General features: G+C 72.4%; 47 protein-coding genes and 3 tRNA genes (1 of these 50 cut by a window edge). 26 read left to right on the top strand and 24 right to left on the bottom strand.

The annotated features are described in order from the left end of the window. Window positions 1–1037 carry the end of a Tex family protein gene (locus ACFWPS_RS08310; protein ID WP_383702373.1) on the top strand. It extends 1351 nt beyond the left edge of the window, so the window shows 1037 of its 2388 coding nt (coding positions 1352–2388); its start codon lies off the left edge, out of view; the stop codon is at window positions 1035–1037. 119 nt (window positions 1038–1156) lie between these two features. Here ACFWPS_RS08310 and ACFWPS_RS08305 read toward each other — a convergent pair whose 3' ends face one another. From ACFWPS_RS08305 to ACFWPS_RS08290, 4 genes are all read right to left on the bottom strand, one after another. Continuing rightward, the gene (locus ACFWPS_RS08305) at window positions 1157–3757 is read right to left on the bottom strand and encodes a flippase-like domain-containing protein (protein WP_383702371.1); all 2601 of its coding nucleotides are present in this window, start codon (window positions 3755–3757) and stop codon (window positions 1157–1159) included. 67 nt (window positions 3758–3824) lie between these two features. Beyond that, window positions 3825–4304 carry a DUF1003 domain-containing protein gene (locus ACFWPS_RS08300; protein ID WP_383702369.1) on the bottom strand — a complete coding sequence of 160 codons (480 nt, stop codon included), beginning with the start codon at window positions 4302–4304 and terminating at the stop codon, window positions 3825–3827. Window positions 4305–4491: 187 nt separating this feature from the next. Beyond that, entirely contained in the window at window positions 4492–6132 is a 1641-nt protein-coding gene (locus ACFWPS_RS08295; protein WP_383702367.1) for an ABC-F family ATP-binding cassette domain-containing protein, read from the bottom strand. A 36-nt stretch (window positions 6133–6168) separates the two neighbouring features. After that, window positions 6169–7191 (bottom strand): oxidoreductase, encoded by a 1023-nt coding sequence (locus tag ACFWPS_RS08290; RefSeq protein WP_383702365.1) that lies wholly within the window; start codon window positions 7189–7191, stop codon window positions 6169–6171. Window positions 7192–7280: 89 nt separating this feature from the next. Here ACFWPS_RS08290 and ACFWPS_RS08285 point away from each other — a divergent pair, with 89 nt between their 5' ends. After that, window positions 7281–8201: an FAD-dependent oxidoreductase gene (locus ACFWPS_RS08285; protein ID WP_383702624.1), complete on the top strand. Its 921-nt coding sequence runs from the start codon at window positions 7281–7283 to the stop codon at window positions 8199–8201. Window positions 8202–8205: 4 nt separating this feature from the next. Here ACFWPS_RS08285 and ACFWPS_RS08280 read toward each other — a convergent pair whose 3' ends face one another. Next, complete coding sequence (locus tag ACFWPS_RS08280; protein ID WP_383702363.1) at window positions 8206–10158, bottom strand: Xaa-Pro dipeptidyl-peptidase; 1953 nt, start codon at window positions 10156–10158, stop codon at window positions 8206–8208. A gap of 223 nt (window positions 10159–10381) precedes the next feature. Between ACFWPS_RS08280 and ACFWPS_RS08275 the strand changes: the two genes are divergently transcribed. Then, window positions 10382–11851 (top strand): M1 family metallopeptidase, encoded by a 1470-nt coding sequence (locus tag ACFWPS_RS08275; protein WP_383702360.1) that lies wholly within the window; start codon window positions 10382–10384, stop codon window positions 11849–11851. Window positions 11852–11946: 95 nt separating this feature from the next. Here ACFWPS_RS08275 and ACFWPS_RS08270 read toward each other — a convergent pair whose 3' ends face one another. Continuing rightward, window positions 11947–12438, bottom strand: a complete 492-nt coding sequence (locus tag ACFWPS_RS08270) for a macro domain-containing protein (RefSeq protein ID WP_383702358.1) — start codon at window positions 12436–12438, stop codon at window positions 11947–11949. Window positions 12439–13527: 1089 nt separating this feature from the next. Here ACFWPS_RS08270 and ACFWPS_RS08265 point away from each other — a divergent pair. Beyond that, window positions 13528–14235, top strand: a complete 708-nt coding sequence (locus ACFWPS_RS08265) for a MerR family transcriptional regulator (RefSeq protein ID WP_383702622.1) — start codon at window positions 13528–13530, stop codon at window positions 14233–14235. 36 nt (window positions 14236–14271) lie between these two features. Here ACFWPS_RS08265 and ACFWPS_RS08260 read toward each other — a convergent pair whose 3' ends face one another. The 4 genes from ACFWPS_RS08260 to ACFWPS_RS08245 are packed head-to-tail and all read right to left on the bottom strand — an operon-like array spanning window position 14272 to window position 19955. Next, on the bottom strand, window positions 14272–16467 hold the full coding sequence (locus tag ACFWPS_RS08260) for a 3-hydroxyacyl-CoA dehydrogenase NAD-binding domain-containing protein (protein WP_383702356.1): 2196 nt from the start codon (window positions 16465–16467) through the stop codon (window positions 14272–14274). Between the two features lie 39 nt (window positions 16468–16506). Then, window positions 16507–17721 (bottom strand): acetyl-CoA C-acetyltransferase, encoded by a 1215-nt coding sequence (locus ACFWPS_RS08255; RefSeq protein ID WP_383702354.1) that lies wholly within the window; start codon window positions 17719–17721, stop codon window positions 16507–16509. A 57-nt stretch (window positions 17722–17778) separates the two neighbouring features. Beyond that, window positions 17779–18792 carry an LLM class F420-dependent oxidoreductase gene (locus tag ACFWPS_RS08250; protein ID WP_383702352.1) on the bottom strand — a complete coding sequence of 338 codons (1014 nt, stop codon included), beginning with the start codon at window positions 18790–18792 and terminating at the stop codon, window positions 17779–17781. Next, on the bottom strand, window positions 18792–19955 hold the full coding sequence (locus tag ACFWPS_RS08245) for a CaiB/BaiF CoA transferase family protein (RefSeq protein WP_383702350.1): 1164 nt from the start codon (window positions 19953–19955) through the stop codon (window positions 18792–18794). Before ACFWPS_RS08245 ends, ACFWPS_RS08250 begins: the two co-directional genes overlap by 1 nt. Window positions 19956–20134: 179 nt before the next feature. On the opposite strand from ACFWPS_RS08245, the gene ACFWPS_RS08240 reads away from it, so the two are divergent. After that, window positions 20135–21313 carry a saccharopine dehydrogenase family protein gene (locus ACFWPS_RS08240; protein ID WP_383702348.1) on the top strand — a complete coding sequence of 393 codons (1179 nt, stop codon included), beginning with the start codon at window positions 20135–20137 and terminating at the stop codon, window positions 21311–21313. A 15-nt stretch (window positions 21314–21328) separates the two neighbouring features. On the opposite strand, the gene mmpA is transcribed toward ACFWPS_RS08240, so the two are convergent. From mmpA to ACFWPS_RS08225, 3 genes are all read right to left on the bottom strand, one after another. After that, window positions 21329–21475: a morphogenic membrane protein MmpA gene (gene mmpA / locus ACFWPS_RS08235; protein ID WP_383702346.1), complete on the bottom strand. Its 147-nt coding sequence runs from the start codon at window positions 21473–21475 to the stop codon at window positions 21329–21331. Window positions 21476–21536: 61 nt separating this feature from the next. Continuing rightward, the gene (locus ACFWPS_RS08230; RefSeq protein ID WP_383702344.1) at window positions 21537–22229 is read right to left on the bottom strand and encodes an endonuclease V; all 693 of its coding nucleotides are present in this window, start codon (window positions 22227–22229) and stop codon (window positions 21537–21539) included. Window positions 22230–22403: 174 nt separating this feature from the next. Further along, complete coding sequence (locus ACFWPS_RS08225) at window positions 22404–23507, bottom strand: WD40/YVTN/BNR-like repeat-containing protein (RefSeq protein ID WP_383702342.1); 1104 nt, start codon at window positions 23505–23507, stop codon at window positions 22404–22406. A 203-nt stretch (window positions 23508–23710) separates the two neighbouring features. Here ACFWPS_RS08225 and ACFWPS_RS08220 point away from each other — a divergent pair, with 203 nt between their 5' ends. After that, window positions 23711–24127: an SsgA family sporulation/cell division regulator gene (locus tag ACFWPS_RS08220; RefSeq protein WP_383702340.1), complete on the top strand. Its 417-nt coding sequence runs from the start codon at window positions 23711–23713 to the stop codon at window positions 24125–24127. Window position 24128: 1 nt separating this feature from the next. On the opposite strand, the gene ACFWPS_RS08215 is transcribed toward ACFWPS_RS08220, so the two are convergent. Continuing rightward, window positions 24129–24971: an isocitrate lyase/phosphoenolpyruvate mutase family protein gene (locus ACFWPS_RS08215; protein WP_383702338.1), complete on the bottom strand. Its 843-nt coding sequence runs from the start codon at window positions 24969–24971 to the stop codon at window positions 24129–24131. Window positions 24972–25323: 352 nt separating this feature from the next. Here ACFWPS_RS08215 and ACFWPS_RS08210 point away from each other — a divergent pair, with 352 nt between their 5' ends. The 4 genes from ACFWPS_RS08210 to ACFWPS_RS08195 all read left to right on the top strand — a co-directional run bounded on the left by ACFWPS_RS08210 (window position 25324) and on the right by ACFWPS_RS08195 (window position 29949). Beyond that, the gene (locus ACFWPS_RS08210) at window positions 25324–26961 is read left to right on the top strand and encodes an ABC-F family ATP-binding cassette domain-containing protein (protein ID WP_383702336.1); all 1638 of its coding nucleotides are present in this window, start codon (window positions 25324–25326) and stop codon (window positions 26959–26961) included. A gap of 97 nt (window positions 26962–27058) precedes the next feature. Further along, complete coding sequence (gene ddaH / locus ACFWPS_RS08205; RefSeq protein ID WP_383702334.1) at window positions 27059–27835, top strand: dimethylargininase; 777 nt, start codon at window positions 27059–27061, stop codon at window positions 27833–27835. 226 nt (window positions 27836–28061) lie between these two features. Next, window positions 28062–29036 (top strand): acyl-ACP desaturase, encoded by a 975-nt coding sequence (locus ACFWPS_RS08200; RefSeq protein ID WP_383702332.1) that lies wholly within the window; start codon window positions 28062–28064, stop codon window positions 29034–29036. 67 nt (window positions 29037–29103) lie between these two features. Next, complete coding sequence (locus ACFWPS_RS08195) at window positions 29104–29949, top strand: hypothetical protein (RefSeq protein ID WP_383702330.1); 846 nt, start codon at window positions 29104–29106, stop codon at window positions 29947–29949. Here the strand turns inward: ACFWPS_RS08195 and ACFWPS_RS08190 are convergent, their stop codons facing one another. Both ACFWPS_RS08190 and ACFWPS_RS08185 read right to left on the bottom strand, forming a co-directional pair. Continuing rightward, window positions 29950–30561 carry a hypothetical protein gene (locus ACFWPS_RS08190; protein ID WP_383702329.1) on the bottom strand — a complete coding sequence of 204 codons (612 nt, stop codon included), beginning with the start codon at window positions 30559–30561 and terminating at the stop codon, window positions 29950–29952. Between the two features lie 362 nt (window positions 30562–30923). Beyond that, window positions 30924–30999: transfer RNA gene (locus tag ACFWPS_RS08185), tRNA-Trp, on the bottom strand. Between the two features lie 90 nt (window positions 31000–31089). On the opposite strand from ACFWPS_RS08185, the gene ACFWPS_RS08180 reads away from it, so the two are divergent. Both ACFWPS_RS08180 and ACFWPS_RS08175 read left to right on the top strand, forming a co-directional pair. Beyond that, window positions 31090–32493, top strand: a complete 1404-nt coding sequence (locus ACFWPS_RS08180; protein ID WP_383702327.1) for a hypothetical protein — start codon at window positions 31090–31092, stop codon at window positions 32491–32493. Continuing rightward, entirely contained in the window at window positions 32494–34308 is a 1815-nt protein-coding gene (locus tag ACFWPS_RS08175; protein WP_383702325.1) for an AAA family ATPase, read from the top strand. It abuts the gene before it with no gap. 129 nt (window positions 34309–34437) lie between these two features. On the opposite strand, the gene ACFWPS_RS08170 is transcribed toward ACFWPS_RS08175, so the two are convergent. The 4 genes from ACFWPS_RS08170 to ACFWPS_RS08155 form a co-directional block, all read right to left on the bottom strand. After that, window positions 34438–35766 (bottom strand): SDR family NAD(P)-dependent oxidoreductase, encoded by a 1329-nt coding sequence (locus ACFWPS_RS08170; RefSeq protein WP_383702323.1) that lies wholly within the window; start codon window positions 35764–35766, stop codon window positions 34438–34440. Window positions 35767–35793: 27 nt separating this feature from the next. After that, window positions 35794–35865, bottom strand: a tRNA-Asp gene (locus ACFWPS_RS08165). Window positions 35866–35876: 11 nt separating this feature from the next. Further along, a tRNA-Ala gene (locus tag ACFWPS_RS08160) sits at window positions 35877–35947 on the bottom strand. Window positions 35948–36014: 67 nt separating this feature from the next. Continuing rightward, complete coding sequence (locus tag ACFWPS_RS08155; protein WP_383702321.1) at window positions 36015–36269, bottom strand: WhiB family transcriptional regulator; 255 nt, start codon at window positions 36267–36269, stop codon at window positions 36015–36017. Between the two features lie 259 nt (window positions 36270–36528). Between ACFWPS_RS08155 and ACFWPS_RS08150 the strand changes: the two genes are divergently transcribed. Next, the gene (locus ACFWPS_RS08150; RefSeq protein WP_383702319.1) at window positions 36529–37320 is read left to right on the top strand and encodes a VOC family protein; all 792 of its coding nucleotides are present in this window, start codon (window positions 36529–36531) and stop codon (window positions 37318–37320) included. A 36-nt stretch (window positions 37321–37356) separates the two neighbouring features. On the opposite strand, the gene ACFWPS_RS08145 is transcribed toward ACFWPS_RS08150, so the two are convergent. After that, on the bottom strand, window positions 37357–38385 hold the full coding sequence (locus ACFWPS_RS08145; protein ID WP_383702317.1) for a LacI family DNA-binding transcriptional regulator: 1029 nt from the start codon (window positions 38383–38385) through the stop codon (window positions 37357–37359). A gap of 113 nt (window positions 38386–38498) precedes the next feature. After that, the gene (gene ligD / locus ACFWPS_RS08140; protein WP_383702315.1) at window positions 38499–39518 is read right to left on the bottom strand and encodes a non-homologous end-joining DNA ligase; all 1020 of its coding nucleotides are present in this window, start codon (window positions 39516–39518) and stop codon (window positions 38499–38501) included. Window positions 39519–39658: 140 nt separating this feature from the next. Between ligD and ACFWPS_RS08135 the strand changes: the two genes are divergently transcribed. Both ACFWPS_RS08135 and ACFWPS_RS08130 read left to right on the top strand, forming a co-directional pair. Beyond that, window positions 39659–40723 (top strand): ATP-dependent DNA ligase, encoded by a 1065-nt coding sequence (locus tag ACFWPS_RS08135; RefSeq protein WP_383702313.1) that lies wholly within the window; start codon window positions 39659–39661, stop codon window positions 40721–40723. 178 nt (window positions 40724–40901) lie between these two features. Next, window positions 40902–41843: a DUF3048 domain-containing protein gene (locus tag ACFWPS_RS08130; protein WP_383702311.1), complete on the top strand. Its 942-nt coding sequence runs from the start codon at window positions 40902–40904 to the stop codon at window positions 41841–41843. Here the strand turns inward: ACFWPS_RS08130 and ACFWPS_RS08125 are convergent. Next, window positions 41813–42304 (bottom strand): MarR family winged helix-turn-helix transcriptional regulator, encoded by a 492-nt coding sequence (locus ACFWPS_RS08125; protein ID WP_383702309.1) that lies wholly within the window; start codon window positions 42302–42304, stop codon window positions 41813–41815. The genes ACFWPS_RS08130 and ACFWPS_RS08125 overlap by 31 nt on opposite strands. 184 nt (window positions 42305–42488) lie before the next feature. Here ACFWPS_RS08125 and ACFWPS_RS08120 point away from each other — a divergent pair, with 184 nt between their 5' ends. The 8 genes from ACFWPS_RS08120 (at window position 42489) to ACFWPS_RS08085 (ending at window position 49890) form a co-directional block, all read left to right on the top strand. After that, window positions 42489–43244: a CoA transferase subunit A gene (locus tag ACFWPS_RS08120; RefSeq protein ID WP_383702307.1), complete on the top strand. Its 756-nt coding sequence runs from the start codon at window positions 42489–42491 to the stop codon at window positions 43242–43244. Further along, window positions 43244–43888 (top strand): CoA transferase subunit B, encoded by a 645-nt coding sequence (locus ACFWPS_RS08115; RefSeq protein WP_383702305.1) that lies wholly within the window; start codon window positions 43244–43246, stop codon window positions 43886–43888. Before ACFWPS_RS08120 ends, ACFWPS_RS08115 begins: the two co-directional genes overlap by 1 nt. Further along, complete coding sequence (locus ACFWPS_RS08110) at window positions 43885–45087, top strand: thiolase family protein (RefSeq protein WP_383702303.1); 1203 nt, start codon at window positions 43885–43887, stop codon at window positions 45085–45087. The genes ACFWPS_RS08115 and ACFWPS_RS08110 overlap by 4 nt, the downstream gene beginning before the upstream one ends. A gap of 112 nt (window positions 45088–45199) precedes the next feature. Continuing rightward, the gene (gene pcaH / locus ACFWPS_RS08105) at window positions 45200–45973 is read left to right on the top strand and encodes a protocatechuate 3,4-dioxygenase subunit beta (RefSeq protein ID WP_383702301.1); all 774 of its coding nucleotides are present in this window, start codon (window positions 45200–45202) and stop codon (window positions 45971–45973) included. A 6-nt stretch (window positions 45974–45979) separates the two neighbouring features. Further along, on the top strand, window positions 45980–46582 hold the full coding sequence (gene pcaG, locus ACFWPS_RS08100; RefSeq protein ID WP_383702298.1) for a protocatechuate 3,4-dioxygenase subunit alpha: 603 nt from the start codon (window positions 45980–45982) through the stop codon (window positions 46580–46582). Between the two features lie 5 nt (window positions 46583–46587). Beyond that, window positions 46588–47919, top strand: coding sequence for a 3-carboxy-cis,cis-muconate cycloisomerase (gene pcaB / locus ACFWPS_RS08095; RefSeq protein WP_383702620.1), 1332 nt, complete (start codon window positions 46588–46590; stop codon window positions 47917–47919). Beyond that, window positions 47916–49034, top strand: coding sequence for a 3-oxoadipate enol-lactonase (pcaD, locus tag ACFWPS_RS08090; RefSeq protein ID WP_383702295.1), 1119 nt, complete (start codon window positions 47916–47918; stop codon window positions 49032–49034). Before pcaB ends, pcaD begins: the two co-directional genes overlap by 4 nt. Window positions 49035–49098: 64 nt before the next feature. Next, entirely contained in the window at window positions 49099–49890 is a 792-nt protein-coding gene (locus ACFWPS_RS08085) for an SDR family NAD(P)-dependent oxidoreductase (RefSeq protein WP_383702293.1), read from the top strand. A gap of 94 nt (window positions 49891–49984) precedes the next feature. Here the strand turns inward: ACFWPS_RS08085 and ACFWPS_RS08080 are convergent, their stop codons facing one another. Then, window positions 49985–52666 carry an ATP-binding protein gene (locus tag ACFWPS_RS08080; RefSeq protein WP_383702291.1) on the bottom strand — a complete coding sequence of 894 codons (2682 nt, stop codon included), beginning with the start codon at window positions 52664–52666 and terminating at the stop codon, window positions 49985–49987. Window positions 52667–52847: 181 nt separating this feature from the next. Between ACFWPS_RS08080 and ACFWPS_RS08075 the strand changes: the two genes are divergently transcribed. The 3 genes from ACFWPS_RS08075 (at window position 52848) to ACFWPS_RS08065 (ending at window position 56465) form a co-directional block, all read left to right on the top strand. After that, a complete protein-coding gene (locus tag ACFWPS_RS08075) occupies window positions 52848–54128 on the top strand; it encodes an MFS transporter (protein WP_383702289.1) in 1281 nt (426 codons plus the stop codon). Window positions 54129–54132: 4 nt separating this feature from the next. Beyond that, the gene (locus ACFWPS_RS08070; RefSeq protein WP_383702287.1) at window positions 54133–55275 is read left to right on the top strand and encodes an anhydro-N-acetylmuramic acid kinase; all 1143 of its coding nucleotides are present in this window, start codon (window positions 54133–54135) and stop codon (window positions 55273–55275) included. Window positions 55276–55352: 77 nt separating this feature from the next. Further along, a complete protein-coding gene (locus ACFWPS_RS08065; protein WP_383702285.1) occupies window positions 55353–56465 on the top strand; it encodes a DUF2510 domain-containing protein in 1113 nt (370 codons plus the stop codon). The last annotated feature ends 145 nt before the right edge of the window (window positions 56466–56610 follow it).

The following is a 56610-nucleotide window of genomic DNA, read 5'->3' as shown; positions in this document are numbered from 1 at the left end:
TCGCCCGCCGGCTCCAGGACCCCCTGGCCGAGCTGGTGAAGATCGACCCCAAGTCGATCGGCGTCGGTCAGTACCAGCACGACCTGTCCGAGGTGAAGCTGTCCCGCTCGCTGGACGCGGTGGTCGAGGACTGCGTGAACGGCGTCGGTGTCGACGTCAACACCGCCTCCGCGCCGCTGCTCGCCCGGGTCTCCGGCATCACCTCAGGGCTCGCCGAGAACATCGTCGCCCACCGTGACAGCAACGGCCCGTTCACCTCCCGCGGCCAGCTGAAGAACGTGGCCCGGCTCGGCCCGAAGGCGTACGAGCAGTGCGCGGGCTTCCTGCGCATCCGCGGCGGCGACGACCCGCTGGACGCGTCGAGCGTCCACCCGGAGGCGTATCCCGTCGTCCGGCGCATGGTGAAGACGTCGGGGCAGGAGGTGGCCGCGCTCATCGGCAACACGGGTGCGCTGCGCTCGCTGCGGCCGACGGACTTCGTGGACGAGACGTTCGGTCTGCCGACCGTCACCGACATCCTCAAGGAGCTGGAGAAGCCGGGACGCGACCCGCGTCCGGCCTTCAAGACGGCCACCTTCAAGGAGGGCGTCGAGAAGATCTCCGACCTGTCCTCCGGGATGGTCCTGGAGGGAGTCGTCACGAACGTGGCGGCGTTCGGCGCGTTCGTCGACGTCGGTGTGCACCAGGACGGACTGGTCCATGTCTCCGCGATGTCCAAGACGTTCGTCAAGGACCCGCGCGACGTGGTGAAGCCGGGCGACATCGTCAAGGTGAAGGTCCTCGACGTGGACATCCCGCGCAAGCGGATCTCGCTGACGCTGCGGCTGGACGACGAGGCGGCGGCCTCCGGCGGTGAGCGCCGACCGCAACAGCAGCGGGGTGGCGGCGGGCGTCCGCCGCAGCAGCGGCAACAGCAGCAGCGGCAGGGGGGCGGCGCTCGCCAGGGCGCTGCGTCGGCGCCGGCGCCGACGAACAGCGCGATGGCCGATGCTCTGCGCCGGGCCGGGTTGCTGGACGGGAAGAAGGGGAAGCGCTGACCGTACCCGCCTGGGGGCGTGGGTCGCTGCCGGTCCGTTGTGGCTGGTCGCGCCCACGCGGCGGGGCCGCATATCGATACAGCCCCGCGCCCCTGGCGGGGCGCGTTTGCCGGGCCCCGTCACACGTACCCGCGCCGCTGCACGAAGCCCAGCGCGGTCGCGCCCAGTGGGACGTTGAGCCAGAACGTGAGCAGCCGGTAGACCAGGACCGCCGAGGTGGCGGGTCCGGCCGGCACGCCGAGGGCGGTCAGGCCCGCGATGAGGCCCGCTTCGAGCGCGCCGAGACCGCCGGGGACCGGGGCCGCGTTGGCGAGCAGGCGGGCCGCCATGTAGGCGGCGCCGAGTTGCACGAACGGGAGGTCGCCGCCGAGCGCGTGCAGGCTGAGGGCGAGCCCGATGATCTGGATGACGGGCAGGCCGAGCATGCCGACGACCCCGAGGGCCAGTTTGGCGGGGTCGGCGGCGATCCCGGTCAGCGTCGTCCCCGCCGCGCGCAGGAACGGCCACACCTTCTCGCGCAGGAAGCGCCGGCCGGGCGGGGTCAGGCCGAGCAGTCCGCCGGCGGCCAGCACGAGGACGATCGCGGGCAGGGTGTACTTGCCGACGGGCAGGTCCAGGTGCACCCCGCCGTGACGCTGTCCGGCCGCGGCGAAGAACACGGTGGCGACCACCACGTTGGAGACCGCGCCGGCCAGGCTCTGGAGCCCGACGGAGGCCGTCGCCGCGCCGGTCTCGATTCCCGTCTTCTGGAGATAGCGCAGGTTGAGCGCCATGCCGCCGACGTTGCCCGGGGTGATCCGGTTCAGGAAGGAGCTGGCGAACTGCACCTGGTATGTGGCCCGGAACGGCAGCCGTCCGGGGATGGTGCCGAGTTGCAGACAGGTCGAGAACCCCTGGGAGAGAAAGGTGACCGGGACGACCGCGAGCAGCCACCACCAGTTGGCGTCGCGCAGCGCACGGAGTGCGGCCGGGGCGTTGGCGAGCTGCGGCAGCACGAGGTGGAGCACCAGGAACGCGCCGGCCAGGCCCAGGACGCTCTTCCAGGTGAACCGGGCGAGAGGGGCGGGTTTGGCGGCCGGGGCGTCGCATGCGCCGCGTACTTCCTCGGCGAGGTCGTGCATCAGGTTCGGCCGGCCGCCGGGGCGCAGCGTGCGGCGCCGGGTGCCGGTCGTGGCCTCCCGGGCGCGGGCCTGGTCGTAGCGGGCCACCTCGCGGCGGGCGGGGCCGAGCAGGGCGAGCGGTTGCAGATACGGCAGAGCGGTCGCGAGCCGTTCGGGGCCGAGGCCGGCCAGGGCGCAGGCGGTGGCGCGGGCCGGTCCGACGCGTACGGCGGTGGTGGCGAGCAGTTCGGCGAGGTCACTGCCGAGCGTCTCGGGCGGCGCGTTCAGCTGGGCGCGCGCGAACGCGGTGAGCCGGGGTCCGCCGTCCGCGGAGACGAGGATGTGCTCGGGGCGCAACGCCCGGTGCGCGAGGCGGTGTTCCTGGATGCGGGCCACGGCCGCCCAGGCCTCGCCGAGCAGGGTGTCGGTCAGCTCCTCGTCGGGGAGCGCGGACAGCGGGCGGGCATCCGACCCGACCGTCACCACCACCGCGCCGCCCCCGGCCACGGGGTAGGCGATGACGGGGTCGGCGACCCGGGCGCCGGTGCGGGCGGCGAAGACCAGCATGAGCAGTTCGTGCTCGGCGGCCCCGAGCGGCGTCTGCTCGCCGGGGTCGGCCGGGTGGCGCAGCAGGACGCGCCGGGCGAGCCGGTGGAACAGGTCGCGCCCCCGGTCCTCGGCAGCGAGGGCGCGTACGGTCAGCTGCGCGCCCTCGGCGGTCTCGGCGCCGTAGAGGACTCCCTCGCCGGGGAGTTGGCGGTCCACCGGCAGTTCGCGGAGGGTGGCCAGCGGGATCCCGCAGGCGACGAGGGCGTCGGCGACGGCCTGGGCCGGCGGGCGGTCGGGCGGGCCGCCGGCCATGAGCAGGACGGCAGATCCGGCGGTGCCGCCGACGACGAGGGCCCCGAACGCGTCCAGCGGGACGAGCGAGGCGGCCAGCGCGCCGAACGCGGCGCACCCGACGGTCAGGGCCCACAGCGCCCGGCGCCACGGCCGTGCCAGCCAGGGGCCCGCGGCGACGACCGCGGACGCGCAGGCCGCCAGGTACACCGCCGACGGCCAGCCGGCGTGCACCAGTCCGCCACGGCCGACGAGCACCTCCGGCCACAGCTCGGGTCTGCTCTCGGCCAGCGCAAGCCGGGTGAGCGTCCAGCCGACGGCCGCGCCCAGGGCCGCGGCGGGCAGCACCCTCGACACCGCGTCGAACCGGCGCCGTACGACGAGCACGGCCAGGGCCGCCAGCGGTGCGAGCATGGCGACCGCCTGCACCGTGCCGAGCAGTGCGTCGCGCAGGTCCGGCGGCAGCGCGGTGGCCGCGGTGAGCAGGCCCTGCTGCGCCCTGCGGGCGAAGTCCCGGGTGGCGACCGCCACCAGTACCGTCAGGGCGAGGGCGGCCAGGGAGACCAGCAGTCGCAGCAGGTCGGCCGCGCGGCGCACGTCCCGGGGCGGCGGGGCATGGACGGTGGGCGCCGCCCCGCCCGTCCCTGTCGCGCCCACGATGTCGGAGGACAGCAGCATGCCGTGCCGGTCGGTCATGTCCCGCCCCCGGCGGGGCTGCGAGGACGGCCCATGCGCGCGCTCCTTCGGGCACAGGTCCGGCTCGCCCGGACGTCGGCCCATGGTTCCACGCGGCCGGAGTTCCGCGCCTCCGTCGAATGACTGTACGCAGACGCGGTCGGCCGACGGATCATGTCACCTTGGGAGGCTGCTGGGGGGCGGTGCCGTTCATCCGGGCGCGGTTCTCCGCGAGCAGTTCCTGGACGCGCTTCTCGACCTCCACGGGGTCGATGCCGAGGGCACGGCCCATGTGGATGGACCACACCTCCGAGCGCACGTTGGTCTCGAAGTCCAGGTCGGCGCGGACGTTCTCCCGGGCGGCCTGGCGGTTCTGGCTCACCATCACGAACGTGGACAGGAAGATCGCCTCCAGGCTGACGATCATGGTGAGCAGTCCGAAGGGGAACGGGTCCCAGATCGCGCCCTGTCCGAAGACGCCCTCGTTGCAGACGATCCAGATCGCGAACCACAGGGCGTGCAGATACACGAACGTCATGGTTCCGGCGAAGGCGGTGATCGCGTCCGCGATGCGGTCCTGGGTGCCGCGCAGCTGTGCGAGGACGTCCTGTTCGTTCACGATCCGTAGGGCCGGTCGCTTCGGTGTGCCCATGGTCCCTCCCTGCCCTGTGTCCGATGATGATCACAGCGTACGGTTCGGGGCCGACAGCGCTGTAGAGGGTGCCGGGGCGGGTTGTTCGGCGGCTGCGGGTGCTTCGTGGTTGCTCGCGCCCACGCGGCGGAGCCGCATATCGACACAGCCCCGCGCCCCTTCGGGGGCGCGGGCAGCTGGGGCGTTGCTAACGTTCCGTCACCTTGCCCGACGCCACCTCAAGGCGGCGGGTCACGTGGACCGCGTCCAGCATGCGGCGGTCGTGGGTGACCAGGAGGAGGGTGCCCTCGTAGGAGTCGAGCGCCGATTCCAGTTGCTCGATCGCCGGCAGGTCCAGGTGGTTCGTCGGTTCGTCCAGGACGAGGAGGTTGACGCCGCGGCCCTGGAGCAGGGCCAGGGCGGCGCGGGTGCGCTCGCCCGGTGACAACGTGGCCGCGGAGCGCAGCACATGGTCCTGTTTGAGGCCGAACTTGGCCATCAGGGTGCGGACTTCGACCGGTTCGGTGTCCGGTACGGCCGCGCAGAAGGCGTCCAGCAGGGACTCGGTGCCGTGGAAGAGCTTGCGGGCCTGGTCGACCTCGCCGACCAGTACGCCCGAGCCGAGGGCCGCGTGCCCGGCGTCCAGCTCCACCCGGCCCAGCAGCGCGGCGAGCAGCGTCGACTTGCCCGCGCCGTTCGCACCGGTCACCGCGACCCGGTCCGCCCAGTCGATCTGGAGGGACACCGGGCCGAAGGTGAAGTCCCCGCGGCGTACCTCCGCGTCCCGCAGAGTGGCGACGACGGCGCCGGAGCGCGGGGCGGCCGCGATCTCCATGCGCAGGTCCCACTCCTTGCGGGGCTCCTCCACGACATCCAGGCGCTCGATCATGCGCTGGGTCTGGCGGGCCTTGGCGGCCTGCTTCTCGCTGGCCTCGCTGCGGAACTTGCGGCCGATCTTGTCGTTGTCGTTGCCCGCCTTGCGCCGGGCGTTCTTGACGCCCTTGTCCATCCAGCCGCGCTGCATCTGCGCGCGGTCCTGGAGGGCGGACTTCTTGTCGGCGTACTCGTCGTAGTCCTCGCGGGCGTGCCGGCGGGACGTCTCGCGCTCCTCCAGGTAGGCGTCGTAGCCGCCGCCGTAGAGGTTGATCTGGTTCTGGGCCAGGTCGAGTTCGAGGACCTTGGTGACCGTGCGGGTGAGGAACTCGCGGTCGTGGCTGACGACGACCGTGCCGGCGCGCAGGCCGGTCACGAAGCGTTCGAGGCGCTCCAGGCCGTCCAGGTCGAGGTCGTTGGTGGGCTCGTCGAGGAGGAAGACGTCGTAGCGGGAGAGGAGGAGGGAGGCGAGGCCGGCGCGGGCGGCCTGGCCGCCGGAGAGCGAGGTCATCGGCTGGTCGAGGTCGACGGCCAGGCCGAGGGTGTCGGCGACCTCCTCGGCCCGCTCCTCCAGGTCGGCGCCGCCGAGGTCGAGCCAGCGTTCCAGAGCCGTGGCATACGCGTCGTCTGCGCCCGGTGCCCCGTCGACCAGGGCCTGGGTCGCCTCGTCCATCACGCGCTGGGCCTCGGCGACCCCGGTGCGCCGAGCGAGGAAGGCGCGGACGGTCTCGCCCGGCCGCCGCTCCGGCTCCTGGGGCAGGTGGCCGACGGTCGCGGTCGGCGGGGAGAGCCGCAGTTCGCCCTGTTCGGGAGCGGTGAGTCCGGCGAGCAGCCGGAGCAGCGTGGACTTGCCCGCACCGTTGGCACCGACCAGCCCGATCACGTCACCGGGTGCGACGACGAGGTCGAGCCCGGAGAAGAGCGAGCGGTCGCCGTGCCCGGCGGCGAGGTTCTTGGCGACGAGGGTGGCAGTCATCAGAACGCCGATCCTAATGTCCGCGGGGCAGGGCGGTCAGCGCGCCGTCGCCTGCACCAGGACGCTCCCGGCGGTGCGGGCCACGACGAAGGATCCGCCCTTGGCCGTCCTGCCGTCCAGGGGGATGCGGTGCCGGCCGGGTTCCAGGACGCCGTCGAAGAGCTCGTGGGTGCGGGGGCGGGAGAGCCGGTCGAGGCGGTACGCCGTGAGCCGCACCCGGCAGGGCGAGGTGACCTCGATGCCGGCGGTGCCGTCGGAGGCGACCAGCCGGGCCAGTCGGCGCTGCGCGAGCGGGCTACGGTCGAGGGCGTGTTCGATCTGGGCGACGAGGAGCGGGACGATCGGGGCGAGTCCGTCCACGTAGGCCACCTCCACGCCCGCCCGCTCGAACGCCTGGCGTACGGCGGTCCGCTCTGCCTCGGCGACCGTGGGGCCGAAGGCGACGGCTCCGTAGCCGCGGAGTTCCTCGGCCGGGACGCCGTCGGCGTCGCGGGTGATGTCGGCGCCGATGCCGATGACGCGCAGGGCGGCGGCCAGCTTGGCGAGGAGGGCGACACGGGCGCCGATCAGCAGCACCCGGCGGCCGGGCGGCGGGCCGGAGTCCGCCAGGAGTGCGCCGAGGGCCTCACGGTACTCGGGGCCGTGGAAGCGGAACGGGCCGAAGCCGTGGTAGCCGTTGAGCTCCAGGTCGGCGTGTTCGGCGGTCTGCCAGGCGAAGTCCCGCCAGATGTAGTCGTCGCCGTCCTGCTCGATGACCGCGGTGACCGCACCGCAGGCCAGGTCCTCGCACTCGGGGCAGCCGTAGACGACGTACCGGCCGTCGGGCAGCGGGGCCTCGGACTCCAGTAAGAGGCTGCGGACCTGGGCGGTGAAGATCGCGGGCGGCACGTCGGAGGCGAGCGGGGAGACGGCGTCCAGGTCGGAGAGCTGGAACAGCAGCGGGTGACCGTCGACGACGAAGTCCACGAAGTCCCGGTGGAGCTGGTACCCGCCGTCGGCGAGGACAGCACCGGCGCGCATCGCCGGGGCCAGGCCGAAGGTCGCGTATGCGGCAGACATGCTGTGAGTATCCCCAGATCGGGACGATCTGAGCGCGGCATGACATATTCCGCTAACGTCACGGTGTGCAGCCTGAGCTGAGTGACGAAGTGATCGTGGTCGGTGGCGGGGTCGTCGGACTGACCACGGCGGTGGTCCTGGCCGAGGGCGGGAGCCGGGTGCGGGTGTGGGCCCGGGAGACCGGCAGTCGTACGACCTCGGCGGTCGCCGGCGCGCTGTGGTGGCCGTACCGCATCGAGCCGGAGGCGCTGGTCGGGGAATGGGCGCTCGCCTCCCTTGTCGTGTACGAGGCGTTGGCGGCGCGGCCGGAGGAGACGGGCGTACGCCTGGTCGAGGGCGTACACGACGGCCTGCGGCTGGACGGGCTGGGTGCGTGGGCGGCGGAGGTGCCGGGACTGGCCGAGACCGCCGAAGGTCTGGCGGCCCGGCTGCCGTTGATCGACATGCCGGTCCATCTGGAGTGGCTGCGGGGGCGGTTGGAGCGGGCCGGCGGGACGGTCGAGGAGCGGGTGGTGGACGCACTGGACCAGGTGCCCGCGCCGGTCGTGGTCAACTGCACCGGACTCGGGGCCCGTTCGCTCGTCCCGGATCCGGCCGTGCGTCCGGTGCGCGGGCAGCTGGTCGTGGTGGAGAACCCCGGGATCACCACCTGGTACACGTCCGACGAGGTGGCGGGGGGCGCGTCCGCCTACTTCTTCCCGCAGCCCGGCGGGCTGCTGCTCGGGGGTACGGCGGAGGAGGACGCCTGGTCGCTGGAGCCGGATCCGGAGGTCGCGGCCGGGATCGTGGCGCGCTGTGCGGCGGTCCGGCCGGAGATCGCCGGGGCGCGGGTGCTGACGCACCGGGTGGGGCTGCGGCCGTACCGGGCGGCGGTCCGGCTGGAGCACGAACTCCGGCCGGACGGCCGGGTGCTGGTCCACAACTACGGGCACGGCGGGGCCGGGGTCACGGTCGCCTGGGGATGTGCGCGGGAGGCGGCCGGGCTGGTGGATACCGGCCCGGCCGCCTGAGCGGTCAGCTCGCGGGTACGCGCTGGGCGGTGTGCGGGGCGCGGACGCCGTGCAGGGCGGTCTTCTCGGGCGCGGTCCACCGGACGGAGGTCGCGCGGGTGAACGCGGCCGAGCCGCCGACCAGCGGGACCCTGGCCGTCGTACGGGACAGGTCCACAGTCAGCGTCGGGGTGCTGGACGGCGGATCGATGAGGTCCTTGTCCGTGCCCGCGACGATCAGCGCCAGGCGGTGGCCCTTGGGTACGACATGGTCGGTGGCCGCCAGGTCGAGCGTGATCGTGTAGGCCTTGCCCGGGGTGAGCGGGACGCCCTTGCCGGGGTCGGCGTAGGTGCCCAGGTCGGCCCAGCCGCGGCTGAAGACGGTGTAGTCGACGGCCTTGGTCCTGGCCGCGGTCTTCAGGAAGCAGGCGCTGTCGCCGGCCGTGCTCTCGCCCCAGCAGGTGCGGTCGGTGAGGGTGGTGATGCCCTCGGCGCCGTCGGCGTAGTCCCGGATGGTGTCGGGGCCGAGGTCGACCAGGACGGCGGTCAGGTGAGCCGTCGAGGTGGTCGGGGTGGCGGTGACGGTCACCTTCGACGAGCCGGACAGGCGCAGGTCCTGGGTGAGCGGCGCGGTGAGGAAGCCGGCCTTGTCCGAGGTGGGGGTGGCGAGCTGGGCGGCCCAGTCGGTCTCGCTCTGCTGCGGGTCGTCCGTGAACGTCTCGGTGCCGGATCCCTTGTGCAGGCCGAGGGTGCCGACGCCCGGCCGGGTGCCGGTGGCGGGGCGCAGGGTGGTGGTCTGCGTGCCGCGCGGCGGCCAGACGGACGAGGTCACCCACTGGTCGGGGTGGCGCTCGATGTCGGCCGTCGGCTCGTGGTCGATGCCGTTGTCGTAGCCGAGGAGTTCGTGGTCGAACCAGCGGTGCAGGGTGTCGACCCAGGCGTCGCGCCGGTAGTCGAAGGGGTCGACATGCCCGGTCTGGGAGAGCCAGATCTTGCGCTCGACGCCGTTCTTGGCGAGGGCGTCCCACCACTGGCCGAAGTGCTTGGTGCGGACGTTGAGGTCCTGCATGCCGTGCACGAGGAAGACGCTCGCCTTCACCTTGGAGGCGTCCTTGACGTAGTCGCGCTCGGTCCACAGGTCGGTCCAGTCGCCGCTGCGCGGGGCGCCGTCGATCAGCTTCTGCTGGACGGCGCCGCACTTGGCGTAGGCGTCGTCGCTCTCGACAGCGCCGGCCAGCCAGTCGGGGCCGGAGTCGTAGAGGGGGGCGCCCTGGGCGAAGTAGTAGTCGTACCAGGAGGAGATGGCGCTGATCGGGACGATCGTTTTGAGTCCCTTGACGCCGGTGGCGGCCACGCCGTTGGCGATGGTCCCGTCCCAGCTCTTGCCGATCATGCCGGTCTTCCCGTTGGTCCAGCTCGCCTTCACCGTAGTGGTGCCGGTACGGCTGCTGTACGCCTTGGCGCGGCCGTTCAGCCAGTCGATGACGGCCTTCGCGGACTGGATGTCGGAGCGGCCGCCGACGTCGACGCAGCCGTCGGAACGGTTGGTGCCGGCCAGGTCGACGCCGACGAAGGCGTAGCCGCGGGGCACGAAGTAGTTGTCGTAGAAGAGCGGCATCTGGACGACGTTCCCGTTGGCGTCGTACGTCTTCAGCTGGCTCTCGTTGCCGCGTCCGCAGCAGGAGTAGTAGGGGCTGGCGTCCATGATGACCGGCACCTTGCGGCCCTGCGCGGCGAGTTCGGCGGGCCGGACGATGTCGGCGGCGACCCGGTCGGTCTTCCCGTCGCCGTCGGAGTCGAGACCGGTGTCCACCCAGACGGCCTCGCGGATGGCGTCGGCGTACGAGTAGACGGGTTGGCTCTCGCGAGGGGCACCGGAAGCCTGGGCCGCGGCCGGGGTGAGGAAGGCGGCGATCAGGGCTGCGACGGCCGCGACGGCGAGCGGTCTCCAGATCGTGAAGCGCGTGCGTTTCGGCATGGGGCGGACGCTACCCGGGTCAACTCCCGTGCAGAAGGGGGCATCTGGGGGACCGTCAGGGCGGATTGCGGCCGAATGGCGATCGTGTGACAGCAGGGGCCATGGACAGGCCAGGGGGCACAGGGACTGAATAGGCTCCGAACAGTTTCATGCTCCATCGACTTGGCGCTGCCCGCCGTGGTGTGGCGGGTGCGCCTCGGCCCCCTACCGACCTGGAGTTCTCGTGCACCGCAGAATCCTCGCGCCGGCCGCCCTCGCGGCGGCCTCACTGCTGCTGGCGATCCCGGCATCGGCCGCGAGCTACAGCCCCGGCGCACCGGGCATCGGCGACCCCTACTACCCGTACTACGGCAACGGCGGTTACGACGTCTCCCACTACGACCTGCGGCTGCAGTACCAGCCGGCCACCGACGAACTGGCCGGTACGGCGACGATCCTGGCGCGCACCACACAGGACCTGTCCAGCTTCGACCTGGACTTCCTGCTGGACGTCAGCGAGGTACGGGTCAACGGGGTGAAGGCGGACTTCGCCACGTCCGGTCAGCACGAACTGGTCGTCACCCCCAAGTCGCCGCTGGCGAAGGGCACGCAGGTCACCGTCGTCGTCCGCTACAGCGGGGTGCCGTCGACGAAGAGCGCGTACGGCTTCAACACGTGGCACCGCACCCCGGACGGGGCGGTTGCGGCGGACGAGCCCGAGTCCGCCTGGTGGTGGTTCCCGAGCAACGACCACCCGCTGGACAAGGCGACCTACGACGTGTCGGTCGCCGTCCCCGACGGCACCCAGGTCATCTCCAACGGCCTGCTCCAGTCGACGAGTTCGAAGCTCGGCTGGACCCGGTACAACTGGCGGCAGAACAAGCCGCAGGCGACCTATCTGGCCACTCTGGCCGTGGGGAAGTTCGACATCACGACGAGTACCTCCGAGGGCGGGGTGCCGGTCGTCAACGCCTACAGCAAGGACCTGGGCGACAACGACGGGGCGGCCCGGGCGAGCGTGGAGCGCACCGGGGAACTCGTCGACTGGCTCTCCGGCTATTTCGGGCCGTATCCCTTCAGCTCGGCCGGCGGGTACGTGCCGAACACCACCACCGGGTACGCGCTGGAGACGCAGACCCGGGTCTACTACAGCCCGAAGCAGTTCGCGAACGGCGCCAACACCTCGGTGGTCGTGCACGAGCTGGCGCACCAGTGGTACGGCGACGACGTCTCCCTCAAGGGCTGGAAGGACATCTGGATCAACGAGGGGTTCGCCCGTTACGCCCAGTGGCTGTGGTCCGAACACGAGGGCGAGGGCACGACGCAGGAGCTCGCCGACTACGTGTACGCGTCGCATCCGGCCGACGACGCGTTCTGGACGGTGAAGCCGGGGGATCCCGGCCCCGACGACCAGTTCGACATCGCTGTCTACGACCGGGGGGCGCTGGCCGTGCAGGCGCTGCGGAACGAGGTCGGTGACGACGCGTTCTTCGCGATTCTGAAGGGGTGGCCGAAGGAGCACGCGTACGGGAACGCTTCGGTGGCCGACTTCGAGGAGTACGCGGAGAAGGTGTCGGGGAAGTCGCTGTCCGGGTTGTTCGATGCGTGGCTCTTCGAGCCGACCAAGCCGACGGTGCCTGCTTTCAGGGCCGCGGTGGCTCCGGTCCAGCCGAAGTCGTGGAAGCAGATCGAGGCTACGAACGACGTGCACTGAGGGGGTGCCGGGTTCGGTGGGTGGGGGGCTGCGGGTCCGTTGTGTCTGGTCGCGCCCGCGCGGCGGAGCCGCAAATCAAACGCAGCCCCGCGCCCCTAAAGGGGCGCTGTCTCGCCGTGGTCATAGACGGTGACCGCTACTCCCCGCCCCACCAGCCGCTCCTTTATCAGCGGCTCGATCCGGGACCACTTGCCGCCCGCCAGTCCGCAGCCTATGCGGGGCATGTGTACGGACGCGCCGCGTTCGAGCGCCTCGTCGGCCAGCTTGCCCAGTGCCGTGTCGATCGCCTCGTAACGGACCGGTACGCCCTTGCTGCCGGTTCTGGTCCCCCGCTGGCCGATCATGTTAGCCACCCAGATGTACCGGTCGACGCGGACCAGCTGGATCGCGCCCAGGCCGAAGTCGTTGTTCGCGCGGTCGCGGTGCCAGGCACGGTATGCCTTCTCCGGCTCCGGCCAGCGGCGTGAGAGGGCCAGCACGAAGCCCTTTCCCCAACCCCCCAGGTCGTTGCAGACGTGGGCGATCACCTTGACGCCCTTGCCCGACGGCGTGGTGGCGTCCCCCCGGATGTATGTGATCTCCGACATGACGCCACCGTAGGCGATGCCACTGACAACGGCGCTGACCTGCTACTTCGTGAGCTGGGACAGCTCCTTGTCGGCCGTCCGGGAGACCCGTCGGCGAACGCCGAACCAGCCCTACCACCAGCACGACGCTCACTGGGATGATCAGGAGAGACTTGTGGCCGACCTCCAGGTCGTTCCACCTTGTTTGCGGGCAGGGTGCCCCGTCATTCGTGACCGGGGGGACGCGATCGGGTGGAGGGTGGTCGGCCGAGGCGGAAGCAGTCACTCACTCGGGTGATGTTGGCCGACGGTATGCGCAAGGGACGCAAGCCCGCGCCTGGTTTTGCGGAGCAGTGCCGCCAGCTCACTGAAGCCCGGCGCGACAACGAGTGGCTGGCCGCGGGGAACGCGGACGTACAACAGCAGGCCCTGAGGACTTCGCCCAGGCCAGGAACGCCCGTTTCACCTCCGGCTTCGGCGAGCCGACCTGGCGTAAGAAGTACCAGCACGAGGGCTTCCGGGTCATCGGCACCGACCGTGTACCCGAGTACGAACCGGACGGCAGTCCGAAACTGAACCAGAAGAACGGCAAGCAGGTCATGGGCCGCTCGGTGGTCGTGCGGAAGCTGAACCGGCGCTGGGCGCAGGTCAAGGTTCCCGGCTGCGGCTGGGTCCGTTTCCGTCTCGGCGCCGTGGGCGGGGGCGCGCGGCATCCCGCTGCCAAGACGTTCAGGGTCACCTACCGCAACGGTCGGTGGCACGCGGCCTTCGCGGTCGTCCCCGAGCCAACTCCCGCGCCCGGGACGGGTGAGGTCGTCGGTGTCGACCGGGGTGTGACCATCACGGCGGCCCTGTCGGACGGGCGCAAGCTGAACTGTCCGCAACTCACGGTCAAGGAGCGGGCGCAGATCCGCAAGCACGAGCGTCGCACAGCTCGGGCCCCGAAAGGCAGCGCGCTCAAGGCCGCCGCGTACGCGAAAGTCGCCGGGCTCAAGGTCCGTGAGACGAACCGGCGCAAGGACTGGTGCGAGAAGACCAGCACCATGCCGCGCAAGATTGCGAAGCGGATCCCGGTGTCACAGTGCCGGTGTGACAGCGATACTGCTGCACATGACGACCGACGCCGACGGCGACTCCAGGGAGCCGGCGCTCACGATCGACGAACTCGCCGCGCGGGCCGGCACCACGGTCCGCACGGTCCGCTTCTACGGCACCAGGGGGCTGCTTCCGCCACCGGTGATCGGTCCGCGCCGGGTGGGCCACTACGGGCGCGAGCACCTGGCCCGGCTGGCCCTGATCGAGGAGTTGCAGCACCAGGGCATGACGCTGGCGGCGATCGAGCGCTATCTGGCGCAGCTGCCGCCCGGGCTGAGCCACCACGACCTGGCCATCCACCGGGCCGTGGTCGCCTCCTGGGCCCCGGACACCGAGGAGACCGTGACGGCCGGGGAGCTACGGCGGCGGGCCGGACGGCCGCTGGACGAGGAGGACGTCGAACGGCTCGTCGCCATGGATGTCGTCCGGCCCGACGGGGACGCCTACCGCATCGACCCCGGCCTGCTCAGGCTCGCCGTGCAGCTCCTCGACGTGCCGCTGTCCGAGAAGGCGATCCTGGCCGCGCGCACGGTCCTGACCGAACACGCGCGGGCGGCCGCGCACGAGCTGTCCCAGCTGTTCCGGGCCGAGGTGGCGGAGCGGACCGAGGCGGACGTGAAGTCCCTGTCCGCGCACATGCAGCCGCTGGTGGTCCAGGCACTGCTGACCGCCTTCCAGCGGTCGCTCAGTGCGGAGGTGCACCAGTGGCCGGCGGACTCCTGAGGAGGGTCCGCTCCGCGCACTCGGCTCGGCGTCGGCTCAGCGCCCGTCCGTGAAGGTCTCCCCCTTCTCCGCCTTCGCCACCAGCAGCGCGGGCGGGGTGAACCGCTCGCCGTAGGTCTCGGCGAGTTCACGCGCGCGTGCCACGAAGCCGGGCAGGCCTGCATCCGCCCCGCCGTAGGCGTCGTAGCCGTTGATGTACTGGAGGACGCCGCCGGTCCAGCCCGGGAAGCCGATGCCGAAGAGTGAGCCGATGTTGGCGTCGGCGATCGAGGTGAGGACGCCCTCCTCCACGAGACGGACGGTGTCGAGGGCCTCGGAGAAAAGCATGCGTTCCTGCATGTCCCGGAACGGGATCTCGTGGCCGGGCTTGGCGAAGTGCTCGCGCAGGCCGGGCCACAGGGCGGCTCGGCTGCCGTCCTCGGCATAGTCGTAGAAGCCGGCGCCGCCGCTGCGGCCGGGGCGGCCGAACTCGTCGACCATGCGGTCGATGACCGCCTCGGCGGGGTGCGCGGTCCAGGTGCCGCCGGCCTCCTCGACGGCCAGCCGGGACTCGCGGCGGATCTTCTGCGGCAGGGTGAGGGTCAGCTCGTCCATCAGGGAGAGCACCTTGGCCGGATAGCCGGCCTGGGCCGCCGCCTGCTCGACCGAGGCGGGCTCGATGCCCTCGCCGACCATGGCGACACCCTCGTTGATGAAGTGGCCGATCACCCGGGAGGTGAAGAAGCCGCGCGAGTCGTTGACGACGATCGGCGTCTTGTTGATCTGCCGGACCAGGTCGAAGGCGCGGGCGAGGGCCTCGTCGCCGGTGCGCTCGCCCTTGATGATCTCGACGAGCGGCATCTTGTCGACGGGCGAGAAGAAGTGCAGGCCGATGAAGTCGGTCTGGCGCTCGACGCCTTCGGCGAGGGCGGTGATGGGGAGCGTGGAGGTGTTGGAGCAGAGCAGGGCGTCGGAGGCGACGACGGACTCGATCTCCTGGAAGACCTTGTGCTTGAGGGAGGTGTCCTCGAAGACGGCCTCGATGACGGCGTCGCAGCCGGCCAGGTCCTGCGGGTCCGCGGTGGGCGTGATCCGCGCGAGCAGCGCGTCCGCCTTCTCCTGGCTGGTGCGGCCCTTGGCTACGGCCTTGGCGCAGAGCTTCTCGGAGTAGCCCTTGCCCTTCTGGGCTGCCTCGGCCGAGACGTCCTTGAGGACGACGTCGATGCCCGCGCGGGCGCAGGAGTAGGCGATGCCGGCGCCCATCATGCCCGCGCCGAGGACGGCGACCTTGGTGACCTTGCGGGGCTCGATGCCCTTGGGGCGGTTGGCACCGGAGTTGACGGCCTGCAGGTCGAAGAAGAACGCCTGGATCATGTTCTTCGAGGTCTGCCCGGCGGCCAGCTCCACGAAGTAGCGGGCCTCGATGACCTGGGCGGTCTCGAAATCGACCTGGCTGCCCTCGACGGCGGCGGCGAGGATGCGGCGCGGCGCCGGGTAGGGGGCGTTGTTGGTCTGCTTGCGCAGGGTCGCCGGGAAGGCGGGCAGGTTGGCGGCGAACTTGGGGTTGGCGGGCGTGCCGCCGGGGATCCGGTAGCCCGGGGTGTCCCAGGGCTGGCGGGACTCGGGGTTGGCGTCGATGAAGGCGCGGGCCTTGGCCAGCAGGTCCTCCGGCGACTGGGCCACCTCGTGGATGAGCCCGTTCTGCAACGCGCGCGTGGCGTTGTACTGGGTGCCCTGGAGGAGGACCTTCAGCAGGGCGTCGGCGATGCCGAGGAGGCGGACCGTGCGGACGACTCCGCCGCCGCCCGGGAGGAGGCCCAGGGTGACCTCGGGGCAGCCGATCTTGGTGCCGGGGGTGTCGAGGGCGACGCGGTGGTGACAGGCGAGGGTGAGTTCGAAACCGCCGCCCAGGGCCGCGCCGTTGATCGCGGCGACGACCGGCTTGCCGAGGGTCTCGATGCGGCGCAGGTTGCGCTTGACCGCCAGGCCGCCGTCGAAGAGGTCCTGGGCGGTCTCGGGGGTGACCCGGATGAGGTCGCGCAGGTCGCCACCGGCGAAGAAGGTCTTCTTGGCGGAGGTGAAGATGATGCCCCGGATCGAGTCCTGCTCTGCCTCCAGTCGGTCGGTGACCGCGGCGAGGGACGCGGCGAAGGCCGCGTTCATGGTGTTGGCGGACTGGTTGGGGTCGTCCAGGACGAGGGTGACGACGCCGGTGTCGTCCTGTTCCCAGCGGATGGTGGTGCTCTCGGTCATGTGAGGGTCTCCGTGAAGTCTCTTGGTTCCGCCGGGGTTTCAGACACGCTCGACGATGGTGGCGATGCCCATGCCGCCGCCCACGCACAGGGTGGCGAGGCCGTAGCGCTTGTCCTGGCGCTCCAGTTCGTCGACGAGCGAGCCGAGGATCATCGCGCCGGTGGCGCCGAGGGGGTGGCCGAGCGCGATGGCGCCGCCGTTGACGTTGACCTTGTCCAGGGACAGGCCCATGTCCTTCACGAAGCGCAGCACGACCGCCGCGAACGCCTCGTTGATCTCGACCAGGTCGATGTCGTCGATGGTGAGGCCGGCCTTGGCGAGCGCCTTGCGGGTGGCGGGGGCGGGGCCGGTGAGCATGATGGTCGGCTCGGAGCCGGAGACGGCGGCCGAGATGATCCGCGCGCGCGGGGTGAGGCCGTAGCGCTCGCCGATCTCCTGGGAGCCGATGGCGACCAGGGAGGCGCCGTCGACGATGCCGGAGGAGTTGCCCGCGTGGTGGACGTGGTCGATCTTCTCGACCCAGTGGTACTTCTGCAGGGCGACGGCGTCGAAGCCGCCCAGTTCGCCGATGTCGGCGAAGGAGGGCTTGAGCTTGGCGAGGGAGTCGGCGGTGGTGCCGGGGCGCAGGTGCTCGTCGTGGTCGAGGACGACGAGGCCCGCGCGGTCCTTCACGGGGACCACGGAACGCTCGAAGCGGCCCTCCTTCACGGCCGTCGCCGCGCGCTCCTGGGAGAGCGCCGCGTACTCGTCGACGTCCCGGCGGGAGAAGCCCTCGATGGTGGCGATCAGGTCGGCGCCGATGCCCTGCGGCACGAAGTTGACGGCCAGGTTGGTCATCGGGTCGTTGAACCAGGCGCCGCCGTCGGAGGCCATCGGCACCCGGGACATCGACTCGACGCCGCCGGCGAGGACGAGGTCCTCGAAGCCCGAACGGACCTTGGCGGCGGCCATGTTGACGGCCTCAAGACCGGACGCGCAGAAGCGGTTCTCCTGCACGCCGGCGACCGTGTCCGGCAGTCCGGCGGCGATCGCGGCGATCCGCGCGATGTCGGAGCCCTGGTCGCCGACCGGGCCGACGACACCGAGCACAACGTCGTCGATGGCGGCCGGATCGAGATCCGGGAAGCGGTCGCGGATCTCGTGGATGAGCCCGACGACCAGGTCGATGGGCTTCGTGCCGTGCAGGGCGCCGTTCGCCTTGCCGCGGCCGCGCGGGGTGCGGATCGCGTCGTACACGTACGCTTCGGTGCTCACTGACAAGCCTTTCAACGAGGGTTTTTCAAGAGACGAGGGCTTTCAAGAGAGGGCGGGTCAGAGCCAGTTCTTGACGGTCTCGACCAGGCGGGCCGGGTCCGGGCCGACGGGGGCGATCTCCAGCATGGTCACGCCCGCCGCACGGAAGGCGGCGATGCGGTCCCGGACGTAGCCCTCCGGGCCGCAGAGGGTTATGAGCTCGCAGAACTCGTCCGGCACGGCCGCCTCGGCCTCCTTCTTGCGGCCGGAGAGGTACAGCTCCTGGATGAGCCGGGCCTCCTTCTCGTAGCCGTAGGCGACGGCGAGGTCGTTGTAGAAGTTCTTCCCCGGCGCGCCCATGCCGCCGACGTACAGGGCGATCCTGGGGCGGACCAGGTCGCGGGCGGCGGCCGCGTCCTCGCCGATGGCGAGCAGGCCTCCGGCGACGATCTTCAGCTCGCCGAGGGCCGGGTCCCGGCGGGCGGCGCCCTCCGCCAGGGGCGTGCCCCAGACGTCCTGTGCCTTCTCGGGGATGAACAGGGTGGGCAGCCAGCCGTCGGCGATCTCGGCGGTCATCCGGACATTGGCGGGGCCGAGGGACGCCACGTAGAGCGGGACCGCGGGGCGGACCGGCTTGGTGAGGATCTTCAGGGGCTTGCCGAGGCCGCCGGGGCGGGGCATGTCGGTGATGCCGTGGTGGTCGATGACCTCGCGGCGCAGGATCCGCCGGGTCAGCTCGATCGTCTCGCGGGTACGGCCGAGAGGCTTGTCGTACGCCTTCCCGTGCCAGCCCTCGATCACCTGCGGGCCGGACGCGCCGAGTCCGATGATCGCGCGGCCCCCGGAGACCGCGTCGAGGCCGGCGGCCGTCTGGGCGATGAGGGCGGGGGTGCGGGAGTAGACGTTGAGGATCGCGGAGCCGATCTTCATCCGTTCGGTGCGGGCGGCCAGGTAGCCCATGATGGTGGGCGCGTCGAAGCCGTAGGCCTCCGCGACCCAGACCGCGTCGAGGCCCGCCGACTCCAGCGCGGCAGCCTGGTCCGCGGCGGTACGCGGGTCGCCCGCGTAGTCGAGGAAGGTCGAGAGCTCCATCAGGTGGCGTCCTTGTCGTGGTCGTCGTCATGGTCGTCGAGAAGTGCCGGTATGCCCCAGTCCTGGGCCACCGCGCCGGTGTCGGCGCCGGGCCGGGCGGGAGGCGTGCGCACGGTCGTGGGGGTCGCGGAGAAGCGCGGGGCGGGGGCGGGCTGGGTGATGCCGCCGTGGTCGGTGAAGGTGCCCCGGGCCGCGAGGTGGGGGTGGTGCGGGGCCTCGCGGAGGGAGAGGACGGGGGCCACGCAGGCGTCGGAGTCCTCGAAGACGACCGTCCACTCGTCCCGCGTTCGGGCCTTGAAGCGGGCGGCGACGCGCTCGCGCAGCTCGCCCCAGCGGGTCCAGTCCTTGCGGGCGTCGGCCAGGTCGTCGAGGCCGCCGAGCAGCCGGAGGAACTCGGCGTAGAACTGGGGTTCCAGGGCGCCGACGGCCATGTGGCCGCCGTCGGCGGTCTCGTAGGTGCCGTAGTACGGGCAGCCGCCGTCCAGCAGGTTGGCGGCGCGCCGGTCCTGCCAGCCGCCCGCGGCCACCATGCCGTGGATCATCGCGGCGAGGTGCGCGGTGCCGTCCACGATGGCGGCGTCCACGACCTGGCCGGTGCCGGTCGCGCGCGCGTGGTGCAGGGCGGCCAGGACGCCGACGACGAGGTAGAGGGAGCCGCCCGCGTAGTCGCCGAGCAGGTTGGCGGGGACGGCCGGGGGCTCGTCGGGGCGGCCGATCATGCCGAGGGTGCCGGTGAGGGCGATGTAGGCGATGTCGTGGCCCGCGCGGTGCGCAAGTGGCCCCTGCTGGCCCCAGCCGGTCATTCGGCCGTAGACGAGGCGGGGGTTGCGGGCGTGGCAGTCCTCGGGGCCGACGCCGAGCCGCTCGGCGACGCCGGGGCGGTAGCCCTCGATCAGGATGTCGGCGCGGGCGGCCAGGTCGAGGACGCGGGCGGGGCCGTCGGGGGACTTCAGGTCGACGAGCACCGAGCGCTTGTTGCGGTTGGTGACGTCGTACGCCGGGTCGATGGCGAGCCCCGGGCCGCCGGGCCGGTCGACGCGGACCACGTCGGCGCCCAGGTCGGCGAGGAGCATGGCGGCGAACGGGCCGGGACCGATACCGGCCAGCTCGACCACGCGCACGCCGGAGAGCGGGCCGTGTCCTGGCGTCCCTGCCGTGGCCATGCCGCCCCCAGTCATGTGACACAACTGATGTAACACCGACAATGCTAAGAACACGTTCCACTGGGCACAAGGGTAGACGAGCAAGCGCTTAGTCAAGATACCCGGTGGGGGTGCCTCCGCACCCCTCACGCTAGCCTCAGCCACCGACAACGGCGCGGGTTGCAGGACCGAGAGGTGTCATGAGCAGGCTGAAGACGACGGACCGTCCCTACGACCTCGTGCTCTTCGGAGCCACCGGCTTCGTCGGCGAGCTCACCGCCGAGTACCTCGCCGCCCACGCGCCCCAGGGCCTGCGCTGGGCCGTCGCGGCCCGGGACGAGCGCAGGCTGCAGGCGCTGCGCGAGCGGCTGCCGGGCGGCGCGGGGGTCGGGGTGCTGCGCGCCGACGCGGCGGAGCCCGCCACGGTCCGCGCCCTCGCCGAGCACGCGCGCGTGGTGGCCACGACGGTCGGCCCCTACGGCCGGTACGGCGAGGACCTGGTCGCGGCCTGCGCGGACACCGGCGCCGACTATCTGGACCTGTGCGGCGAGCCGGAGTTCGTGGACCTGATGTACGTCCGGCACGACGCACGCGCGCGTGAGACGGGCGCGCGCCTGGTGCACGCGTGCGGTTTCGACTCGGTCCCGCACGACCTGGGTGCGTACTTCACGGTCCGGCAGCTGCCGGAGGGCGCGCCGCTGACCGTGGACGGGTTCGTGACCGCCGACGCGACCTTCTCCGGCGGCACCTTCGCCTCCGCACTGGACCAGTTCGCGCGCCCCCGGCAGATGATCGCCGCCGCGCGGGACCGTGCCCGGCACGAGCCCCGGCTGCTGAGCCGCCGGGCGAGCGCGCCGACGGGTGTCCCGCGCTTCGCAGCCGAGGTCGGCTCCTGGGCGCTGCCGCTGCCCACCATCGACGCCCAGATCGTGCGCCGTTCGGCGAAGGCCCTGGACCGCTACGGCCCCGACTTCCGCTACCGGCACTACGCGGCCGTCAAGCACCTGCCGATGGCGCTCGGCGGGGTCGCGGCCGTGGGTGCGGTCGTCGCGGCGGCCCAGCTGCCGTCGGCCCGGCGCTGGCTGTCGGACCGGCTCAGGCCCGGGGACGGGCCGGACGCGGAGAAGCGTGCCCGTAGCTGGTTCTCGGTCCGGTTCGTCGGCGAGGGCGGCGGACGGCGGGTGTTCACGGAGGTCTCGGGCGGGGATCCCGGCTATGGCGAGACGGCGAAGATGTTCGCCGAGGCCGCCCTGTCGCTGGCCTTCGACGACCTGCCGCCGACGGCCGGCCAGGTCACCACCGCGCAGGCGATGGGCGACGCGCTGACCGAGCGGCTGCGCGCGGCCGGGATCGGGTTCCGGGTGGCTGCAACGTTCTAGGGGACTCGGGTGCCGTCAGGACTGCCACTCCAGCACGGTGTAGAGCATGCCGACGATCCAGGCGAACCCCGCCACCACGGCGAGGACCAGTGCCGCGTTCACGGCGCGCTCGACGGACGGGGCGGGGTCGGCCGCGGGCTTGGGTGCACGGTGTGTCGTCATGCGGGCCAGCCTGCCGTCGGACGGTAACAGCGGCATCCGTACTAGTACTCAGAATCGCTACTCAGCCCTGAGCTTCGCGCAGCGCCCTGCGGCACAGCGCGTCCGCGCGGCGGGTGGTCTCCGGCAGGCGGTACTTCGGGGTGAGCGCGAGCGTGTGGGCGCACGCGTTGTCGAGGCTCACCCGGTGGCCGACGGAGACGAACACCGGTTTCACGTCGTCCCGGGTGCGCAGGGCACGGCCGACCTCCTCGGCGCCGGCGAGGAGCGGTGCGTGGCTGCCGCGCGGGGCGTCCGGGTCGTCGTACGCGAAGGTGAAGGGGTTCTTGGCGACGCCGACGGTGGGCAGGCCGGTGAGGACGCCCAGGTGGCTGGCGAGGCCGAAGCGGCGCGGGTGGGCGAGACCATAGCCGTCGCAGACGACCAGGCCCGGCGGGCAGGGCAGGGCGCCGAGGGCGGCCCGTACGGTCGGGATCTCACGGAAGGCGAGCAGTCCCGGCACGTACGGGAAGGACACCCGGCCGACGGCGGTCGCCTCGGCGACGACCTCCAGGGTCGCCGCGTCCAGGACGACGGCCGCCGCGGCCACCAGGTCGCGCTCGTCGTCGTAGGCCACGTCGACGCCGGTGACATGCCCGGTGCCGGGGGCCGGGCCCGGCTCGTCGAGGACCACCCGCCCCCGCAGCTCGTCCTGCACGGCCAGGGCCGCTTCCTCGGTCACGGGCCAGCCCGCGGGTACGCCTACGGTCGTCGTCATGGTGGGCACGAGCGTACGACGTCCCACGCGCGCGTACGGCGACCGGGGGCAGCCCCCTGGTGCCCGGGCGCTGCGGTCGGGCCGCCCGCATTCATCGTGATCACCGACCACGGCGGGCTCTCCTGGCGGCCGCCGCCTGTTCGGCGACCACGCCGCCGACTCCGTCGGAGGGAGTCAGCTCTCCAGGCGTGCCGCCCGCCCCTGTTCGCCGGCCGCCCAGCAGCTCAGGTCCGGTGTGCAGGTCACCGTGTCGTACGAGCCGGTGTCGACGGTCCGCCAGGTGCGGCCGCCGTCGGTGGTCAGGTCGGTGCCGGTGGGGCCGACGGCGAGGGCCGTGGTGCGGCTGTGCGGGAGCCAGGCGGCACCGGAGCGGTAGGCGGCCGGCGGGGTGGCGGCGGGCCGCCAGCTGCGGCCGCTGTCCGGGGTGACCGCCGCCGCCTGCGGTGAGGCCTGGTCGGCGCGGTAGTCGCCGCCGACCGCGAGGCCGTGGGTACGGTCGCGGAAGGCGAGGGCGAAGACACCCTTGGCCGGATCGCCCGCCGGGACGGTTGTGTCGGCGGCGGTCCAGGTGAGGCCGCGGTCGGTGGAGTGCAGCACGCGCGCGTGCGCGCCGCCGCCGGTGGCCAGCCAGGCGTCCTTGGGCCCTGAGGTGACCAGGCACTGGCCGCTCGCCGCGAAGCCCGCCTCGCCGTCCAGGGCGGCCGGCATGCCGCCGCCCGGCAGCACGCGCCACGAACGGCCGCCGTCGCTCGTCGACAGGATGCGGAACTTCCCGTCGACCGGGTCGCTCATGGCGAGGCCGTGGCGGCGGTCGAAGAAGGCCATGCAGTCGTAGAAGGCGGCGGGGTCGGTGTTGCGGAAGGACTCCGTCCAGGTCCGGCCGCCGTCGTCGGTGCGGTAGACCCGGGACGCCTCGCCCTCGCCGATGGCCAGCACCACCGCGCGGCGCGCGTCGAACGCCTCGACGTCCCGGAACTGGAGGTCGCCCGCGCCCGGCGGGGAGACGTTGCGCCAGCTCGTCCCGCCGTCCGTGGTGCGCAGTACGGTGCCGCCGGTACCGGCCAGCCAGGCGGTGTTCCGGTCGACGGCGGCCAGGCCCCGGAACCGCACGTCCGGGGTGCCGGTGTCCTTCAGCGCCCAGTGCGGTGCCCGCGTCGCGGCCTGGGCGGAGCCGGCGGTCAGCGCGGCCAGCGCCGCCGTGCACGCCACCCCCACCGCGACCACCCGGCCGGTACGTCGGGCTCGTCCTGTGCGTCGCGTGCTCCCCAAGCGCCTCATGGCGCGCGAAGTTAGCCGACCTTCACGGCGCCGTCCAGAGGGCCCCGCAGTCCCCCGTGAGAGGTAAGCCCCAGGTGTGAACGGGGCCGGTGACGGAGGTCACTCGCACTTCGCGTGCACGGATCGGCCGCTTCCGTCGTCTCTTCCAGTGCCAGGTCTCACACGCCCGGAAATTCGTACAGCCGTCACGAGGGAGCAAGGCGTTGTCCACCGTCATCGAGCAGCCCGTAGAGGCCCGCCTGGTCGCCGCGTCACCGCGCATGCCGAGCATTCCCGCCACCCTGTGCTACGACCGCGAGGACCCCTTCGCCGTGCGTATGACCTTCCCGGCCCCGGCCACCCTGGAGGGGGTCGACGTCTGCTGGACGTTCTCCCGCGAGCTGCTGGCGGCCGGGCTGCACGCCCCCGAGGGAAGCGGCGACGTCCGGGTACGACCGTACGGCTACGACCGGACCGTGCTGGAGTTCCACGCCCCCGAGGGCACCGCCGTCGTCCATGTGCGCACGGGCGAGATACGCCGGTTCCTGGAGGCCACCGGTGCCCTGGTCCCCACCGGTCTCGAACACCTCCAGCTGGACCTGGACCACGACCTGGCCGAACTGATGCGGGACGCCTGCTGAGTCAGCACTCCCGCGCCAGCAGGGTGTTGAGCTCGCCGTAGCCGAGCCCGCCCGCCAGCGCCCCGTACGTTCCCGCGTCCAGCAGCTCCCGCGCGGCGCGGCGGACGGACGCGTGCGCGGCCTCGGCCAGGCCGGAACCGGCGCTCACCCGGGCGACACCGAGGGCGGCCAGTTCGGCGACGGCCGGCGCGCCCGGGCCCACCAGCACGTTCAGCGGCCCGTCGACACCCTCGACGAGCGCCTTGACCGTCTCCGGATCGACCACCCCGGGGACGAAGATCCCGTCGGCGCCCGCGGCCCGGAAGGCGGCGGCCCGCTCCAGGGTGGCGTCGACTCCCCCGGCGGCGCGCAGGAAGGTGTCGATCCGGGCGTTCACGAACAACGGCACGCCCTCCGCGTCCGCGGCCGCACGCGCGGCCGCAATACGCTCGGCCTGCCCCACGACCGACCGCAGCGGCCCGCTCCCCTCCTCGCCGTACAGGGCGTCCTCGATGTTGATGCCCACCGCGCCCGCCGCGAGCACCGCCCGGACGGTGTCGGCGACACCCGCCGGATCCTCGGCGTACCCGCTCTCGATGTCGGCGCTGACCGGAACCCGCACCGTGGCGACGATGCGCCCCACGGCCTCCAGCGCCCGGTCCCGGTCCAGCCGGTCGCCGTCGACGGCGCCCAGGGCCCAGGCGAGCCCGGCGCTGGTGGTCGCCACCGCGGCGGCGCCCGCGTCCTCCGCGAGCCGGGCGCTCACCGCGTCCCAGGCGTTCGGGAGGACGAGCGGCCGCCCCGGGACGTGCAGGGCGTGGAAGGCGAGGGCGTGGTCCCGCAGGGTGCTCTGGTTCTTCGTCATGCGGACGACCCAACCACCCTGTGCCGGGCGGAGGCTGGCAGGAATCCGACATGCATGTGGAGCCCGGACAGGCTCGCGTCCAATGCGTCGACGCCTCGGTTTAACGCGTTGACGCCTCATCGAGCCCGCTCGTACGGTGTAGACGTCCTGTTGCCGTCGATTGGAGAAGGACGTTGCTCGTCTGAGGTCCTGAGACACCGCGTCACACCCGTGAGGTGTGTCTGTGGCGTTCGACCTCGGCGTGTGAGCCGTCCTCCCGGCGCAGGATCTCTCCCTGGCCCTCTCGGCTTCTGCCTCGCGGTGTCTCGACACGCGTTTGCCCCCCGACACCGCAAGCAACCGCGAGGCGCCCATGTCTGCTTCCGTCACCGTCACGTCCCTGTCCTTCGCCTGGCCCGACGGCTCCCCCGTCTTCGACGGCCTGGACATCTCCTTCGGCCCCGGCCGCACCGGCCTGGTCGGCGTCAACGGATCAGGGAAATCAACACTTCTGAAGCTCGTCGCCGGCGAGCTCACCCCGTCCGACGGCACCCTGAAGGTGGCCGGCGAGGTCGGACACCTGCCGCAGAACGTCACGCTCGACACCGCGCTGCGCGTCGACGAGGCGCTCGGCATCGCCGCCCGGCGGGCCGCGCTGCACGCGATCGAGGCGGGTGACGCGTCCGAGCGGCACTTCGAGACGGTCGGCGACGACTGGGACGTCGAGGAGCGCGCCCTGGTCACCCTCGGCGAACTCGGCCTCGGCCACGTCGGCCTGGACCGGACCGTCGGCGAGGTGTCCGGCGGCGAGTCGGTGCTGCTGCGCCTGGCCGCGCTGCTGCTTCGGCGCCCGGACGTGCTGCTGCTCGACGAGCCCACCAACAACCTGGACCTGTACGCCCGCAGGCGGCTGTACGCGGCCGTCGCGTCCTGGCCGGGCGTGCTGATCGTGGTCAGCCACGACCGCGAACTCCTCGACCTGGTCGACCAGATCGCCGACCTGCGCACCGGGGAGGTCACCTGGTACGGCGGCAACTTCTCGGCGTACCAGGAGGCGCTCGCGGTGGAACAGGAGGCGGCCGAGCGCATGGTGCGGGTCGCCGAGGCCGATGTCCGCAAGCAGAAGCGCGAACTGTCCGACGCCCAGGTCAAACTGGCCCGCCGCAAGCGGTACGGGCAGAAGATGTTCGAGCAGAAGCGCGAGCCGAAGATCGTCATGGGCGCACGCAGACGCGCGGCCCAGGAGTCCGCGGGCAAGCACCGCATCATGCACGAGGAGCGGCTCAGCGAGGCGAAGGAGCGGCTGGACGAGGCGGTGGAGGCGGTACGGGACGACGACGAGATCCGGGTCGAACTGCCGTACACGGCCGTACCGCCGGGCCGCAACGTGCTGACGCTGGAGAACCTGGAGCTCGCGCACGGTTCGCGGGTGAAGGGGATCCTCGATCTGCGCGGGCCCGAGCGGATCGCGCTGATCGGGCGTAACGGCGCGGGCAAGACGACGCTGCTGCGGACGATCGCCGGCGAGCTGGCACCGGTCGCGGGCGAGGCGCACGCGCACGTGCCGCTGCGTTTCCTGCCACAGCGTCTGGACGTCCTCGACCCGGAGCTGACCGTCGCCGAGAACGTGGCCCGGTTCGCGCCGGAGGCCGGCAACAACCGGGTCCGGGCCCGGCTGGCCCGCTTCCTGTTCCGGGGCGCCCGGGCCGACCAGCAGGCGGGGACGCTCTCCGGCGGCGAACGCTTCCGGGCGGCGCTGGCGGCCCTGCTGCTGGCGGAGCCCGCGCCGCAGCTGCTGATGCTGGACGAGCCGACGAACAGCCTCGACATAACGAGCGTCCGGCAGCTCACCACGGCCCTGGAGTCGTACGCGGGCGCCCTGATCGTGGCCAGTCACGACCTGCCGTTCCTGGAGTCGATCGGGATCACGCGGTGGCTGCTGATGGCGGACGGGGAGCTGACGGGCACGACACCGGACGAGGTGGCCGGTCTCGGGGAGGGCACAGCCTGACAACGGGGGGTTTTGTCGACACGGACCCGCCCTGCATGATGGCGGTCCGGCGCCCCGCGATGGGCGCCGGGCCGAACCCCGACCCCGGAGACCCGTCGTGCCCAGCCAGAAGGCCCTCATCCGCCGCCCCAGCCCGCGCCTCGCCGAAGGCCTGGTGACACACATCGAGCGGGAGAAGGTCGACGTCGAGCTCGCCCAGGAGCAGTGGGAGGCGTACGCGGAGACGCTGCGCACGCACGGCTGGGAGACCGTCGAGGTGGACCCGGAGGACGACTGCCCGGACTCGGTGTTCGTCGAGGACACGGTCGTCATGTACAGGAACGTGGCGCTGATCACCCGGCCCGGCGCCGAGTCCCGGCGCCAGGAGACGGCCGGCGTCGAGGAGGCGGTGGCCCGCCTCGGCTGCTCGGTGAACTGGATCTGGGAGCCCGGCACCCTGGACGGCGGTGACGTCCTCAAGGTCGGCGACACCGTCTACGTCGGCCGCGGCGGGCGGACCAACGCGGCCGGCATACAGCAGCTGCGGGCCGCGTTCGAGCCGCTGGGCGCACGTGTGGTCGCCGTACCGGTGAGCAAGGTGCTGCATCTGAAGTCGGCGGTGACCGCCCTGCCCGACGGAACGATTCTTGGGCACATCCCGAACGTGGACCGGCCCTCGCTGTTCCCGGGCTTCCTGGCGGTGCCCGAGGACGCGGGCGCCCATGTGGTGCTGCTCGGCGGCGGCAAGCTGCTGATGTCGGCCGGCGCCCCCAAGACCGCGGAGCTGCTGACCGACCTCGGCCACGAGGTGGTCACGGTGGACATCTCCGAGTTCGAGAAACTCGAGGGATGTGTGACGTGTCTCTCGGTGCGGCTGCGGGAGTTGTACGCCTGACGAGTGATCGTTTCGCCTCTTCAGCCTCGGGACCTGCGAGTCCCGGGGCTGGTTGGCATGTCCCGATTCGCCTTGCGCACCGGGCCTGATCAGCAGTCTTTACATCGCACTTAACCTACGGCTTCGTAACCTACGGATTCGTAGCCTACGATCACGTAGGTTCCGGCACCGCTCGCCGGTCTGCTCCCGTTCATCCGCTCTTGTTCGGCGTCCCCCTGGAGTTCTCGTGACGATCACTTCTCCCCATCTCGGCAGCTCGTCAGCCTGGACCGACGCGCGGCTGCTGTACGCCCTGGAGGAAGTGGTCGAGACAGAGCTGAACCGGCATCTGAAGGTCGCCAAGGACTGGATGCCGCACGAGTACGTGCCGTGGACGGACGCCCGTAACTTCCCCGGTTTCTTCGAGGACGGCCAGGCCTGGGAGAAGGAGCAGTCCAAGGTCACCGAGATCGGCCGGATCGCCCTGGTGGTGAACCTGCTCACCGAGGACAACCTGCCCAGCTACCACCACGAGATCGCCTCGCTGTTCGGCCGGGACGGCGCCTGGGGCACCTGGGTGCACCGCTGGACCGCCGAGGAGGGCCGGCACGGCATCGTGATGCGCGACTACCTGCTCGCCTCGCGCGCGGTGGACCCGGACAAGCTGGAGCAGTTCCGGATGTCGCACATGAGCGAGGGCTTCGAGTCCGACAACCGGCACTCGATGCTGCACTCGGTCGCCTACGTCGCCTTCCAGGAGCTCGCGACCCGCATCTCGCACCGCAACACCGGCCACCAGTCCGGCGACCCGGTGTGCGACCGCATGCTGTCCCGCATCGCGACCGACGAGAACCTGCACATGGTCTTCTACCGGAACCTGCTCAAGGCGGCCTTCGAGCTCGCCCCGGACCTGACCATGCAGGCGGTACGGGACGTCGTCGTCGACTTCCGCATGCCCGGCCACGGCATCCCCGGCTTCGAGCGGGCCGCCGCCCAGATGGCGATCGGCGAGGTCTACAACCTGCGCATCCACCACGACGACGTGCTCCAGCCGGTGCTGCGCCACCTGAAGGTCCTGGAGATCGACGGCCTCGGCCCGGAGGGCCTGAAGGCGCAGGAGGAACTCGGTCTGTTCATGGGCGGGCTGGACGCGGAGGCCCTGAAGTTCGACGAGAAGCTGGCCGCGCGCAAGGCCCGGATGGCGGCGCGCGCCGGCGCGTGACACCCCGACGGACGGGCGCCCGGATTTTCCGGTGCGCCCTGTCGGTGGCCTGCGGCATCATGCGCGCATGCGTGCTGACACCACCTCCGGCCGCGCGGTCGGCTTCCTGCTGGACCTGATCGACTCCGCGGACGCCGACCGGGTACGCGCGCGTGTCGGGCTGCCCCGGCCGACGCCGGAGGATCTCCGGGAGACCAGGCGCCGGATCCCCTTCACGCTCCCGGCACTGCCGTCCTCGGTGGTGCTGTGGATGCTCCAGGAGGACGACCCGGATCTCAACGCCGTCGTCTGGCGGCTGCTCACCGACCGGGACACGGCGCTGCGGCGGGCCATCCTGGACGGGGTGCCCTTCGCGCCGGGGCGGCTGCTGGCGGTGGAGGTCGACCCGGTCCTGCGCGACGACTACGAGGCGCCGCCGGTCCCCGAGCGGGTCGCCCGCCTCGGACTGGTGCCGGCCCTGCGCGAGTCTGCCTCCATGCCCGCTGCGCGGGAGGCCGCCTCCATGGTCTACCGGCGGGAGCACTGGCAGACGGTCGCCGAGGCGGACCGTGAGAACTCCCTGCCCGGCTACGTCCGCTGGGCCCTGTCCGTCCGCCCGGACTGCCCGCCCTCGCTGCGCGCCCAGTTCGGCACCCACCGCAAGTTCGACTTCCGCGTCCGCCGGGCGGGGATCCTGGACGGGCCCGCCGGGTACGCGCTGGACCACGGACCGGCCCTGGACGTGCTGACGGTGCTCGCCCTGGGGCATGTGATGTTCCCGCACCGCGCCGCCGAGGCCGAGGACGCGCTGCGCCCGCTGGTCCGGGACCGCCTGGGGGGCCGCGAGGAGGCCTGGGCGGTGCTGGCCCAGCTCCTCGACAGCTTCCACGGCACGACCGGGGAGCTCGTCAGGACCGCGGGGGCCATCGCCTAGCTAGGCCGTCACCCGCTGCTTGTAGCGGTCCGGATAGCGCTCGGTGAACTTCACGGCCCAGACCAGCAGGGCGACGGGAACGACCCAGTTGAACCAGTCGCTGCCCGCGGGGATCAGGACGGCCAGCCAGGTGGACAGGGCCATCAGCGCGAAGACCGCTCCCCAGGCCGCGGTCAGCACCTTGTTGACGTGCTTGAAGACGGGCGAGTCCCAGTACTCGCGCGGCACCGAGTGCCGTGCGTACTGCGCGGTGAAGGGGTCGGACAGCAGGGAGCCGAGCGCCACGACGGCCACGACCGCGCTGGAGATGACCTGGGCGTACGTCTCCAGCCAGATCAGCTCGTGGCGGTCCAGGGCGAGAGCGAGCACGCAGAGTACGGCGAAGAACACGATGGCGACCATGTCCAGGAGGAAGAACCGGCCCCGGAGCATGTCCTTGCCGGAGAGCACGGCGGCGGCGATCAGCGCGGCCAGTGCCGCGTACTCCCAGGTGCTGGGGCTGGCCACGACGCCGAAGATGACCCACGGGGCGAAGGAGAAGAACACGCTCCCGGCGCCGACGGGCTTCCCGGCCCGGGTCCGGGTGGCTGGCCGCTGTTCGGTGTGTCCCATGGGAACTCCTCCCATCGCCACGTCCCTCCCCTACCAGCGTGCCGCGCGGGCGGGCCGCTCGCATACCTGCCCGTGTGCGACCCGGCCGCACGGCTCCTGAGGTGGGAAAGGCGGGCGACCCGGGCGCCGGGACGGCCCGGTGGCAGATGAGCCCGCGTCCGGTGCCAGGTGCAGCCATCCCCCACCGGCCCGGCAAAGCCTCCTGGCCCGCCCCGACGTCGGCGGGCGGGCGATCGCGCCGGCCGCCACCAGCCGGGCGGGCTACCGGGCACCGCGCGCCGACGTTCGAGCACCGGATCACTGCCACCGCCGTCGCTGCCCCGGGCGTCCTTTCGGAAGCTCTTCCCGGAAGCTCTTCGGGGGGCGGGGCGGCCGGATTCGAACCGGCGTGTTCTGGTTCTGGAGACCGGTGCGCCTGCCTCTGCGCTACGGCCCCGCCCTTGCGGCAGATCGTAATGCCTTGGCCCGTTGTCAGTGCCGGCTGGTACCAATGGAGCACTGGGGGAACTGCGGCACGGGGGACGGCACATGGCGTACGGAGAGCGGGGGCGGCCACGCCCTCTCGTGGTCGACCTGGCCGACCGCAGGGCACTCGAGGCCTACCGCCCGGCGGATCCGGAGGTCGTGGCTCAGGCGCGGCGGCTCAAGGAGGCCGCGCTGCTGGACTTCGGGCTGACGGAGTCCGCGGTGGCCTCGTGGCTGTACTCGAAGTGCCCGCACCAGATCCCGACGACGGCGGTGGACACGGCAGCCGTGGTCGCCTCGGGCGACGGCACCTGTCTGCTGCTCTACAACCCGGACTTCTTCGTCGGACTGGGCCTGGACGGCGTGAAGTTCGTGCTGTTCCACGAGGCCCGGCATCTGGTGCACCGGCACCTCCTGGCCGATCCCGAGCTGCGCGAGGACCCGGTGTTCACGCTCGCCGCCGAGGTCGCCATCAACCACGTGGCCCTGGTCCGCCTCGCCCGCGCGGAGCTGCCCCTGCTGGACGGCCGGCCGACGGGCGTCGACCCGCGCACGGTGTACGACGCCTACCGCGTCGACCTGACGGCCCACGGCCTGGAGCCGCTCGCGTACGAGGAGTTCGCCGAGACCGACATGCGGATCTACGGCGAGCTGAAGCGCATGTGCGATCCGCCGGTGCCACCGGCGCTGTGCACGCACCTGGTGGCCGGTCTGGTCCCCGCCGACCAGGAGACGGTCGACGCGGTGACCTCCTCCGCGCTGCTCAACTCTCTGCTGGCGGCCCGGCGGGGCCACGCGGGCGCGGAGAGTGAGCTGCTCGATCTCATGAGCCGTACGGAGGCCGGGTCGGCACGGGCCGCGAAGCTCTGGGGAAACCTGGGCGCGGGCCTGCTGCGCGGCGAGACCACCCGTACCCGGACCGTCGACTGGTGGCAGCGCTGGCTGGTCGACGTCCTGGGCTCCCGGCTGCGCGACGGCGAGCGGCTGGTGTACCCGAAGAAGCGCGGCGCCCTCCTCGCGGCCCTCGGCCAGGACCCGATGCTCGCCCGGCGCGGCCCGGTGCGCGAGAAGGTGCTCGTCATCGCCTACGACACCTCGGGCTCGATGCCGGACCGGGTGATCGACTGGCTCACCCGGCTCGTCGGCCGGATCGACGGGGTGCAGGCGCGCTGGCTGTCCTTCGACGCCGTGGTGATGCCGTTCCGGCCCGGGGAGAGGGTGTACGGCGGGGGCGGCACCAGCTTCCAGGTGGTCGCGGACTACGTGGAGGGCCGTTCCGAAGTGGCGGGCCGGCGCTGCGAGGCGGACCCGGACGCGGTCGTCGTCCTCACCGACGGATACGCGCCGCCGATCACCCCGGCCGAGCCGGAGAAATGGATCTGGCTGATCACCGAGGGCGGCAACGACTGGCCCGAGACGCACACACCCGCGATGGACTGCCATCGCGTCACCACGGGATCACGGTAGATGACCACAGAGACGCAGAAGGCACAGAAGGCACAGCAGCCGGCCACGTCCCGTCTGGAGTCGTTCATCGACGCGATGATCGACATGGGGCAGACGGGACAGGTCTTCGGCGAGCACGGCGTCGGCAAGACGGCGACGTTCTTCTCGCACCTCGCCCGCGCGCACCCGGACACCACGCTGGTGTACGTGCCGGCGGCGAACCTGACCCCGGACGACCTGCTGGTCAACGCGCCGGTCCGGGACCCGCACACGGGCGAACTGGTGCTGCGCCAGCTGGTGATGAGCCAGCTCAAGCCGGGCCGGCCGTTCGTGCTGCTCATCGACGACTCGCTGCAGGCGGGCGACACGATCCAGTCGCAGCTCATGCAGATCGCCTGCGACTGGTCGCTGGGCGAGCACGATCTGCGCGCCCTGGGCTGCGTCGGCGTGTTCCTGACCGACAACGAGTCGCTGTCGGAGACCTCGGCACGCCGTGGTGACCTGGCGCTCCTGGACCGCATGGTGACGATACGGATCACGGCGAACGACACCTCCTGGCGCCGCCACCTCGCGGCCAGGTACCGCCCGTGGGACCTGCGTGAGGTGTTCTCCCTGTGGGCGTCCCTCTCCCCCGCGCTGCGCGAGCTGCTCTCCCCGCGCACCCTCGACCACATCCTGGCCAACGCGCGCGAGGGCTTCCCGCTGCGCTGGGGCCTGCCACTGGTCGACGGCGAGCGGCTGCGGCTGGCCGAGCCGGGCCCCGACGGACGGCCGGGGCAGAACCGCACGGCCGAGATCCTCGACCGGATCGCCGCCAGCGTGGGCGTGGCCAATCCGGCGACGGTCGCGGACCCGGTGCGGCAGGTGGTGCGGGCGGCGCTGCGCAACCGCTGGACGGTACTGCTCCAGGGACCGCCGGGCTGCGGCAAGACGGAGCTGGTCCGGGAGACCCTGCGCGCGGGGCTCGGCCGGGACGCCCTGTACTTCTCGCTGCCGGTGACGAACGTCGAGGACCTGTGCGCGCCGGTGCCGTCCCCGGACGGCACGCTCGACAACCTCCTCGCCGCGCCCTTCACGGGTCCGGAGCCCAAGGCGATCGTGTGGGACGAGTACAACCGGCCCAAGGACAGGGCCGCGTTCGCCAAGCTGATGGAGGTCACCCAGGAGTGGTCGCTGGCGGGGCGGCGGATCGAGAACCTGCGGGCCCAGATAGCCGTGCAGAACCCGCCGTACCACCTGGGGCGCAAGCTGCTGGTGTCGCGGAACAACATCGCCCAGGCGACCCGGTTCACGGCGTCGCTCCAGGTCGAGCCCGAGGACATCCCGGCCAACGAGTGGCTGCTCGCGCGGTACGGCGGGGACGCCGAGACGGTTCTGGAGTGGTGGAAGCACGACATCGACGACGAGGGCCGGGCCTGGATCACCAAGCGGACGCTGGAGCGGCTCATCAAGCTGCACCGCAAGGGGCTGCCGTTGGAGATGGGCACGGTCTACCTCGGCGACGGCGAGTACGCGCCGGTGCCGCTGACCGCCCTCATCGACCGTTTCAGGGGCCGCCCGGTCACCGGTCTGCGCGAGCTGGCCCGGGACGTCGACGCCTGGGAGGCCCGGCTGCGCAGGGCCGCCGCCCTCTCCGACGAGGGCGGTGACGACAGTGACGTGGTGCACCAGATCCTCGCCAACGCGGAGCTGTCCCAGCTGAAGAGACACCGGGCGGCGGTGGGCCGCCTGGTGGCCCAGCTTCCGGCCAAGCTGCGCGCGACCTACCTGGTGGGGGCGTCGGAGCGGCAGCAGCGGTACTGGATGGAGGTCTTCACCGACCTGCGCAGGAGCTGACGGTCAGACCTCCGGCGGCGCGGCCGGCCCGCAACCGGTCGAACAGCGGGGCGAGTTCGGCAGCCGGGCGCGGCACGACGGGCGGGACAGCGGGGAAGGTCTTCCGCCGAGAGCGCTGCGGGTCCTCGTTCACCACTCCGCCTCCCGGTAGTCCTTCAGGAACACCCCGGACACCGGGTCCCCGGCCTCGCCGCGCACGATCGGGTCGTAGACGCGGGCCGCGCCGTCGACGATGTCGAGGGGGGTGCGAAAACCCGCGCCCGCCATCCGGGCCTTCTTCGGCGCCGGGTTCTCGTCGGTGATCCAGCCGGTGTCCACGGCGCACATGTGGACGCCTCGCTCGGCGAGTTCGGCGGCGCTGGTGCGGGTGAGCATGTTGAGGGCGGCCTTGGCCATGTTGGTGTGGGGATGACCGGCCATCTTGTTGCGGACGGTGAAACGGCCCTCGACGGCGGTCACGTTGACCACGTAGCGGCGCGGGTGCGGCGAGGCCAGCAGCAGCGGCAGCAGCCGGTCGCACAGCAGGGCCGGGGCGAGGGCGTTGACGAGCTGGGTCTCCAGGACCTCGGCGGGGTCGAGGTCGCCGAGCCGGGCCGACCAGGAGTTCTCGGGCGCCGGGTCGGGCAGCAGCCCGGCCTCGTCGGCCTCGCGCAGCGCGACGGGCAGGGTCGCGGCCGAGCCCGTCAGGCTGCGCATCGGGGCGAAGCCGGGGGCCTGCCGGGCGCCAGGGGGCAGGGCGTCGCGCTCGCCGGCGGCCAGCAGGGCGTACGACTCGGGCGGTCTGCGCACGGTCTGGGCCGCGTTGTTGACGAGGATGTCCAGCGGCTCGCCCTCCTGCCGCAACTCCTCGCACAGACCGAGGACCTGGCGAGGGTCGCGCAGGCCGACGGCGAGGACGGTGAGCCGGTCCAGCCACTCGGCGCTGCCCGGCGCCGCCTCGAAACGCCGCCGGGTGTCGTACGGGAAGCGCGAGGTGACGAGGACGTCGGCGCCGTCGCGCAGCATCATCAGCGCCAGCTGGAAGCCGATCTTCACCCGGCCGCCGGTGAGCAGCACCCGACGGCCGCCGAGGTCGGTGCTCAGGGCGCGGCGCGCGGAGTTGTCGGCGGCGCAGTCGGGGCAGAGCCGGTGGTAGAAGGTATCGACCTGTCGATAGGGCGACTTGCAGACGTAGCAGGTGCGCGGCTTCAGGAAGACACCGCCGGCGCCGGGCACGGCCAGCGGCGCGTCCTCGCGGCGGTCCAGAGCACCGGTCGCGGTCGCGGCCATCACGGCAGCGTCGGCCGTCGACGTCTCGGCGCTGCGCGTCCTGCGGCGGCGCAGCCGTCCGTCGCGGGCGAAGGAGGCGGCGACCTGCTCGGCACGCAGCCGCACCGGGTCGTCGACGGGCAGCGCCCGCAGCTTCCCCACCACCTGGTGGAAAGCCGCCAGTTCCGCCTCGGTGATCGCCTCGCTCATCCGCCCCGCCCCGTGTCCGCCGTACCGCGGTCCCGGCCGGATTCGAACCGGCGTATCCACCTTGACAGGGTGTCGAGTCTGCCTCTGCTCTACAGGACCTCGTCACGCGGCCAGGACGACCGGATTCGAACCGGCGTGTCCGCCTTGCCAAGGCGTGCGCCTGCCTCTGCGCTACGTCCGGCCGCGTCCCCGGATGGTAGCCGGGCCGGGGCATACCGTCGTACCGCGTTTCCCGGGCGGGCGTGGGTTCAGCGGGACGCGCGGCGCAGTTCCAGGCGTTCCTTCTCGGACATTCCACCCCAGACGCCGAAGCGTTCGTCGTTGTCCAGCGCGTACTCCAGGCAGGCCGAACGCATCTCGCACATACCGCAGATGCGCTTGGCCTCGCGCACCGAGCTGCCGGGCTCGGGAAAGAAGAAGTCCGCCCCGGTCTGCGCGCACAACGCCTGCGCCTGCCAGGCCGGGACGGGCGTGCGGGGCGGGGTGATGGTGTCGAAGTGCATGGCCAGGATCGTGCCGGGCGGCGAAAAACGTTCGATCAACGCCCGCTCAACGCGACAGCGACAGAGCGCCGCAGCCTCGATCATGCGCCTGCGCGCCACGCCCGCGCACGGCGGCACGCGGAACGAGTTCGAAACTCGGCGATTGCGTCGGGTGACCCACGGTAACCAGCCTGCGGTGGGCGTGGTCGGGCAGCGATTGTCAGCGGGCGGTGGAAGACTCGGCGCAGCAGAGGACAGGACCCTTCCGAGGAGGGCGATGATGCTCACCACCCGTTTCGTCAACGGCGCTCCCAACTGGATCGACCTCGGCACACCCGAGATCGACGGCGCCGTCTCCTTCTACAACGGTCTCTTCGGCTGGCAGTTCCAGTCGGCGGGGCCCGACGCCGGCGGTTACGGATTCTTCCAGCTGGACGGCAGGACCGTCGCCGGCGGTATGCAGACCACCCCGGAGCAGGGTCCGCCGTCCTGGACCGTTTACTTCCAGAGCGAGGACGCACAGGCCACCGCGAAGGCGGCCGAGCAGGCGCACGGCAGCGTCCTCGCCCAGCCGATGGACGTGATGGGCCAGGGCCACCTGGCGATCCTCGCCGACCAGGCGGGCGTGCCCTTCGGCATCTGGCAGCCGGCGCTGACCAAGGGCGTCGGCGTGGCGGGCGATCCGGGTTCGCTGTGCTGGGTCGAGCTGTACACCCCGGACATCGCGGCCGCCGCGGCCTTTTATCACAAGACGCTTGGCCTGGAGACCTCCGGCGTGCCCTTCCCCGGCGGCACCTACACCTGTGTCAACCCGGCGGGCGGTGACGACGCGTCGATGTTCGGCGGGATGGTCCCGCTGGCCGAGGACCCGGCCGAGGCGCAGGCCGGCGCGTACTGGCTGCCGTACTTCGAGGTCGAGGACCCGGACGCGGTGGTCGAGAAGGCCCAGCAGACGGGCGGCCGGGTGCGGATGCCGGCGACCACGCTGGAGGGTGTGGGCCGGATGGCCAAGCTGGCCGACCCGTACGGCGCCCGCTTCGCGGTGATCAAGGGCGAGCCGCAGCAGACCTGAGGGCAGAACTCAAGGCAGGCCTGAGGATGAGACGGGCTAGGCGGTCGCGCGCCGTATCAGTGTCGTGGGCAGGACGACGCCGGCCGACGCTCCGGTCGCCGACTCGCCGCGGTTCAGCGTGGACAGCAGCAGCCGGGCCATCAACCGGCCCATCTCCTCGATGTCCTGACGGACCGTCGTCAGCGGCGGCTCGGTCTGTTCGGCGACGGGCAGCACGTCGTCGAAGCCGATCACGGCGACGTCCTCGGGCACCCGGCGGCCGCGCTCGCGCAGGACGCGCAGGGCGCCGAGCGCGGTGAGGTCGTTGGCGGCGAACACCGCGTCCACGTCCGGGCAGCGGTCGAGGAGTTCGCCCATGGCGAGCTCGCCGCCGGACGGGGTGAAGTCGCTGGCGACGACCAGCCGTGGATCGGTCTCCCCCATGACGTCCCGGTACCCCTGGAGGCGGTCGGCGGCCGACGTCTGGTCCAGTGGCCCGGTGATGTGCGCGATCCGGGTCCGGCCGAGGCCGACGAGATGGCGTACGGCGTCCTCGGCACCGCCCCGGTTGTCGCAGTCGACGTACACGGCGCTCTTCGAGCCGCCGCTCCAGCCGGGCCGGCCGCCGAACACGGTGGGGACACCGGCGCCCTCGATCAGGCCGGGCAACGGGTCGTCGAGGTGGAGCGAGAAGACCAGTGCGCCGTCGACATGGCCGCCGGCAAGGTAGCGGGCCACCCGTGCGTGGTCGTCGCGTCCCTCGGTGAGCAGCAGCACGAGCTGGTTGTCCTGGGCGGTCAGCTCCTTGCTGATGCCTCGCAGTTGGAGCGCGAAGAAGGGGTCGGTGAAGATCCGGGTCTCCGGCTCGGCGATGACGACGGCGACGGCGTCGTGCCGTTTGGTGACGAGGCTGCGGGCCGCCTGGTTGGGGACGTAGCCGAGTTCCTCGACCGCCCGCCGCACCCGCTCGACGAGGGGCTCGCGCACGCCGTCCCCGCCGTTGACGACCCGTGACACGGTGGCCCGGGAGACCCCGGCCCGCGCGGCCACGGCCTCCAGCGTGGGGCGCGACACTGCCTCGGACACCTCGGCCCTCCTCCTCGGCGGCTGACGATCAGCATAGTCCCGGGCGCCAGGAGGCGGTCAGAGCGCTCTCCGGGCCACGCCGACCGCCGCCGGGGCAGCGCCAAGTCACGCCGTCAGGAAGGCTGTTCGGGCCGTGCCCGGCTGGGCTGGACGCGTTTGGGCTCGCCCGGCATCTTCGGGTACTCCGGCGGGTAGGGCAGGTCGCCGAGGCCGTGCTCGTGTTCGTCGCGGCGGGCGAGTTCCAGGAGGGCGTCCAGGGAGTAGGCGTGGTCGTCCATGTCGGCGTGCACGTCGCCGACTTCGGCGAACCGGGCCGGCATCGTGGCCAGATCGAAGTCCGCGGGCCGCACGTCGTCGACCTCCGCCCAGCGCAGCGGCGCGGAGACGGGGGCGTTCGGGCGGGGCCGCAGGGAGTAGGCGGAGGCGATGGTGCGGTCGCGCGCGGTCTGGTTGTAATCGATGAAAATGCGCTCGCCGCGTTCCTCCTTCCACCACTTGATGGTCACCCGGTCCGGCATCCGGCGTTCCAGCTCGCGGCCCACGGCGATCGCCGCGCGCCGGACCTGGGTGAAGGTCCACCTTGGTTCGATGGGCACGAAGACGTGCAGCCCGCGGCCGCCGGAGGTCTTGGGCCAGCCCCGCAGTCCGCCGAACTCGTCCAGGACGGCGCGCAGTTCGTGGGCGGCGCGGACCGCGTCGGCGAAGTCGGTGCCGGGCTGCGGATCGAGGTCGATACGGAGTTCGTCGGGCCGGTCGACGTCGTCGCGGCGCACCGGCCAGGGATGGAAGGTGAGCGTGCCGTACTGCGCCGCCCACACCACGGCGGCCTCCTCGGTGGGACACATCTCGTCGGCGGTACGGCCGCTGGGGAAGGTGATGTGGGCGGTGGGGATCCAGTCGGGCATGCCCTTGGGGGCGCGCTTCTGGTAGAACCACTCGCCCTCGATGCCGTCCGGGTAGCGTTGCAGGGTGGTGGGGCGCTCGCGCAGGGCGCGCAGGATGCCGGGGGCGACGGCCGCGTAGTAGCGGGCGACGTCCAGCTTGGTGAAACCGCGCTCCGGGAAGAACACCTTGTCCGGGCTGGACAGCCGTACGGTCCGGCCGGCCACCTCCAGTTGCACCGCATCGCCCATGCGGCCACGGTAGGCGCACCACCCCCACCGCGCATATCGGCTCGACACGGTCCCCAGGTCCGGCGGACGGCGGGCCCGGGCCCGAACCGGAGGGTGCCGCGTGGCGAGCGCGCGCCGGGGACCGCTCGTAGAGTCGTGGCATGGATCTGCCGGTGATGCCACCCGTGAAGCCGATGCTCGCCAAGTCGGTGGCGACGATCCCGCCGGACATGCAGTACGAGGCGAAGTGGGACGGCTTCCGCGCGATCGTGTTCCGGGACGGCTGCGAAGTCGAGCTCGGCAGTCGTACCGGGAAGCCGTTGACCAGGTATTTCCCCGAGCTGGTAGCGGCGCTGACGGAGCGGGTGCCCGAGCGGTGCGTGCTGGACGGGGAGATCGTCATCGCCCGGGAGGGCCGGCTGGACTTCGACGCGCTGACCGAGCGGATCCATCCGGCGGACTCCAGGGTGCGCACGCTGGCGGAGCGGACGCCCGCCTCCTTCGTCGCCTTCGACCTGCTGGCACTGGCCGACGAGTCACTGCTCGACATGCCGCTGACCGATCGCCGCGCGCTGCTCACGCGGGCGCTGGACGGGGTGACCCCGCCGGTGCATCTGGCGCCGGCCACGACCGATGTCGAGGTGGCCCGGCGGTGGTTCGAGCAGTACGAGGGGGCCGGCCTCGACGGGGTCATCGCCAAGCCGCTCACCCTGCGCTACCGGCAGGACGAGCGCGCCATGTTCAAGGTCAAGCACGAGCGGACGGCCGACGTCGTGGTGGCCGGCTACCGCCTCCACAAGAGCGGCCCCGTGGTGGGCTCGCTGCTGCTCGGCCTGTACGACGACCGGGGCGCCCTCCAGCACGTGGGCGTGTCGGCCGCGTTCCCGATGAAGCGGCGGGCCGAGCTGATCGAGGAGCTGGAGCCGCTGCGCATGGCCGACGTCTCCGGGCATCCGTGGGCGGCCTGGGCGGAGGAGGCCGCCCATGAGTCGGCCCGGCTGCCCGGCGCGCCGAGCCGCTGGTCGGGCAAGAAGGACCTGTCCTGGGTGCCGTTGCGGCCGGAGCGGGTGGCCGAGGTGGCGTACGACCACATGGAGAACGGGGCGCGCTTCCGGCACACGGCCCGGTTCCGCCGCTGGCGCCCGGACCGCACACCGGACAGCTGCACCTACGCCCAGCTGGAGGAGCCGGTGCGCTACGACCTGACGGAGATCCTGGGGTCCTGACCGCGTGGCTACGGTCTCCGGCGCCCACGATCGGATTCGACCGGGTTCGGATTCGACCGGGTATGGCCACCGATGAACCGATGAGCACACAATCAAGGGGGCGAACAGGGGTCGAACCGGGGGGACAGCGGTGGGCAGGGGACTGGACAGGGGACATGGGGCGCCGACCCGCCGGGCCGTGCTGACGGCAGGGCTGGTGGCGGCCGTGACGGCCTCGCTCACGGCCGGCTGCACCCGGCACGGCCCGGCGGACGACGACGGCCGCGCACCGCAGAGCGGCACACCGACACCGAACCGGCAGCAGGCCACCGGATCCGTACTGGCCGTGAAGATCGACAACGTGGCCGCGGCCCGCCCCCAGACCGGCCTCGACGCGGCGGACGTGGTGTACGCGGAGCAGGTGGAGGGCGGGCTCAGTCGGCTGATGGCGGTGTACGCCACCCGGCTCCCCGAGGTCGTCGGCCCCGTCCGCAGCGCCCGCGAGTCCGACCTGGAGCTGCTGCGCCAGTTCGACCGGCCGACGCTCGCCTTCTCCGGCGCACAGAAGAAGCTGCTCCCCTTGATCCGCCGGGCGCCGTTGCGGCCGGAGTCACCCGCGGAGGCGTCCGGCGCCTACTACCGGGGCAGCGGCCGACCGGCCCCGCACAACCTGTACCTCCGCCCGGCCAGGCTGATGGACGGGGCGCCCGGCAGGGCGGCGCTCACCACCGGCTTCCGCTACGGCCCGGCCCCGGCCGGCGGCACGGTCACCGCCTCGCGCACCGTGCGGTACCCGGCGGCCCGCTTCGCCTTCTCCTGGTCCGCCGACCGGAACCGCTGGCTGGTGTCGATGGACGGCACACCGGCGAGGACGACGGCGGGCAACCGGCTGGCACCGGCGACGGTCGTGGTGCAGCACGTGCGGGTGACGAAGTCGGCGTATCACGACGTGCTCGGCAACTACACGCCGTTCACCGAGACGGTCGGTACGGGAACGGCGGAGGTGCTGCGCGACGGCCGGTCGTACGAAGCCACCTGGTCACGCCCGCAAGCCACCGACGGGACGACGTTCACGGGCGCGGACGGCAGCCCGCTGGACTTCGCCGACGGTCAGGTGTGGGTGGTGTTCGCCAAGGCCTGACCCTGCGGCAGGGCCGGCTCGGCCGGGTTGCGCAGGCCCTCCGCCGCGTCCGAGACCCGTCGGATCAGGTCGAAGAACTGGCTCTGTTCCTCGGCCGAGAGCGGGGCGAGGAAGACCTGGTTCATCCGGGCGGTGCGCACGGAGAGCTTGCGGTGGACCCGCACTCCCTCGTCGGTGAGACGCAGCAGGAAGCGGCGGCCGTCCTGCGGGTCACGCACCTTGTCGAGGAGCTCCCGCCGGCCGAGCCGGCTGATGACCTCGGCGATGGTCGACCGGTCCAGGCCCACCCGCTCCCCCACGGTCCGCTGGTCCAGCCCAGGCTCGGCGACGAGCGCGTTCAGCACGGCGAACTGCGGCGAGGTGGTCTCCTCCGAGACCATCGTGTTCCACAGCAGGTAGTGGGCCTGCTGAAGCCGCCGGGCCAGGTGCCCGGGGTGGGTGGTGAGGTCCACCGCGGCCATATGCGCTCCCATGGTCCGAATTCGTTGGTGTACTGAACGATACCGGCAGAAGCTGATGGTGTCAGTACACCCGTCTGCCATTACCCCAGGTCTTGACGGGTGATGGCGGCAGTGGCAGCGTGGCAGACATCTCGCTGAAATACTCAGTGCCCTGATTAATTCGCTGAGAGATGAGGCTGCACGGATGGACAAGGTGGTCGCCACGGCCGCGGAGGCGGTGGCCGATGTGCCGGAGGGCGCGTCGCTGGCGGTGGGCGGGTTCGGGCTGAGTGGTGTCCCGAACGTGCTGATCGGGGCGTTGTACGAGCGGGGGGTGAGTGGCCTTTCGGTGGTCTCGAACAACTGCGGGGCGATGGAGTCGGGGCTGGCCGTCCTGCTCGCGGCGGGGCGGATCGCGCGGGTGACCGGTTCCTACATCGGGGCGAACAAGGAGTTCGCGCGGCAGTATCTGGCGGGTGAGCTGGAGGTGGAGCTGATCCCGCAGGGCACGCTGGCGGAGCGGCTGCGGGCCGGCGGCGCCGGGATCCCCGCCTTCTACACCCCCGCGGGAGTGGGCACCCAGGTCGCGGAGGGCGGGCTGCCGTGGCGGTACGACGGCTCCGGTGGGGTGGCGCTGGCGTCGCCGGCGAAGGAGGTGCGGGAGTTCGACGGCACCGAGTACGTGCTGGAGCGGGGCATCCGTACGGACTTCGCGCTGGTGCGGGCGGCGAAGGGCGACCGGCACGGGAACCTGGTGTTCAACAAGTCCACCCGCAACTTCAACCCGCTCGCGGCGATGGCCGGGAGGGTGACGATCGCGGAGGTGGAGGAGCTGGTGGAACCGGGCGCGATCGATCCGGACGCCGTACATCTGCCGGGGATCTTCGTGCAGCGGGTGGTGGCGCTGACGGCGGAGCAGGCCGGGGACAAGAAGATCGAGCAGCGGACGGTGAGCAGCTGATGGCCTGGACGCGGGAGCAGATGGCCGCGCGGGCGGCGCGCGAGCTGGAGGACGGGCAGTACGTGAACCTGGGGATCGGGCTGCCGACGCTGATCCCGAACTATCTGCCCGAGGGGGTGGAAGTGGTCCTGGAGTCGGAGAACGGCATCCTGGGCACCGGCCCCTACCCCACCGAGGACGCCGTCGACCCGGACCTGATCAACGCCGGGAAGGAGACCGTCACGGTCCTGCCCGGGGCGTCGTTCTTCGACTCGGCGCTGTCGTTCTCGATGATCCGCGGCGGGCACATCGACGTCGCCGTGCTCGGCGCCATGCAGGTCTCCGCACGCGGCGACCTGGCCAACTGGGCGATCCCCGGCAAGCTCGTCACCGGGATCGGCGGCGCGATGGACCTCGTCCACGGCGCCCGGACCGTCATCGTCGTGATGACCCACACCGCCAAGGACGGCTCGGCGAAGATCCTGACCGAGTGCGCGCTGCCGCTGACGGGGAAGGCGTGCGTGGACCGGATCATCACCGACCTCGCTGTGCTCGACGTGACCGACGAGGGACTCGTCCTCGTCGAGACCGCGCCCGGGGTCGGCGTCGAGGAGATCATCGCCAAGACCGACGCGAAACTCACTGTCCCGGAGGGTCTGCTGTGAACACGGTGTACATCGTCGACGCGGTCCGCACGCCGATCGGCCGCTACAACGGCGGCCTCGCCGGCGTACGCCCCGACGACCTGGCCGCCCACGCCATCCGTGAACTCCTCGCCCGCACCCCCGACCTGGACCCGGCCCGGATCGAGGACGTCTACTTCGGCAACGCCAACGGCGCCGGCGAGGAGAACCGCAACGTCGGCCGGATGGCCGCGCTGCTCGCCGGGCTGCCGACCAGCGTGCCGGGCGTCACCGTCAACCGGCTGTGCGCCTCCGGTCTGGAGGCGGTCATCCAGGCCGCCCGCGCCATCGCCGTCGGCGACGCCTCCATCGCCGTGGCCGGCGGTGTGGAATCCATGACCCGGGCGCCGTACGTCCTGCCCAAGAGCGATAGGCCGTTCCCCGCCGGGAACGCCGAGCTGTACTCGACCACCCTCGGCTGGCGCATGGTCAACCCGAAGATGGACCCGCAGTGGACCATCCCGCTGGGCGAGTCCGCGGAACGTATCGCGGACAAGCACAAGATCAGCCGGGAGCAGCAGGACGAGTTCGCCCTCGCCTCCCACCAGAAGGCGGCCGCCGCCGAGGAACAGGGCCTGTTCGACGCCGAGCTGGCACCCGTGCCCGTCCCGCAGCGCAAGGGCGACCCGGTCCCCTTCGCCGCCGACGAATGCGTACGGCCGGACGCCTCCCTCGCCGCGATGGCCAGGCTCAAGCCGTCCTTCCGTACCGAGGGCGGCACGGTGACCGCGGGCAACGCCTCCCCCCTCAACGACGGCGCGGCGGCCCTGCTGCTGACCGACGAGGAGGGCCTGCGGACGCTCGGGCGGGAGCCGCTGGCCCGGGTCAGCGCGACCGGGGTGTCGGGGATCGACCCGGACTACTTCGGGCTCGCGCCGGTCGAAGCGGTGACGCGTGCGCTGGGCAAGGCCGGCAAGGGGTTCGACGACCTGTCGGTTCTTGAGCTGAACGAGGCGTTCGCGGCGCAGGTGCTGGGGTGTGTCGCCGAGTGGCCCGAGTTCGATCCCGCGATCCTCAATCCGCAGGGTGGGGCGATCGCGTTGGGGCATCCGCTGGGTGCCTCGGGCGCACGGCTCGCCGGGACCGTGGCGCATCAGCTGGCGCGGCGTGGCAGCGGTACCGGTGTTGCCAGCCTGTGCATCGGCGTCGGGCAAGGGCTCGCGCTTGTTCTCGAGCGGTAGCCGGGCCGTGCGCACCTGCGGGTGCGTGGTGGCTGGTCGCGCCCACGCGGCGGAGCCGCATATTGACACAGCCCCGCGCCCCTGAAGGGGCGCTCACCACCTAGGACTTCTTATGACACTCACCCAAGCTGATATCGACGTCGAAATCGCCGCCGAACACGCCGCCTATGAGAAGCGGGTGGCCGAAGGCGCTCCCGTCGAGCATCACCCCCGCCGGGACTACGACCCCTACCGGTCCTCCGTGCTCCGGCATCCGAAGCAGTCTCTGGTCGCCATCGACACGGCCAAGGACCCGGAGCTGGTGGAGCTGCACTCCCCCGCGTTCGGGGAGCGGGACATCACCGGGATAGACAATGATCTGACCCGGCAGCACAGCGGTGAGCCCGTCGGGGAGCGGATCACCGTCTCCGGGCGGCTCCTGGACCGGAGCGGCCGGCCGGTCCGGGGCCAGCTGATCGAGATCTGGCAGGCCAACTCGGCGGGCCGCTACGCGCACCAGCGCGAGCAGCACGACGCCCCGCTGGACCCCAACTTCACGGGTGTCGGCCGTACGATCACCGACGCCGACGGCGGCTACCACTTCACCACCGTCCAGCCGGGCCCCTACCCCTGGCGCAACCACCTCAACGCCTGGCGTCCGGCCCACATCCACTTCTCGATGTTCGGTACGGCGTTCACGCAGCGGCTGGTGACGCAGATGTACTTCCCGAGCGACCCGCTGTTCCCGTACGACCCGATCATCCAGTCGGTGACGGACGACGCGGCCCGGCAGCGCCTGGTCGCGACCTACGACCACGGCCTGTCCGTGCCGGAGTTCTCGATGGGCTACCACTGGGACATCGTGCTGGACGGCCCCGCCGCCACCTGGATCGAAGAAGGACGCTGACCTGCCATGACGAAGATCGACACGAGCAGCCCGGAGAACGTGCTGCCCACGCCGTCGCACACGGTCGGCCCCTTCTACGGGTACGCCCTTCCGTTCCGCGGCGGCGAGGACATCGCGCCCTTCGGGCACCCGGACACGGTCACGGTCCACGGGTACGTCTTCGACGGCGAGGGCACACCGCTGCCCGACGCACTCGTGGAGCTGTGGGGCGCCGATCCCGACGGAAACGTGTCCACGACCGACGGTTCGATCCGCCGCGATCCGGCGACCGGTGACTACCTCGGCCGCAACGGCGTGGAGTTCACCGGCTGGGGCCGGATCCAGACGGACACCAACGGGCACTGGTACGCGCGGACACTGCGGCCCGGTGTCCGGGGCGGCGGCGCGCCCTACATCAGCGTGTGCGTGTTCGCGCGCGGGCTGCTGGTGCACCTTTTCACCCGGATCTACCTGCCGGGCGACGACACGGCGCTCGCCGCCGACCCGCTGCTCACCCGGGTGGGCGAGCGACGCGACACGCTGATCGCCGCCGACGAGGGCCGGGGGACCTACCGTTTCGACATCCGCCTTCAGGGAGAGGGCGAGACGGTCTTCCTGGAGTTCCGGTGACAACAGTGGATCACGGCGGCGGTGACGTCGGGCTGCTCGCTCCCGGGTGGTCCGGTTCCGCCGTCGCAGCCGCGACGAGCGACGGCGCGTACCTGCGGGCGCTGCTCGACGCGGAGGCGGCCCTCACCCGTGCCCAGGCCGCCCTGGGTCTCGCCCCGCCCGAGGCCGCGACGGCGGTGAGCGAGGCGGCCGACCCCGGCCGCTACGACGTCGGCGCTCTCGCCGAGCGGGCCCGCGGCGGCGGCAACCCGGTCATCCCGCTGGTCGCCGATCTGACGAAGGCGGTCGGCGCGGAGTACGGGCCCTATGTGCACCGGGGTGCGACCAGCCAGGACATCATGGACACGGCGACGATGCTGGTCGCCGCCCGCACCCTGGACCTCGTGCTCACCGACCTGGGCCGCACCGCACAGGCCCTGGCCGTGCTGGCCGCCGAACACCGCGGCACACCGATGCCGGGCCGCACGCTCAGCCAGCACGCCGTACCGACGACCTTCGGACTCAAGGCGGCCGGCTGGCGCTCGCTGGTCCTCGACGCCCGGGACCGCGTGGCCCCGGTCCGGGAGTCGCTGCCCGCCCAACTCGGCGGTGCGGCCGGCACGCTGGCCGCCTTCGGGGCGTACGGCGCGGAGCACGCCGAGGAGCTGCCGGCCGGGTACGCCCGTGAACTGGGCCTCGCCGCACCCCTGTTGCCCTGGCACACGCTGCGGACGCCGATCGCGGATCTCGCCGGGTGTCTCGCCTTCGCGGCCGGGGCGCTGGGGAAGATCGCCGCGGACGTGCTGACCTTGTCCCGTACCGAGATCGGCGAGGTCGCCGAGGGCAGCGGAGGCGGTTCCTCGGCGATGCCGCACAAGGCCAACCCCGTGCGCTCGACGCTGATCGCGGCAGCCGCGCGACGGGTCCCGCAGCTCGCGGCCGTCCTGTACGGCTCGATGGTCGCGGAGGACGAGCGGCCGGCCGGTGCCTGGCATGCCGAGTGGGAGCCGTTGCGGGATCTGCTGCGGACCGTGGGAGGTGCGGTCCGGGACACGGCGGAGCTGGCGGAGGGGCTGCGGGTGCACCCGGAGGCGATGCGCCGGAACCTCGACCTCACCAACGGACTGATCGTCTCGGAGCGGCTGTCCGCCGAACTGGCCCCCGTGCTCGGCCGGGCCCGCGCCAAGGAGCTGCTCACCGAACTGGCCCGCCGCACCCATACCGAGCGCCGAACACTGCGTGAACTCCTCGCCGGGGAACCCGACTTGAAGGACGTCGATCTCGACAACCTGACCGATCCCGCCCGCTACACCGGCTGCGCCGGTGTGCTCACCGACCGTGCTCTGGAGCGACGTTGACCGAGAACCTCCTCAACCACCGCGTCGAGGGCCCCGCTTCGGCTCCCCCGCTGCTCCTCGGGCCGTCGCTCGGCACCTCGTACGCCCTGTGGGACGCCGTGGCGCCCGAACTGTCCACCGCACACCGGGTGGTGCGCTGGAACCTGCCGGGGCACGGCGGTTCGGCGCCCGACCTGATCAAGGCGGGGGCGACCGTCGGGGACCTCGCCGACCTGGTGCTCGCGCTCGCCGACTCGCTCGGCATCGAGCGGTTCGCGTACGCGGGGGTGTCGCTGGGCGGTGCCGTGGGGCTGCACCTGGCCGTCCACCACCCGGACCGGCTGGAGAACCTGGCGGTGATCTGCTCCTCGGCCCACTTCGGCGGGTCCGGGCCCTGGGAGGAGCGGGCCGAGCGGGTGCGCCGGGAGGGCGTGGAGTGGCTGGCGGAGAACGCCCCCAGCCGCTGGTTCACCCCCGGCTTCACCGTGCCCCGGCTGGTCGAGGACCAGCGGACGGCCGACCCGGAGGCGTACGCCGCCTGCTGCGACGCGCTGGCCGCCTTCGACCTGCGGGACCGGCTCGGCGAGATCGCCGTCCGCACCCTGCTGATCGCCGGCCGGCAGGACCCCGCGACCCCGCCGCCGCATCTGCGGGAGATCGCGGACGCGGTGCCGTCGTCCACGCTGGTCGAGCTGCCGGGCGCCGCGCATCTGGCTCCCGCGCAGTGCCCCGAGGCCGTCCTCACCGCGCTCCGCTCCCACCTCGACGGGGGCGCCAGGCGCGGGATGGCGGTACGCCGCGAAGTGCTCGGCGACGCGCACGTCGACGGCGCCCAGGCCCGGCAGACGCCCTTCACGGCCCGCTTCCAGGACTTCATCTCCCGCTACGCGTGGGGCGAGATCTGGACCGACCCCACCCTCTCCCGCCGCGAACGCAGCATGATCACCCTCACCGCGCTGGTCGCCCACGGCCACTACGACGAGCTGGCCATGCATGTGCGGGCCGCCCGGCGCAACGGGCTGACGCCGGACGAGATCGGCGCGGTGCTGCTGCAGACGGCCGTGTACTGCGGGGTGCCTGCGGCGAACTCGGCGTTCGCGACGGCGCAACGGGTGCTGGCGGAAGAGGAAGGGTGACCCTGCCGGTCGTACCTCCAGCGGCACCACCCACCCGGCGCCGTCCCGTGCCTAGGCTGGAGGCATGTCCACTGTTCTGATCACCGGTGCCACCTCCGGGCTCGGCCGGTACGTCGCCTTCGAACTGGTCCGCTCGGGACACGTCGTCCTCGCGCACGGCCGCGATCCGGGCCGTACCGAGCGACTGGTCGACGAGTTGCGCACCGAGGGCGCCGCGGAGGGCTTCGTCGCGGACCTGGCCTCGCTGGCCCAGGTCCGCGAACTGGGCGAGCGGGTCGCCGACGCGCATCCCGACCTGGACGTACTGATCAACAACGCGGGCGTCGGCGCCGGCACACCCGGCTCGGCCCGCGAACTGAGCACGGACGGCCACGAGTTGCGTTTGGCCGTCAACTACCTGGCCCCCGTGACCCTCACCCACGCCCTCCTCCCGGTACTGCGCGCGAACACCCCCGCCCGCATCGTGAACGTCGGCTCGGCAGGCCAGGAACCCCTCGACTTCGACGACCCCGAATTCACCCGCGGCTACCAGGGCTTCGCCGCCTACTGCCGAGCCAAGTTCGCCTTGGCGGCCCACACCTTCGCCCTGGCGGAGGAGTTGGCGGGCACGGGCGTGTCGGTGAACGTCCTGCACCCCGCGACCTTCATGGACACGGCGATGGTGCGGGAGGGCGGGGTGGCGCCGTGGAGCACGGTGGCGGACGGTGCGCCGGGGGTACTGGCCCTGGCGACAGGGGACTTGGGAACGGGCGGCTACTTCGACGGCACGAGCAGGGCGCGAGCGCACGAGGCGACGTACGAAGAAGACGTACGAAAGCGTCTCTCCGCGGTGACTGATCAACTCCTAGCGCTGTAGCGCGCCCCAAAGGGGCGCGGGGCTGCATCAATGTGCGGCTGCCGCCGCGTGGGCGCGAGCAACCACGCACGACCCGCACCCCGCAACGCACCTCTCACCGCAGCCCCCGCCCCGTATCCAGAACCTCCCGAGCCTGAGCAACCAGCCCATCGGCTCCACAGGACCGAGCCAACGCCAGCCCCCGATTCAGCTCGGCCACCGACCGCGCGGCGATCCCGTACTCCACCCGAGCCGCCGCATGCTCGTACTGGCAAGGCGACGCCTCCAGATAAGCCACCGCCTGCGAAGCCAGCCGCACCTGGCGTTGCCCGGTCTCCAGCGCGGCAGCGCACCGCAGCGCCTCGCCGATCGCCGTGTCCGTGCCGAACCGCTCCGCCTGCCGCCGCGCGTCGCTCGCCAGCTGCGCCGCCCGCGCCGGGTCCTCGCTCGCGAGGGCCCGGGCGAGGTCGAGTGCCCAGGGCACGACCACGGGGTTGAAGTGGCCGCGCGAGGCGGCCGCCTTCTCCGCCGCCTCCAGTTCGTTCACGGCCTCCTTCGTGCGGCCGACGGCGAGCAGCAGCCGGCCGCGCACCGAGCGCGGGTCCGGCATGACGATGGTGGAGGGGTAGGGCGGTGCGAAGCCGTACTGTTCGGCGGTCTCCCAGGCCTGCTGGACGTGGCCGCGGGCGAGCAGCGTGTCGACGAGGTTGCAGGTGGCGGTCCAGTACAGGGGCAGCCGGCGGCCGACCCGCTCGGCGATCCGCAGGGACTCCCGCAAGGAGGTCTCCGCGTCCCGCAGCCGGCCGCGCCTGCGGTGGCCGAGGCCGACGTAGGCATGGGCGAGGGAGAGGTGGCCGCCGCTCCAGCCGGAGGACTCGTAGGCGCGCAGGCCCTCGTTGTACAGGCTCTCCGCGCGGTCGAGGCGGTCGGTGTAGACGTAGGAGTTGGCGAGCATCAGCAGGAGTTCGATGCCCCACTCGGTGTCGGTCCAGCCGAGGCCGGGCGCGAGCCGGCCGTTGACGAGGGCGCGGTCGCACAGCTCGACGACCTCCTCGGCGCTCTCGCCCTGGATCAGCAGGTCGAAGCCGCGCAGCATCAGCAGGGCGCGCTCGGAGTTGTCGCGGCCGGTGCAGGTGGCGGCGAGGTCGGCGAGCCGTTCGGAGCGGTGCGGGGAGACGGCCTCGCCGGCGATGCCCTCCCACATGAACTGGACGGCCTGGAGCCGGAGTCTGGCGGGTCCTTCCTCTTGCCGGGCGGCCTCCGCCTCGACCGTGCGGACGGCCTCCTCCAGCTGGTCGTTGTGGAGGAGGGCCTGGGATAGCCGGAAGACGGCGTCCACGCGTTCGGGACCGGCGAGGCCGGACATGCCGAGTGCGCTCTGCAGATGGCCGATGGTGACGGCGGGCTTGGTGAGGAGGGTGGCGCAGCCCAGTTCGTAGAGCACGCGCGCGTGGACCTCGGGGACGGGCGGTTCGAGGAGGGCGCGTTCGAGGCAGCGGCGGGCCGCGTCCGGGGCGCCGACGGCGAGGTGTTCCTTGGCGGCGTCACGCAGCTGTTCGACGAGTTCCTCGTCGTCGTCCGGGTGCACCTTCAGCAGATGGCGGGAGGCCTCGGCGATGCCGCGGCCGTCGTCGATGACGATCTGGGCGGCGATGCCGTGCATGGCGGTGCACATCGCGGGCGGGATGGAGTTGTAGACGGCGCTGGCGATCAGCGGGTGGACGAACTCCAGGTCGCCGGCGTGGGACCGGGAGCCGGCCGGGTCGGGTTCGGTGAGGATACGCGCGTTGCGCAGCAGTTCGGCGCAGCGCTCGGCGTCGTCCACGGCCATGCTGGCGAGCTGGGCGACGAGGCCGACGGAGATGCCGGTGCCGAGGATGGCGGCGGCCCAGGCGAACCGGGTGGCGTCGACGCCGAGGCCTTCGAGGCGGGTGACGAGGCCGCCGCCCCTGGCCGAGCGGTTGAGGGCGCGCAGTTCGCCGGCCCGGGACTCGACGGGTTCGACCTCGCTGTCCTGGACCTTGGCGAGGAGTTCGACGGTCTCGTAGGGGTTGCCGCCGGTGACGGCCCAGACCTCGCGGCAGAACGGGGCGTCGGCGTGCTCGCCGAGGGTGGCACGGGTGAGGCCGGCGGTGGCGTCCGGGGTGAGGGCGCTGATGGTGCGGACGGGGCGGCCGGCCGCGGCGGCCACGGCGTCGAGGTAGCGGGCGCTGTCGCCGCTGACCTCGCCGGGGCGGCGGGCCACCAGGACCAGCACGGACAGATCGTCCAGGCGTTCGACGAAGGCGGCGAGCCAGGCCAGGGTCTCCTGGTCGGCCCAGTGCGCGTCGTCGATCAGCAGGACCAGCGGCCAGTCGCGTTTGGCGAGCCGGCGGACGGCGGCGACCAGGCCGTCGCAGACGCCCTGCGGGTCGGCCAGGCGGTCCCCGGGGTCCGTGATGCCGAGGGCGGGGCCGGCGATGTCGTACCAGTCGCCGAGGTACTCCCGGGCCTCCTCGGGCAGCAGGGAGACCAGGGCGGGCTGTAACAGCTGCCGTACGACGTGGAAGGGCACGCTGCGCAGGGTCTCGACGCCGCGGGTGGACCAGACGGTGCAGCCCCGGCGTTCGGCGATGCGGCGGGTCTCGGCCAGCAGCGCGGTCTTGCCGAGCCCGGCCTCGCCGCGCAGCACCAGCAGGTTCCCCGAGGTGGAGTGGTCGGCGCCCAGGGCGTCGAGCGCCTCGGTGATGGCGGCGATCTCCTCGTCGCGCTCCCAGAGGGGAGCCGAGGCGCCTCCCGGGAGCTGCTCCTCCGTCATCCCGTTACCTCCCCAAGTCGCCCGAACGACGTACAGACCACGAGCCTAGCCGTCCGGTTGGCTGTCCGGAGGCGGGTCCGGGCAGCTGTTGCCGAGACGGGTGAAAGCGGGTGCACCCGGGCGACGCGGGACGGCCCCGACCTGCCGCTGTGCATCGAACGGACCGTCAACGGGCAGGAACATGAGGCTGACTTTCGAAGATCGGGCAGTACGGGAGCGGAACCGGCCCCTCCGGGCGCTGGCGGCGGGCTCGGTCGGCAATTTCATCGAGTGGTACGAGTTCGGTGTCTACGGCTATGTCGCGACCGTCGTCGCCGAGCGGTTCTTCACCCCGGCGGGCGGGAGTGCGGCCGAGGGGCTGGTGCGTACGTACGCCTCGTTCGGGCTGGCGTTCTTCTTCCGTCCGCTGGGCGCGGCCCTGTTCGGCCGGCTGGCGGACCGGCTCGGCCGGCGGCCGGTGCTGATCCTGGTGGTGACGCTGATGACGGGCGCGACCGCGCTGATCGGCGTGCTGCCGACGTATGCGCAGGCGGGGGCGCTCGCGCCGTGGCTGCTGACGTTCCTGAGGGTGGTCCAGGGGTTGTCGGCGGGCGGGGAGTTCGGGGGCGCGGTGGCGATGCTGACCGAGTTCGCGCCGCCGGGGCGGCGGGGGCTGTACGGGGCGTGGCAGTCGTTCACCGTGGCGTTGGGGCTGCTGGGCGGGGCGGGGGTGGCGGTGGGACTGTCCGTGGTCCTGACGGCGGACCAGTTCGGTTCCTGGGGGTGGCGGCTGCCGTTCCTGCTGGCGTTGCCGCTGGGTGCGCTGGCGCTGTGGCTGCGGATCGGGCTGGACGAGACACCCGAGTTCCGGGAGCCGGCCGCGGGCGCGGTGCGCGCCGTGCGGGTGCCGGTCGGGGCGATCGCGCTGGCCGCCGCCCGGGTGATGGGCTGGTCGGCGGCCGGGTACACCTTCCTGGTGGTGCTGCCGTCGTACCTCCAGGCCGCGCTGCACACCGGCTTCCGTCAGGCGCTGCTGGCCACCGTGGTGGCGAACCTGGGGTTCGCGGCGGCGATCCTGCCGGCAGGGCTGCTCAGCGACCGGGTGGGGCGGCGGCCGGTGATGCTGGCGGGCGCCGGGCTCGTGGTGCTGCTGGCGCTGCCTCTGCTCGGCCTCCTCCAGGATCCGGGGGCCGAGACCGCCGTGAAGGGGGCGGCCCTGTGCGGTGCGGGTGCGGTGGTGGGGCTGATGGCCGGACCGGGGCCCGCCATGCTGGCCGAGATGTTCCCGGCGCGGGCCCGCTGCACGGGCCTCGGACTCGCCTACGCCCTGTCCAATGCCGTGTTCTCGGGCTGTGCGGGCCTCATCATCACGGAGGCGGTGCGGCGCACCGGGGATCTCGACGTTCCCGGCTACTACGCGGCGGCGACCTGCGCGGTCAGCGTGCTCGCGCTCGTCAGGTCACCGAAGAGGAAGGCGGGTTGAGACGTTGCTGGTGATCGGCCTGATGTCCGGGACGTCGTACGACGCGGTGGACGCGGCGGCGGCCGAGCTGCGGCTGGTGGACGGCACGCTGCTGCTGAAGCCGCTGGGAATGGTGAGCACGCCGTACGACGAGGAGCTGCGGGAGGCGCTCGCGGGGGCGCTGCCCCCGGCGGCCGTACCGCTCGCGCGGGTGTGTCTGCTGGACACCCGGATCGGGCAGGCGTTCGCGGCGGCGGCTGTCCGGGCCAACCGTGAACTGTGCGGCGGGCGTGCGGAGTTGGTGGCCTCGCACGGACAGACGGTCTACCACTGGGTGGCGGACGGCCGGGTGCACGGCACCCTGCAGCTGGGGCAGCCGGCCTGGATCGCGGAGGCGACCGGGCTGCCGGTGGTCGCCGACTTCCGGCCACGGGACGTGGCGGCCGGCGGCCAGGGCGCTCCCCTGGTGAGCCTGTTCGACCTGCTGTGGCTGCGCGGGCGGCCGGGGACGCCGGTGGCGCTGAACATCGGCGGGATCGCCAACGTCACCGCACCGGACGGCACGGCCTTCGACACCGGGCCCGGGTGCGCGCTGATGGACGCGGCGGCCGGGGAGTTCACGGGCGGCCGGCTGGCGTACGACGTGGACGGGAAGCTGGCCGCACGCGGCCGGCCGTTCGGACCGCTCCTTGACCGGCTCCTGGAAGAGCCGTACTACGCGCTTCCCGCGCCCAAGACGACCGGCAAGGAGCTGTTTCACGCCGAGTACTGGCGGGCCGTCGAGCGGCTGCCCGCCGAGGACGCGCTGGCGACCCTCACCCTGCTCACCGCGCAGACGGTGGTGGACGCGGTGCGCGGCCTGGATGCCACGGAGGTGATCGCCTCGGGCGGCGGCACCCGCAACCCGGTGCTGATGGCGATGATGCGCACCAAGCTGCGGGAGCTCCCGGTCCGCGTCTCCGACGAGCTCGGTCTGCCCGCGGCGGCGAAGGAGGCGTACGCCTTCGCGGTCCTCGGCTTCCTCACCGCACACGGCCTCGCGGGCACGGTCCCGGCCGCCACCGGCGCCCGCCACCCGAGCGTCCTGGGCTCCCTGACCCCCGGCCGGAACGGCCTGCGCCTGCCCCCGCCGGCACCGGGGCCGCCGGTGCGGCTGCGGATCGAATGAAGCGTGCCGGACCGCCTCGTACGAACATTGCCGGATCCTCTCATCCGACTTTCACCGACGCCTCATACGGTGGGGGCATGACGCAGGTGACTCCTCCCGGGTGGTACCCCGATCCCGGGCAGACAAGTGACGGTCCGGCCACCGAACGCTGGTGGGACGGCAAGGCCTGGACGGAGCAGACCCGGCCCGCCGGGTCGGCCGCCGACTGGGGTCCCCCGCCGCAGCCGCCGACTGACGGGGCGCAGCCGGCCGACGGGGCGCAGCCGGCCGACGGCGCACAGCCGGCGTACCCGGCGTATCCGGCCGGCGAGGCCTATCCCGCATACCCGGGTTATCCGGGATACCCGGCGCCGCCGGTCCCCGCCAAGCGCGGGCTGCGTACCGGCGTTGCCGTCGGCATCGCCGTGGCGGTCCTCGCCGCCATCGGGGTGGGCGCGTGGGCGCTCACCGGCAACGGCGGGGACAGCGGCGACCAGCAGGCATCGCAGCAGGGTTCGGGCGGCCAGGGCGGATTCGGCCAGGGCGGTCCCGAAGGCCAGAACGGCGGGCAGAACGGCGGGCAGGGCTTGCCGTTCGGCGGGTCGGGCGGCAGCTCGGGTTCCGGTGGCACCGACGGGGGCGCGTCGCCGTCGCCGGGCCAGTCCGAGGCGCCGAAGGTCAAGGGCGGCGGCACGGTGTCGGACTCGATCAACGCCATCAGCATCCCGGTGCCGGACGGCTGGACCGGGCAGGCGCTCAGCTACGGCGCCAACGTCAGCTCCGACGACTCCTACAAGTGCCCGGGCGACACCTCGCAGACCTGCACCGCCGGCGGTGCCTACTCGGCGCCCGCGGTGGTGCTGGGCACCAAGGGGGACACGGCCGAGGAGATCGCCAAGGCGGACGTCTCGGCCAACGCCACGGAGTCGTACGGGGGCAAGACCTACGGCTCGATCACCTCGCACCAGGTGCTCGCCTCCAAGGCGGTCACGGTGGCCGGGCAGAAGGGGTACATGGTCCGCTGGAAGGCGATCACCAGCAAGGGCGCCGACGGCTACGTCGAGTCGCTGGCCTTCCCGTCGCCCGCGAACTCCGCGCAGATCGTGGTGGTCCGGTTCGGCGTCGACGTCGGCCAGAAGGAGTCGGTCATCGACACCATCACCAGCGGCATCAAGGTGTCCTCGGGCAGCGGCAGCGGTTCGAACGTCTGACCTGCCCCGGTCCCGGAACAGCAGTCGGCCGGGTGGAGCGCCCCTCCGCTCAAAGGGGCACCCCCCCCCCCCGGGGGGGGGGTGGGCGAGGGGGGGGCCCGCCCGCCCCCAAAGGCCCCGGCAAGCCGCGCCCAAGGGGCACCCC

It is taken from the genome of Streptomyces sp. NPDC058457 (assembly GCF_042720695.1).
Taxonomy (GTDB): Bacteria; Actinomycetota; Actinomycetes; order Streptomycetales; family Streptomycetaceae; genus Streptomyces.
Note: the sequence above shows the minus strand (reverse complement) of the source record. Positions and strands in the feature narration are given on the sequence as shown.

Excerpts from the sequence above, each read along its gene's own strand:
- ACFWPS_RS08175 (WP_383702325.1), top strand. The coding sequence starts at position 32,494 with ATGACCACAGAGACGCAGAAGGCACAGAAGGCACAGCAGCCGGCCACG.
- ACFWPS_RS08225 (WP_383702342.1), bottom strand. The coding sequence starts at position 23,507 with ATGAGGCGCTTGGGGAGCACGCGACGCACAGGACGAGCCCGACGTACC.
- ACFWPS_RS08125 (WP_383702309.1), bottom strand. The coding sequence starts at position 42,304 with ATGGCCGCGGTGGACCTCACCACCCACCCCGGGCACCTGGCCCGGCGG.
- ACFWPS_RS08190 (WP_383702329.1), bottom strand. The coding sequence starts at position 30,561 with ATGGGACACACCGAACAGCGGCCAGCCACCCGGACCCGGGCCGGGAAG.
- ACFWPS_RS08155 (WP_383702321.1), bottom strand. The coding sequence starts at position 36,269 with ATGCACTTCGACACCATCACCCCGCCCCGCACGCCCGTCCCGGCCTGG.
- ACFWPS_RS08080 (WP_383702291.1), bottom strand. The coding sequence starts at position 52,666 with ATGACGGAGGAGCAGCTCCCGGGAGGCGCCTCGGCTCCCCTCTGGGAG.
- ACFWPS_RS08115 (WP_383702305.1), top strand. The coding sequence starts at position 43,244 with ATGGCCTGGACGCGGGAGCAGATGGCCGCGCGGGCGGCGCGCGAGCTG.
- ACFWPS_RS08210 (WP_383702336.1), top strand. The coding sequence starts at position 25,324 with ATGTCTGCTTCCGTCACCGTCACGTCCCTGTCCTTCGCCTGGCCCGAC.
- ACFWPS_RS08295 (WP_383702367.1), bottom strand. The coding sequence starts at position 6,132 with ATGACTGCCACCCTCGTCGCCAAGAACCTCGCCGCCGGGCACGGCGAC.
- ACFWPS_RS08290 (WP_383702365.1), bottom strand. The coding sequence starts at position 7,191 with ATGTCTGCCGCATACGCGACCTTCGGCCTGGCCCCGGCGATGCGCGCC.
- ACFWPS_RS08300 (WP_383702369.1), bottom strand. The coding sequence starts at position 4,304 with ATGGGCACACCGAAGCGACCGGCCCTACGGATCGTGAACGAACAGGAC.
- ligD (WP_383702315.1), bottom strand. The coding sequence starts at position 39,518 with ATGGGCGATGCGGTGCAACTGGAGGTGGCCGGCCGGACCGTACGGCTG.
- ACFWPS_RS08270 (WP_383702358.1), bottom strand. The coding sequence starts at position 12,438 with ATGTCGGAGATCACATACATCCGGGGGGACGCCACCACGCCGTCGGGC.
- ACFWPS_RS08120 (WP_383702307.1), top strand. The coding sequence starts at position 42,489 with ATGGACAAGGTGGTCGCCACGGCCGCGGAGGCGGTGGCCGATGTGCCG.
- ACFWPS_RS08260 (WP_383702356.1), bottom strand. The coding sequence starts at position 16,467 with ATGACCGAGAGCACCACCATCCGCTGGGAACAGGACGACACCGGCGTC.
- ACFWPS_RS08170 (WP_383702323.1), bottom strand. The coding sequence starts at position 35,766 with ATGAGCGAGGCGATCACCGAGGCGGAACTGGCGGCTTTCCACCAGGTG.
- ACFWPS_RS08245 (WP_383702350.1), bottom strand. The coding sequence starts at position 19,955 with ATGGCCACGGCAGGGACGCCAGGACACGGCCCGCTCTCCGGCGTGCGC.
- ACFWPS_RS08230 (WP_383702344.1), bottom strand. The coding sequence starts at position 22,229 with ATGACGACGACCGTAGGCGTACCCGCGGGCTGGCCCGTGACCGAGGAA.
- ACFWPS_RS08305 (WP_383702371.1), bottom strand. The coding sequence starts at position 3,757 with ATGGGCCGACGTCCGGGCGAGCCGGACCTGTGCCCGAAGGAGCGCGCG.
- ACFWPS_RS08250 (WP_383702352.1), bottom strand. The coding sequence starts at position 18,792 with ATGGAGCTCTCGACCTTCCTCGACTACGCGGGCGACCCGCGTACCGCC.
- ACFWPS_RS08265 (WP_383702622.1), top strand. The coding sequence starts at position 13,528 with ATGACGACCGACGCCGACGGCGACTCCAGGGAGCCGGCGCTCACGATC.
- ACFWPS_RS08150 (WP_383702319.1), top strand. The coding sequence starts at position 36,529 with ATGCTCACCACCCGTTTCGTCAACGGCGCTCCCAACTGGATCGACCTC.
- ACFWPS_RS08240 (WP_383702348.1), top strand. The coding sequence starts at position 20,135 with ATGAGCAGGCTGAAGACGACGGACCGTCCCTACGACCTCGTGCTCTTC.
- mmpA (WP_383702346.1), bottom strand. The coding sequence starts at position 21,475 with ATGACGACACACCGTGCACCCAAGCCCGCGGCCGACCCCGCCCCGTCC.
- pcaG (WP_383702298.1), top strand. The coding sequence starts at position 45,980 with ATGACGAAGATCGACACGAGCAGCCCGGAGAACGTGCTGCCCACGCCG.
- ACFWPS_RS08195 (WP_383702330.1), top strand. The coding sequence starts at position 29,104 with ATGCGTGCTGACACCACCTCCGGCCGCGCGGTCGGCTTCCTGCTGGAC.
- ACFWPS_RS08065 (WP_383702285.1), top strand. The coding sequence starts at position 55,353 with ATGACGCAGGTGACTCCTCCCGGGTGGTACCCCGATCCCGGGCAGACA.
- ACFWPS_RS08075 (WP_383702289.1), top strand. The coding sequence starts at position 52,848 with ATGAGGCTGACTTTCGAAGATCGGGCAGTACGGGAGCGGAACCGGCCC.
- ACFWPS_RS08215 (WP_383702338.1), bottom strand. The coding sequence starts at position 24,971 with ATGACGAAGAACCAGAGCACCCTGCGGGACCACGCCCTCGCCTTCCAC.
- pcaH (WP_383702301.1), top strand. The coding sequence starts at position 45,200 with ATGACACTCACCCAAGCTGATATCGACGTCGAAATCGCCGCCGAACAC.
- ACFWPS_RS08180 (WP_383702327.1), top strand. The coding sequence starts at position 31,090 with ATGGCGTACGGAGAGCGGGGGCGGCCACGCCCTCTCGTGGTCGACCTG.
- ACFWPS_RS08135 (WP_383702313.1), top strand. The coding sequence starts at position 39,659 with ATGGATCTGCCGGTGATGCCACCCGTGAAGCCGATGCTCGCCAAGTCG.
- ACFWPS_RS08085 (WP_383702293.1), top strand. The coding sequence starts at position 49,099 with ATGTCCACTGTTCTGATCACCGGTGCCACCTCCGGGCTCGGCCGGTAC.
- ACFWPS_RS08280 (WP_383702363.1), bottom strand. The coding sequence starts at position 10,158 with ATGCCGAAACGCACGCGCTTCACGATCTGGAGACCGCTCGCCGTCGCG.